Genomic DNA, 45,306 nt, shown 5'->3' with positions numbered 1-45,306 from the left:
CTGGTGCGCTTGTCGATCGACAGGTCGAACGCCTTGCCGCCGCCGGTCTCGGTATGGGCGTCTTCGGCGAGGCGATAGTAATCGACCGACAGGATCGGGCGGAAGGTCAGGTGGCCGACCGCGCCCTCGTACGACGCGCCGCCGGTCGCCGAGACCATATTGCCCTTCCACTTCGAGCTGTTGCTAAGCTCGACGGCGGTGCTGGTGCCGTCGTTGCCGGTGAAGGTCCGCGTGCTCGAAAAGTCGACCCGCGCCGCCGACACGCGAGCGAACGGCCGCAGGCCGCCGAATTCCGCGCGCCAATAGCCGGCGACCTCATATTGGTCGGACGCCACCGTATTGTCGGTGCCATTGTCGTCGTCATTGCCGTGCAGATAGGCCAGCGACAGGCCGAAATTGCCCATCTTGGTCTTGTATTCGGCGCCGCCGGCGGTGCCCCAGCCGTTGATGTCGTAGGATGCGGTGTTGAGGAAGCCCTTCGACCCGCCGTACGCCACTTCCTCGATCCAATAGCCCCATTTGCCCTTGTCGACATAAGGCGCACCGCCGTCGGTCAGCATGCGGCCGATCGCGCGCGAGCCGGCGCTGACCGCAGCGAAGGTGCCGCCGGCATGGTCGGGTAGCATTTGGCGGATCGCGGTCTGGAAAGTGGTCGCGTCGGTGATGTTGAGGAACGAATTGCCGACCTTGCTGTCCTGGCTCAGCGCGGCATAGATCGCGTTATAGGCGGCGCTTCCCGATCGGTTGAGGCCAAGCTCGGTGGTGGTCTTGGCGCCGATGTCGATCGCGATCTGGTTGGCGGGGCCGGTGGTCGAGATGCTCGATTTGTACATGTACGGCAGAGCGATCGACGAGGCGGTCAGATTGCTCGCGCCGGTGATCGAGCCGGCGTTGACGACGACATAGTGGCCGCTTCCGGCGACCAACCCCGTCAACTTGATCGCCAGCTTCGAATTGGCGTCGAAACTGGCATTGCCCGAGACGTTATACTGGGTGGCGGTGTTGGTCGTGGTGTTGACCGTCACCCCTAGCGTGCCCCCCCCGGTCACCGCCAGCGAGGCGATCGACACCGGCGTCGTGCCGGTATTGGTGAAGCTGCCGCCGTTTACGGTTACCGCCAGGCCCGAGGCGTTGGTGAGCGTGCCCGCGAAGCTCGATGTGCCGCCGATCGTCAGCGTATCGCTGCCGCCGCCGAAATCGGCCGCGCCGGTATAGACCGACGTGCCGGCCAGCGTCATCGCATCGTTGCCGGCGCCGAAGGTCGCGTTGCCGGTCATCGTCGCGTCGCCCGACATGGTCAGCAAATTGTTGCCCGCGCCGAACGTGGCGTTGCCGGTCATCGTACCGTCGCCGAGATCGAGCGTGTCGTTGCCGCTACCGAAGCGGACGTCGCCGGCGATGGTCGGGGCGGTGCCGCTGGCCACGACGATCTGCCTGACCGTCGCACCGCTGGTGTTGGCGCTGAGATCGACCGCGACATTGCGGGTCGAGGTCGTGTCCGCGCCGCTGGCGCTGATCGCGCCGCCATTTTCGACCAAGGTCACGCTACCCGACTTGTCGATGATCGCGGTCGCGCCCGCGGCGGTACCCGACGCGGTCGCCTTGATGCTACCGGTATTGCGGATCGAGGTGACGTTGGCGCCGGCGTCGACAACGATCCCCTGCGACAACTGACCCGCGGTCGAAGCGCCACCGGCCGAAACGATGCCGGAATTGACGATGGTCGGCACTGTCGCGCCCGAGCCGATCCGCAGCGCGGTGGCGTTGGCGGTATTGGAAGTCGCGGCGATCGTGCCGGTGGACTGCATGCCGTTGGTGACGGTGACCGCACCGCCTTGCCCGCCGATCACCACGCCGTTGGCGTCGACGCCGGCATAGACGCCGTTGCCGGTCGCCGAGCCGTTGATGATCAAGCCGTAGCCCGCTGTATTGGCGACAGGACCGAGCGTGACCGAATTGCCGCTCGCGCCGATCTGCAACGCCGCCGCCGATCCATAGGAAGTGATCACCGCCGACCCCTCGCTGGCGTCGGGAATGCCGTCCTTGTCCACATCGGGGTCGGTCGTGCTGGTGGTCGGCGGGATCGCCAGGATGACGCCGCCGGCGACGTTGCCGGTGATCGACACCGCCGGACCGCCCTGCAGCAAATCGTCGGCATCGAGCTTGCTCGGATCGGCCGGCGCCGTGGTGTAGCGGTAGCCGGTGCTGCTGATCGTGCCCTGCAGGGTCAGCGCGCCCGAGACATTGCCGTTGATCAGCACCGCGCTGGCATTGCCGCCGGTCGCGGTGATCGTGCCGGCGACGCGCGCGTTGCCGTTGATGTCGCCGGTCTTGATGCCGGCCGAATTGTTGCCGGTCACCGTGATCGTGCCGTCGGTCGAGAGATTGCCGTTGAGCGGCCCGCCGAGCAGGATGCCGTAGGAATTGTTGCCCTCGACGGTGATCGAGGCGCCGCTGGCATTGGTGATCGACCCGGTGAAGGCGCCGCCGGTGCGGATGCCGGCGCGACCGGTTCCCGAGGCGAACGGACCGTCGAGGTCGCCGTCATTGTCGGTATCGGTCGGCGTATAGGTTTCGTCGACGATGATCTTGCCGGTGTTGTTGATCGACCCGGTCACGCCGGCGAGGGTGCCGATGCCGGTCGCATTGTCGGCATTGGTGATCTGGATCGTGCCGGCGTTGCTGACGGCGTTGTTGCTGTCGATGGTGACCGCGGTACCGCTGGTCACGGTCACCGACCCGGCCGAGGTGATGCTGACGTCCGACGGCGTGCCGCTGTTCGCGGTCGAGGTCTTGACCGGCGTCGTCACGGCGGTGGAGATCGTGCTTTGGGCGGCGGCTGGGTTGGCGGCGAACAGGGCGACGGGGGTCAGGCAGGTCGAAGCAAGCAGTACGCGCATCAGAGGTCCCTTTTTCTCGGGCACCCATTGGGGAGGGCGGCACCCGTTCAAAGGGGATGACGGCGCGGCGTTCGCGCAGCCTTGGCGGCGGAGTAAATTTTTAGTCTTCCGCTTATGCGGGGCGTGCCAATCTCTGCCCTCTTGTGGGCGAAGGATAGCGGAGGCCCTTCCGCAAAGGGGGGGCCCAACCCTCTTCCGACCTAAAACGCCGCGTCGAACCCAATTCGCACGGTACGCGGCCGCAGCGGCGTGATCTGCTGCTCGCTCAGCACCGCGAACGGCGTGCCCAACGCGAAGCGGTTGCCGACCTCGTCGGTCAGGTTGGTGACGCTGGCGGTCAGCGCGAAGCGCTCGAACGACAGCCGTGCCGAGATTCTGGTGTCGAGATAATCACCTTGGAGCGCGCCGAGGATCGGGCCGACCCCCAATCGCGATCGTCCGGTATACCGCGCCGAGGCGGCGAGCGAGAGTTGCGCATCGTCCGACACCGCGAATTCGTATTTGACCGCGCCGCGGGCGACGATGTTGGCGATGTTGGGCACGCGACCATAGGTCACCGCGTCCGCGGCGACCGCGTTGACGATATGCGCTTGCGTCGCCTGCGGCGTCGGGCCCGGCACCACGAAGCTCAGGAAATAGGGGGTCGGATTGACCACCTTGCTGTCGTTGAGTGCTATCCCGCCTTCGAAGCTCAATCCCGTCACCGGGCGCCAATTGGCCGATGCCGACATCGTCCAGATCCGCCCGTCGCCGATATTGGCGGTGCTGGGCAGTCCACGGCCATCGATGAAATCGGCCTGGATGTTGTGCCACAAAGTGCGCGACAGGCTCAGCGAGAAGCTGACCGCATCGGCGCCCGGCACGCCGCGGCGCAGCCCGAGTTCGAACGTCCGCGCGCGGTCGTTGAGGAAGCGGCGGACGAAGTCGCCCTCGATCGCCAATCCTCCCGGCCGGAAGCTCTCCTGATACCGCGCGTAGAGCGTCAGCCGGTCGAGCGGTGTGGTCGACAGCGCGAACGAAGGCAGGAACGCGCTTTCCTCGCGCGCGGCGGTGACCGAGGCGTTGAGCCGCGCGATCATCGGTGCGACATCGGCGCCCTCGCCGGTCAGCCAGACATGGCTGTAGCGCCCGCCCAGCGTCAGGATCAGCTTGGACACCGGCTCGACCGACACCTCGCCATAACCGGTCGCTTCGGTGATGCGGTTGGTCACGCCGGTCGCCGGGAGCGGCATGTCGGGATCGCCGAGCGCGCGGTCGAGCCTGGTGGTGTTGCGCACCATGCTGACGCCGACCACCCAGCCCAGCCCGTCCTGCGGCGACCGCGACAGGCGGTTCTCGAACGAGAAGAGATTGGTGCGATTGCGCTGGCGGAACAATCGTTCCGGCCGCCCGGGCTCGGTCGCGTCGTAGCGCTCGCTCAGCCGCTGTCGCGCCAATCCCAGCGATGACACGAACGTCAGGTCGCCGAAATGGCGGCTGGCGACGAGTTCGCCCAAGCCGTAGCTCGCGTCGCTGCCCTGCGGCAAACGACTGTAACGCGTCAGCGGCGGCGCATCGCGATCGGCATATTGGCTGTCGAGATTGCGCGTCTTCTGAAAGGTGCCGCCGAGGTCGATCGTCCAGCCGCCCACCTTGCCGCGCAGCATCGCCCGGCCGCCATAGATGTTCGAGCGGTTGATATCCTTCTTACCCAGCAGCGGATTGTCGATATAGCCGCCCTCGGTGATGCCGTAGCCTACCACGCGGATGCCGAGTGCGTCGTCGACGATCGGCAGGTTGAGCACGCCGGCGAGATCGGCGCCGGGCGCGCCGTGCCACGTCGCCGAGACGCCACCGGTCAGCGAGCCGCCGAGTTGCTCGAGATCGGGCGTGTTGCGCACGACGCGGATGATTCCGCCCAGCGACCCCGCGCCGTACAGCGTTCCCTGCGGCCCCTCGAGTATCTCGATCGTGCCGACGTCGTACAGCCTGAGGTCCGGGTCGGGCGCGTTGTACGTCAGGCGGACGTCGCCGAAATACTGGCCGACCGTCGCCTGGGTCGGTCCGGTGAAGCTCGAATCGGCGATGCCGCGAATGAACAGCTTGTTGCGCCCGGCGCCGAGATAGGTCGAGGAGACGGTGGCGACACGCGACACGATCGCATCGGTCCCTGTATCGCCGTCTCGCGTCAGGCCGGCGCCGCCGATTACCGTGACCGCGCCCGGAAAATTCTGCAGCCGCGTGTCGCGCTTGCTCGCCGTCACGACGATGTCGTCCGCCAGGGTCGGAGCGGGCGGCGGGTCGGCAGACTTCCGGGCCATGACCGCGCGCGGCACCGGTTTGGGCCTGGGAGACGACGCGGCGACGATCCGCCAGACCCCCGGCGCCGGCGACACCGCGCGCGCCGGGCATCCCCGCAACAACAACGACAAGGCGCGCCCCGCGCCCATCCGCCCGCGCACCGCTGGCACGGCACGCCGCAGCAAGCCGGGGTCGTTCACCGCCACGACGATGCTGACGCGCGCCTGCGCGCCGAGTGCCGCGATCGCTTGGCCGAGCGTCCCGGCGGGAATGTCGATCGCCTGATCCCTCGCCTCGGCCGGCGATGCGATCAGACAGAGCCCCGCCAACGCCGCGGGGCCGGCGAAACCCCTCATGGTCCGGCGATCACCCAACCCTTACCCGAACGGCGCACATCCGCGCCGAGTAGGATTCCCAATCGCGCCATGGTCGGTTCGACGCCGCCGTCGAGCCGCACCACGCCACGGAACGGACGCGCCGCGGCACCGTCACCGACGCGGACCGGCACGCCGAGATTACGCTGCAGATCGGCGGCCACGCGCGATAGCGGCGCACCGTCATAGAAAAGCTGTCCATCGCGCCACGCGCCGACATCGGACGGCCGCACCGCGCTAAGCTGGCCGGTCCGCTCGCCCTTGGCGAGGACGAAGCGCTGCCCGGCGGGAACCTTGATCCCCGAACTGCCCGGATCGACCACGACCATACCCTCGCTCACCGCCAGGTCGAGCGCGCCACCACCGGTGGTGACTTCGAACGTCGTGCCGGCATCGACCAGCGTCGCGTCCTGGGTTTCCAGCCGGAATGGCCGCGATGGATCATGCTTGATCACGAACAGCGCCTGGCCTCGCTCCATCCGCGCGAATCGCGGGTCCTTGTGGTCGAGCTGGATGCTGGTCTCGCCATTGAGCTCGAGCCGGGTGTCGGCCAGCGTCACGGTGCGGCGCTCGCCGGCGGCGGTCCGCACCGAATAGAGATCGCGCGACGGCCAGGCCACCCACGATCCAGCGGCAACCGCAATCGCGACCGATGCGGCGATCGCGCCGCCCAGCCAGCGACGGCGCACCGGCACGATCGGGTCGTGCCAATCGGGTTCGGGTTCGGCCTCGGCCGGCCAGGTCACACCATCGAGCAAATCGTCGAGGTCGCGGTCGGCGGCGGCGATTTCGGCATAAGCGCGCGCGTGCGCGGCGTCCGCGGCCAGCCAAGCCTCGAACTCGTTCCAGCCATCGAAAGCGGGATCGCGCTGGCGGATCAGCCAGGCGATGGCTTCCTCCTCCATCTCGCGCGTCCAGTCGGTCATGTCCGCCTCCTGATATCGAAGACGGAATCGGTGCGGTCAAACCTCATCGATCGACCTCCGATAATCGAGCAGCGCGCGATAGGCGCGCCGCAGATCGGCTTCGACCGTGCTCAGACTGACGCCCATTTCGCGCGCGATGTCGCGTTGCTGGACGCCGTCGATGCGGTGACGGCGAAAGATCGTCGCGACCCGGACGCCGAGCCCGTCGAGCACCGCTTGCGCCCCCGCCAACATCTCGCGCGCGACCAGCCGGCGGTCGGGCGGCGGCTCGTCCGAGCGGTCGGGCTCGGTCGGGCCGGCGGCGTCGCTCCAGTCCTGCTCGCGCCGTTCGGCCTGGCGCCGCGAGCGGAAGCGGTCGACCATCAGATTGTTGGCCGCGCGGTAGAGATAGGACATGGGCTGCGCGACCGGCCCGCCGTCGGCGGTGGCGACGCGGACATACAGATCCTGCAGCACATCCTCCGCCGAATCTCCCGCCCCGCGCGCGGCCAGGAATCGCAACAGCTTCTCCCTGTTGGCGAGGATGACGGCCTGAAGGCCTGAGGGGGGCGCGTCGTCCATGTGGGGCGAAAAAGCGTTCGAGCCTGGGAGGATGGCAACGCCTCCTAGGGGGTGCGCGGCCGCTTATCCAGCCCTCTTTCGATCCGCAATCGAACCGATTGTGGCCAGTCAGCCGGCGTCGGAACGATCCGCCTCCCCGGGCGCGGTGAATTGGGTCGCACCGCTCTGGTGCGGCGGATGCGCGCGCGACGCGAGGAGGTCGATCGCCTCGGCGGCGACCGGATCGAGCCTGGAACGGTCGGCCAGGATCGCGGCCTTCATCCGCGGGTCCCAGAAGCTGGCGATATGGTCGGCGACCGCCGCCGCGGCGCGCGGCCCTTCCATCGCCGCGAGGTTGCGCGCGATCTGATTCGCCATCAGCACCAGCCGTTCATGCGCGCCGACGCTCATTCCGCCGCCACCGGCGCGATCCGCCGCGAGCGCCGCGAGCGATCGAAATAATCCTCCTGCCAGCCGGTCGAGCCGTTCGACAGCGATACCTGCACCGCCGTCACCTTGTATTCGGGGCAATTGGTCGCCCAGTCGGAATAGTCCGTGGTGACGACATTGGCCTGCGTCGCCGGGTGGTGGAAGGTCGTATAGACCACACCGGGTGCGACGCGGTCGGTGACCAGCACGCGCAACGTCGTCTCGCCCGACCGGCTGGCAAGGCGCGTCCAGTCGCCGTCCTTCAGGCCGCGATCCTCGGCATCGATCGGGTGCATCTCCAGCCGATCCTCCTCGTGCCACAGCACGTTGTCGGTCCGCCTGGTCTGGGCGCCGACATTGTACTGGCTGAGGATGCGCCCGGTGGTCAGCAGCAGCGGGAAGCGCGGCCCGGTCTTCTCGTCGGTCGGGATATAGTCGGTGACCACGAACCTGCCCTTGCCGCGAACGAAGCCGTCGACATGCATGACCGGCGTGCCTTCCGGCGCCGCGGCATTGGCCGGCCATTGCATCGAGCCGACTTCGTCGAGCTTGGCGAAGCTGACGTTGGCGAAGGTCGGCGTGAGCCGCGCGATCTCGTCCATGATTTCCGACGGATGGGTGTAGTTCCAGTCGAGACCAAGCGCGTTGGCCAGGCCCTGGGTAACTTCCCAATCCGCGAGCCCGTTGAGCGGCGTCATCACCTTGCGCACCGGCTGGATGCGGCGCTCGGCGTTGATGAAGGTCCCGTCCTTCTCGAGAAAGGTCGAACCGGGAAGGAAGATATGCGCGTAATTGGCTGTTTCGTTGAGAAAAAGATCGTGGACGATGACGCATTTCATCGCCGCGAGCCCGGCCGAGACGTGCCTGGTGTTGGGGTCGGACTGCAGGATGTCCTCGCCCTGGATGTACAGCGCCTTGAAGCTGCCCTCGACCGCGGCGTCGAGCATGTTGGAAATGCGCAGGCCCGGCTCGGGATCGAGCGCCACGCCCCAATCCGCCTCGAACATCCCGCGCGCCGCGTCGTCGGCGACGTGACGATAGCCGGACAGTTCGTGCGGGAACGAGCCCATGTCGCACGATCCCTGCACATTGTTCTGGCCGCGCAGTGGGTTCACCCCGACGCCAGGGCGGCCGATATTGCCGGTCGCCATCGCCAGATTGGCGATCGCCATGACGGTCGACGATCCCTGGCTGTGCTCGGTGACGCCGAGCCCGTAATAGATCGCGGCATTGCCGCCGGTCGCATAGAGCCGCGCCGCAGCGCGTACATCTTCCGGGTCGACCGTGGTGACCGATGCCAGCGCCTCGGGCGAATGTTCGCCCCGCGAGACGAAATCGGCCCAGTCGCGATATTCGTCCCAATCGCAGCGCGCGCGAACGAAGGCCTCGTCGGTCAGTCCTTCGGTCACGATGACGTGCGCCATCGCGGTCAGCACCGCGACGTTGGTGCCGGGCCGCAGCGGCAAATGGTGCTCGGCCTGGATATGCGGCGTGCGGACGATGTCGATACGCCGGGGGTCGATCACGATCAGCTTCGCCCCCTGGCGCAGCCGCCGCTTCATCCGGCTGCCGAATACCGGGTGGCCGTCGGTCGGGTTGGCGCCGATCACCAGGATGACGTCGGCGGCCATGACGCTGTCGAAGTCCTGCGTGCCCGCCGAGGTGCCGAACGTGGTCTTCAGGCCGTAACCGGTCGGCGAGTGACAGACCCGCGCGCAGGTATCGACATTGTTGTTGGCAAAGCCGGCGCGGACCAGTTTCTGGACCAGGAAAGTCTCCTCGTCGGTGCAGCGGCTCGACGTGATCCCGCCGACCGAGCCGCGGCCATATTTGGCCTGGATGCGGCGAATCTCGCTCGCGGCCCGGTCGAAGGCTTCCTGCCATGTCACTTCGCGCCACGGCTCGTCGATCGACTCGCGCAGCATTGGCTTCAGGATGCGCTCGCGATGATTGGCATAGCCCCAGGCGAAGCGGCCCTTGACGCAGCTATGCCCACGATTGGCCTTGCCGTCCTTCCACGGCACCATGCGGACGAGCTGCTCGCCACGCATCTCGGCGCGGAAGGTGCAGCCGACGCCGCAATAAGCGCAGGTGGTGACGACGGCGCGATCGGGCGTGCCGATCTCGGCCACCTTGCGCTCCTGCAGCGTCGCCGTCGGACACGCCTGGACGCAGGCACCGCACGACACGCATTCCGACGACAGAAAATCGTCCGAAGCGAGCCCCGCCGACACCCGGCTGCCAAAGCCGCGCCCGTCGATGGTCAGCGCGAACGTGCCCTGCACTTCGTCGCAGGCGCGCACGCAGCGCGAACAGACGATGCATTTTGCCGGATCATAATCGAAATAGGGGTTCGACTGATCCTTGGCCTCCTCGAGATGATTAGCGCCGCCCACATAACGCACCTCGCGCAAGCCGACCGCGCCGGCCTGATCCTGCAACTCGCAATCGCCATTGGCCGAACACGTCAGGCAGTCGAGCGGATGATCGGAGATGTAGAGCTCCATCACGCCCTTGCGCAGCTTTTGCAGCAGCGGCGTCTGGGTACGCACGACCATACCCGGCTCGACCAGCGCGGTACAAGACGCGGGCGTGCCGTTGCGCCCGTCGATCTCGACGAGGCAGAGACGGCACGAGCCGAATTGCTTGAGGCTGTCGGTCGCACAGAGCTTGGGGATCGACGTGCCGATCTCGGCGGCGGCGCGCATCACCGTGGTGCCGGCGGGAACCGTCGTCTCGCGGCCATCGATGGTCAAGGTGACCGCCGTCTCGTCGGTCGAGGCGGGCGTGCCGAAATCGGCTTGCGGCTCATAGCCCATGGTGACGCTCCAGCCGCGCGAGGTCCTGCGGCGTGTTGATGTTGGCCGGAATAAAGTCGGTCTCCACAAACCGCGCGCCGATCCGCGCGGCGAAAGCGTGCAGCGAATGGCGGCCGTCGCCGAACAATATCTCTTCGAGCGCGCCGGCGGCCGCTGCCGGCCACAGCCCGATCACTGGCTGGCTCGCGAGACAGGCCGGCGCGGGCTCGAGCAGCGCGCGCAAGTCGGCTGGCAACAAAGCATCGACGGGGACACTCAACACTTGATCGAAACCGTGCGCGAGCGCGTGGTTGAGCCCGCCCGCCAGCCCGCCGAGTGGCCCGAGATCGGGTGCGGGCCAATCGGCGAGCGCGACGGCCAGCGGCGTTTCACGACCCACTATCGCGACCTGGTCGCATTGCAGCCGCAGCGCATCGAGCGTGTGCTCGAGCAAGGAACGTCCACCGAGCAACGCCTGCGCCTTGTCCGAGCCGAACCGGGTCGATCTGCCGCCCGCCAGGACCACGCCGAGCGTCCTCATGCGATGCTCCCGTGCGGATCGTTGAGGATTAACGCGCTGTCCGAGCGGGCGAGCGCGACGAGCGTGAGGCCGGCGGCGATCGCGCGGTCGACCGCCAGGCTGGTCGGCGCCGAGATCGTCACGAGCATCGGACAGCCTGCGCGCACCGTCTTCTCGACCAGTTCGTAACTGCACCGCGCCGACAGCAGGATGAAACCGCTCGCCGGATCCGCCTCGGCGAACGCGAGCGCGCCGACCAGCTTGTCGAGCGCATTGTGGCGGCCGACATCCTCCTTCGCGGCCAGGATGCGGCCGTCGGGAGCGCAAAAGGCCGCGGCATGGACGGCGCCGGTCTCGCGCCCGAGCGGCTGGTGCTCGCCGAGCGCGACCAGTGCGCGCGCGACGGCCTCTCGCGACGTCGCGATCCGCGCGGTGACGGGAGGCAGCGGCCGCAGCACTTGCTCGATGCTGTCGAGACCGCACAGGCCGCAGCTGCTTTCCGATACCCGCGTCCGCGCGCGCTCGATCACCGCCGCGGCGCGCCGCTCCGGCAGCGTCACGCGCACGATCCAGCCGCCCTCGGCCTGATGGACCAGCACGTCCTCGATCTCGTCGGCGCGGTCGACCAGCCCCTCGGCCAGCGTCAGCCCGACCGCATAGGCTTCGAGGTCAGCCGGCGTCGCCATCATCACCGCATAGCCGATGCCGTTATACTCGATCGCGACCGGCGCCTCGATCGGCACCGCGCGCGTCAGGTCGCAGTCGCCCGGCTCGGCCAAGCCGAGCCGACGTGCCGGCATGGCGACGGCGCGTGGCATCGCGGCGCTCATGCCGCCGCCTTCCCGCGGCCGACGAAATCCTCCGGGAAATGCGTGATCGCACTCATTACCGGATAAGGCGTGAAGCCGCCCAAGGCGCAGAGCGAGCCGAACTTCATCGTCTCGCAAAGGTCTGTAATAAGTTCCAGTGCCGGCGCCGCGCCGTCGCCGGCGAGAATGCAATCGATCGTCTCGCGCCCGCGCACCGCGCCGATCCGGCACGGCGTGCATTTGCCGCAGCTCTCCGCCGCGCAGAAATCGAAAGCGAAGCGCGCCTGCGACGCCATGTCGACGCTGTCGTCGAATACGGTGATGCCGGCATGCCCGACCAGCCCGCCTGCCGCCGTGAACGCTTCGTAGTCGAACGGTGTGTCGAACAAGCTCGGCGGGAAATAGGCGCCGAGCGGGCCGCCGACCTGCACCGCCCGCACCGGCCGCCCGCTCGCGCTGCCGCCGCCGATCTCCTCGACCAATTCGCCCAGGGTCATGCCGAACGCGGTTTCGAACAGGCCGCCATGGCGAATATTGCCGGCGAGCTGGACCGGCATGGTGCCGCGCGAGCGCCCGGTGCCGAACGCCGCATAAGTCGCCGCCCCTTCGGCCAGCACATAAGGCACGGCCGCGAACGTCAGCACGTTGTTGACCATTGTCGGACAACCGAACAGTCCTTCGATCGCCGGCAGCGGCGGCTTGGCGCGGACCTCGCCGCGCTTGCCCTCCAGGCTGTTGAGAAGCGAGGTCTCCTCGCCGCAGACATAGGCCCCCGCCCCTACCCGCACCTCGATCTCGAACGGCGCGATGATCGCTTGGGCGAGGCCGATCGCCGCCTCCAGCTTGGCGATGGCGTGGGGATATTCGGAGCGGACGTAGACGAAACCCTTTTGCGCGCCGACCGCCAGTGCGGCGATCGCCATACCTTCGGTGAGGCAGAACGGGTCGCCTTCCATCAGCATGCGGTCGGCAAAGGTCGCGCTATCCCCCTCGTCGGCGTTGCAGACGATATATTTGCGAGGGTTCGCGGCGAGGCGGACGGTGTTCCACTTGATGCCGGCCGGGAACCCGGCGCCGCCGCGCCCCCGCAGGCCCGATTGCTTCACCGTGTCGACGATCGCCTCGGGCGTCATGCCCCGCGCGCGATCGAGCCCGGTCCAGCCGCCGGTGGCGCGATAATCGTCGAGGTCGAGCGGCCGCGTCTTGCCGGCGCGCGCGAACGTCAGCCGAGTCTGGCGCGCGATGAAGGGATGCGCGGCGATCGGTCCGATCGCCAGCGCGGGCGCTTCGCCGGCCAGGATCGCCTCGGCATCCCCGGGCGTGGCGGGGCCATAGCCCTGCCCGTCGATCTCGACCAAGGGCTCGAGCCAGTGCATTCCCCAACTCGAGGTGCGCATGACCTCGTGCCCCAGCGCCGCGAACCGTGCCGCCACCGCTTCGGCCCCGCATGCGATCGCCAACGCGTCGTCGGAGATACGAACCTGCATCACAGGTTCCCGATCAGGGCGGCGATCTTGCCCCCGTCGAGCCGCGCATGCGGCTGGTCGCCGATCATCGCATTGGGACCGACCGAGCACAGGCCGAGGCAATAGACCGTCTCTATCCGCACCCGGTCGCCGGCGACACGCTCGGCATGCGCGGCCAGCGCCTCGCTGCCGCGCGCCTGGCACGCCTCCGCCCGGCACAATTTGATCGCCGGACGCGGATCGGGGGTGCGCCGGAAATCGTGATAGAAACTGACCACGCCAGACACATCGGCATGGCTGAGGTTGAGATGGTCGGCGATCGCGCGGATGACGTCTTCCGGGATGTAGCCGAGGGCCGCCTGTACGTCGTGCAGGATCGGCAGCAACGCTCCCTCCCGTCCATCGTGGCGGTGCAGGATGTCATCCATATCGACCATAGCGACACCGTTCATGGCTGCGACGATCGCGCCAGGTTCAAATCGGTCAAGCCGACCGGTCGTGGAGGGATACTCTCAAAGAGCCTCCGACGCCATTCCTCGCGCCATCGCCGCTCGGCAGGACGATCATCTCGACACCGACCCAACGTCGCCCGCCTCGCGATCCTCCGTCGAGCGTGCGACAATAGCGCGCGACCTCCCGGCCGCGTTGGCTGAAAGACGTGGCGGCGCGCGGCGGCGCGGGCGAAATGGCGCTGATCGGCCAGAGCGATTGAATATTCGTGGAAGCGCAATTGCACGGCTCGGGCCTCGTCGGTCGTGCCGACCATAGACTCTCGGCGCCAGTTGCGAAGAGCGCAATCGCGCCCGGCTGGTTAACCGCCTCCGCTCTGGTCGATGAGGTCGGCGGTCACGCCGTTGGTCCAGCCGAACCCGATCTGCGGCGCATATTCGCCGCCCATGCCGATCGCGGGATGCTCGACATCGTATTTCTCGAATAGCAGCCCGGTGTGCCGATAGGTCGTCTCGACGGTCGCGATCCAGCGCCGCGCGATCTCGTCCGCCAGCCGATCGTGGCCGTAACGGCGCAGCCCCGCCACAGCGATCCATTGCAGCGGCGCCCAGCCGTTGGGGCGATCCCATTGCTGCTCGCTCCGGACCAAGGTGGTGCGCAGGCCGCCCGCGGCGAGCAGCCTTGCTTCGGTGAACGCCGCCGTCGCGTCGGCTTGCTGTTGGGTCGCGACCCCCGCGACCAACGGCGCGAGCGCGGCAGCGGTCGCGCCCGGGCGAACCGCGCCCCGTTCCAGATCATAGTCCGTGAAGCAATTCTCGCGGCTGTTCCACATGTGCGCGTGCATCGCCACGCGACGTCGCTCCGCATGCGCCGCGTAGAGAGCGGCATCGCGGTCGCCACCGGCGGCGATCGCACTTTCCAGCCCGAACAGGAACGCGTTGAGATCGACCGGCGCGATCCAGGTCGTGCGGATCGAAGACAGCTCATCGCCGCCCAGCCAGCGCGACGAAAAATCCCAGCCGCTTTCCGCACCGGCGCGCAGGTCGCGATAGACGTCTTTCGCCGGTCGCCCGCTGGCGATCGCGGTTTCGACATCCTCGCGCCAGCTCTCGTCGCGCGGGGTCGTGCGCGGATCCCAATAGCGATTGAGCAGGCTGCCGTCGGCGAGCCTGGCGACATGGCCAGCCTGGGTGCCCCGCGCGAGATCGTCGGCGCCGTCCATCCACCAAGCATGTTCACGCTTCATCGCCGCGAGCCGGCGCGCCGCCACGTCCGGCCGCCGGTCGTCGAGCAATGTGACCATCATGTGGAACAGCGGCGGTTGCGACCGTCCGAGATAATAGGTCCGCGCGCCGTTGGGCACGTGGCCGTGATCCTCGATCAGGTCGGTCATCGCATCGACGATGCCCGTGGCGAGCGCGGTCTCGCCGTCGCGCACCAGCCCCAGCATCGTGAAGAAGCTGTCCCAATAATAGATCTCGCGGAAGCGCCCGCCGGGAACGACGTGACGGTGCCCGACCGGCAGCGCCGAGGAATTGTCCGCACCCGATTCGGGGTCGCGCGCCAGGCTCGCCCAGGTCGAGCGGATCTGCGCGCGGAGCGGCAGGACCGGAACGCTCGGCACGATCGGCGCGACCGAGGGCGGCAAGTCGAAATTGGCATGGACGAAGCGTCGCAGCGCCTCGTCGCCGTCGCCCAGTCGCGCGAAGTCGGCCATGATCTCGTCGACCGGACGCCGCGGCACCGCGTCGACGAAGGTCTTGCCATCGGTCAGGATGCCGCGCTCCTGCACCCGGGCGAACAACGGCCCGAACAGCTCGGCGGGCGTCGGCTCAGCGGGCTTGCGTTTCGGCATCGCGCATCACGAATTTCTGAATCTTGCCGGTCACCGTCATCGGAAAGGCGTCGACAACCCGGACCAGTGCCGGCACCTTGTGGTGCGCGATCTTGCCGCCGCACCAGGCGACGATCGCCTCGGGCTCGACCGATTCGCGGGTGCGCACCCAGGCGCATACGCGCTCGCCGAAGCGATCATCGGGAATGCCGAACACCGCGACGTCGGCGATCGCCGGATGCGACAGCAGGAAGGCTTCGATCTCGGCCGGATAGATGTTCTCGCCGCCGCGGATGATCATGTCCTTGATGCGGCCGACGATCCGCACGCGCCCCTGCGCGTCGATCGTCGCGAGGTCGCCACTATGCATCCAGCCGTCGCGGATCGCCGCTGCGGTGGCGTCGGACTGGTTCCAGTAACCGAGCATCACGCCGGGCCCGCGCGAGCAATATTCGCCCGGAACGCCGAGCGGCACGAGCTCGCCGGCGGCATCGATCACCCGCCCCTCGAAATGCGGCAGCATCTGGCCGACCGTGTCGGTGCGCGTTTCCAGATCGGCGCCCGGCCGCGTCTGGGTACTGAGCGGGCTGGTCTCGGTCATGCCATAGCCGATGGTGATGTCGGCCAGGTTCATGTCGGCGATCATCCGCCGCATCATCGCCGGCGGGCAAGGCGCGCCGGCGGCGATGCCGGTGCGGAGGGTCGACAGGTCGAAGCGCACCAGCTCGGGATGATCGAGCATCGCCAGGAACATGGTCGGCACGCCGTGGAGCGCGGTGCAGCGTTCCTGGGCCACGCAGCTTAGCACCGTTTCCGCATCGAAACTCTGGCCCGGAAAGACCATCGCGGCGCCGCTGACCAGGCAGACCAACACGCCCAGCACCATGCCGAAGCAATGGTAGAGCGGCACCGGGATGCAGAGCTTGTCGTCAGGCCCCAGCCGCATCCCCGTGGCCGCGCAGGCGGCATTGTGCAGCAGGTTGCGGTGACTAAGCGTGGCGCCCTTGGGCGCGCCGGTGGTGCCGCTGGTGAACTGGATATTGATCGGCTGGTTCTCGTCGAGCGCACCGCGGATTGGACCGCCCGGAAGAAGCAATGAGTCGAACGCTATCCGCCCCGCTTCACCACTGCCGCCGATTTCGATGACATGCTGGAGGTCGGGCAGTTCGGGCGCCAGTTCGGCAAGCATCCCGAGATAGTCCGAGGTCTTGAACCGGGCCGCCGTCACCAGCGCGCCCATGCCGGTCAAGCGCAATGCATGGCGCAGTTCGTGCGTGCGATAGGCGGGATTGATCGAGACGAGGATCGCGCCGATCCGCGCGGTAGCGAGCTGGGTCAGCACCCATTCGACGCAATTGGGCGCGCAGATGCCGACCCTGTCGCCAGCCTCGATGCCGAGGCTCTCGAGCCCGCGCGCCAACGCGTCGACCTTGTCGGCGAACTCAGTCCAGCTCCACCGCACTCCTTGCCAGGGAATGACGAGCGCAGGGCGATCGCCAAAGTCCCGGACGGCATGATCCAGCCAATCGCCGATCGTGCCCGCCGGGATCGGCGGCTCTGATGGCCCCCTGGTATAGGAAAGCCCCTCGTTCACGCGCGGACATGCTCCGAGAAGAAGTCGGCCTGCGCCGCCAGCGCGACATCGGTCTCGGGACATTCGATCCAGGCCCAGAAGGCATGCATCATCCCTTCATAGACCCGGAGGTCGACCGGCACCCCGGCGCGGCGCAGCGCGAGGTCGGCAAGCACCGTCTGGCTCAGCAACTGATCGCGCGTGCTGGTCATCAGCATCATCGGCGGCAGGCCCGACAGATCGCCATAGATCGGCGACAGCAACGGATCGGTCCGCTCGGTCCCGGCGGCATAGTCCGCCAAGGTCTCCGGCGCGGTCCGCGATCCCATGATCGACGGCAGGAATCCCTCGCAGTCACTCGTCAGCGCGAGGTCGCCCGATCCGGAAAAGAAGCCGCCGGCGACCGGCATCGGCAGTCCTTCCGCCTTGATCCTCGCCAGCAATTGCAACGTCAGGACGGCGCCCGCAGATGTGCCGTAAATCCCGATCGACGTCGGCGCCCGCTGCGATAACGCCTCGACATAGACCGCCAGCGCATCATCCACCGCCGCCGGAAACGGATGCTCGGGCGCCATGCGGTACATCACCGACACCACCGGGATGCCGGTCAGCCCGGCGATCGGGATGGTCTCGGTCAGCGACCCCGAATCGACCATGAAGCCGCCGCCATGGAAATTGATCAGCAGGCGCTTGTCGGCGTCCGCATCGATCCCCTGCCGCCGCACCAGCCTGACCGGCACGCCGGCCATGACGCCCTTGCCGACATCCACGCCGAACCGCTTCGCCCGCCCCTTGTTTAGCGGCTTCAGATGATTGGCCGCCGAGGCGCGGATCGCCTTTCGCGTGATCGGGTTGCGCATCAGCGCCGCCGTCATCTCCGGCGCGGGCGGCGCCGTCAGCATCGGCGTCATGACCGCCCGCGCTTCCGCGCTGACGGTCATGGCGAAGGGCGGTTGCTGCTTCACAGCGGTCACTGACCGAAATGATAGGCGACGCGGAGCCCATATATGCGCGGCTCATTGTACGTGAGGCCGACGAACCCCGGGAAACCGGCATATTGATCCAACACGCCGACCGGGACGGTCTTGTTGGTCAGGTTCGTCGCGAAAATGCCGATGTCGAGCGGCCGACCGCCTATATTGCGAAGATCGATATTGGCGTTGAGCAGCCCATAGGCCGGAAGAAAATTATAGAAGGACGAGTTGGTCTGCGCGGTGGAAACCTTGGTCTGGCGAACGTAGTTCGTCGCCAAAACCAGCTTACCCACGTCGCCCAAGGCCGTCTCGTACGAAGCGCCGACCGAGAATTTATGCTTGGGCGTGAACGGGAACGGTGCGCCGTTCAGGATGGCGCCGGCGCTCGCATCGGTCACGGACGTGTATTTCGCGTCGATATACGAATAGCTGCCCGTCAAGGTCAGACCGTGCACCGGCACGATCGCGCCGTTGAATTCGACACCCTGGATCTTGCCCTTGGCGGCGCTGCGCGTGACGTTCAGCGCGACCCCCTGGACGATTTCCGTCGTGGTGCGCTGAATGTTGTCATAGAGTCCGCGATAGGCGGCGATGTTCGCCCGCACTTGAACGCCGCCCAAGGCGAATTGCGACTTGAGCCCGACTTCGATGTCCGACAACCGTTCCGGCGGGAAGGTGCGGAAGCTCGAACCGACCGGGACCGGTCCGTTGACGCCGCCCGACTTGTACGCGTCGCGAGCCGTCACATAGGCGTGGACGCCCTTGGCGAAGTCATAATCCAGCGTCGCGGTGTAGCTGGGATATCGGCTGTCGGCCGTTCCGGTCACCGCAGGCGGCGCGATGATCATGGTCGAAACGAAGCTGTGCTCCCAGGTATAGCGCAGGCCGCCGGTCACGCTGAGGCCGGTCAACGCCGGTGTGACCTTACCGAGATCGAGGGTCGCCTGACCGAAAATCGCCTCGCTGCGATTGGCCTGCGAGAAAGTTGCCGCGATCGGCGGAATCAGCGTGCCGATCGGGAAGGAATAATATTGCTCGATCCCCGCGGGATCGCGGGTCGTCTGACGGTCGAGATAGCCGCCGGCGGAGAAGGTCAGCGCGCGATTGAAGGCGGTGCCCTGCAACTGCAGTTCTTCGGTGAAATAGTTCGGCGCAGTGGTGTCGAAATTGCGGCTCGACTGCCCCGCCAGCGGCAGCGGAGACGCGTCATAATCGTAGGTATACCTGTTGCGGAATTCGGAATAGCTGATGATGTTGCGCAGCTTGATCTGATCGGTCAGGTCGATCGTCGCCTGATTGATCGCCTGCCAATAGGTCGTCTCGGAAAATTGGTTGAGGTCATAGGATACCCGGCGCGGTCCCCGCGCCTGTTGCGCGGCGACTTGGGTGGCGACGTCCGGATAGAACAAGCCGATGATCGGCGTCAGCGCGGGATTGAGCGCGTCGAGTACGGTGCCGCCGCCATTGGTGTCCGAATGGTAGTAGCGCACCACGGTATAGAGCTCGAGCCCATCGACCGGCCGCAACGTCAGACCGAAGCGAAAGCTCTCGTACTTCAGATTGTCGTAGTGCTTGCCGGGAAAATTCGGGCCGACATCGATCGTATAGCCGTCGCGCCGGCCAACTTCGCCGGCGATGCGCAGAAGAACCTTCCCGGGCACGATCGGCGTGTTGAGTGCGCCTTCGACACGGCGGTCGTCGTAATTGCCGACCTCGCCCCGCATGTATCCCTCGAAGCGGTCCTGCGGCTTCATGGGCTCGAACAGGATGTTGCCGCCCGTGGCGTTCTTGCCGAACAAACTACCCTGCGGTCCCGCAAGCACCTGGACGCTGGCGAGATCGTAATAGCTTCCGACCCGCCCATCGATGCCGACGGCATTCGGCACCTCGGCGAAATAATTGACGACACCAGGCGTCGAGCCGAACGCCGGCCCCTGCCCGCGCAACGCGAAGAACGCATATTCGCGCGGATAGCCGCCATTGATCGTGAATAGCGACGGGGTGTTGTCGTCCAGCGAGGTACGATCGGTGATCCCCTTTTGCGCAAGCGCTTCCGGCGAAAAGGCGGTAACCGCCAGCGGTACGTCCTGCAGGTTTTCCGCGCGACGCCGCGCCGTGACGACGATGTCCTTGAGGCCATCGGACGAATCGGTGGCCGCCGGCGAGGCCGAGGCGTCCGCCGGCTCCGTCCCCGGCGCAGTCTGGGCGAATGCCGCCGCCGGAATGAGGCTGCTGCTGGCGGCCAGTGCCAACACAAATGCCGAACGCATGGTCTTCACTTTCCCCTCCCGAATATAGCGCTTCTCTATAGGATTGACGGCCAACTACCTCGCGATGTTATCGATGTCAATACGACTTGCGCGGGGCTGATCAAGGCCTATTATCCAAGACGAGCTGTCATGCTGCTATCGATAGCAAAAATGAGAGGGACGCGATGGTTGATGCCGTGCGATTCGCGCCATGGGTGAGCGACGAGGCTGCGGCGACGTTTCGCGCCGAGGCAGCGACACCTCCAGCGCCGGCTGGCGATATCGCCGCGCTTCGCGTTCATTATGACGCGTTCAACCGCCGACATCTCGACACCGCACTCGCGGCCTATTCGGTCGACGTCGCGGAAGAAGAGATCGCCGGAGTGAAGGTCTATCGCGTCGAGCCACGCGAGCCGGCGAACGAGCAGCGCCTGTTGCTTTGCCTCCATGGCGGCGCCTTCATGTGGGGTGCAGGCGCCGGCGCATTGCTGGAGGCCGTCCCCGTGGCGGCTACGGCGCGGACGCGAGTGATTGCGATCGACTACGAGCTTGCGCCCGAACACATCTTCCCGGCAGCGGTGAACGATGTGCTGGCCGTCTATAGGGCGGTGCTGGAGCGGCTCCCAGCAGCGAGCATCGGCGTGTACGGCTGCTCGGCCGGGGGCGCCCTCACCGCGCAATCGGTCGCGCGGATGGTCGCCGACGGCGTCGCGCTGCCGGGCGCGATCGCGATGCTGCACGGCACCGGGCTGGAACTCGGCGGCGATTCGCTATCGACCGCGCCGGCGCTTCTCGGAATGCCCGATCAGGCGGGCACTTCGTTCAGGACGATGTCCGCCTATTTCACCGGCGTCGACGCCGGCGACCCCCTGGCTTTTCCCGGGGAGCATCCCGACATGCTGGCGAAGTTTCCGCCCAGCCTGCTGGTCACCGGCACGCGCGACTTCTTCGCCAGCTCGGTCACGGTGATGCACCGCCGTCTGCTCGCCGCCGGAGTTGAAGCGCAATTGCTCTATTTCGAGGGCATGTGGCACGCGCATCACATGGCGACCACGATGCCCGAAGCGCGCGAGACCTTCGCGGCGCTGGCGCGATTTTTCGACAGGTATTTGGCCTGAGTCGAGCCGCGCTAAATCCTCCCCACGCTTCGCGCAGGGAGGATTTGGATCTCAGCCGCTGCTTTCGCGCACGACGAGCTCGACCGGCAATGCTGCGGCGACCGGCACCGATTCGGCATTGTCGAGGATCGCCAGGATGGCCTGACCGAGCGCGCCCCCTGCCCCCGCCGCGTCCTGGCGGACCGAGGTCAGCGAGGGGCGATGCGTGGTCGCGATCGGCGTGTCGTCGAACCCGACGATCGCCACGTCGCGGGGAACCGCGATGTCGCGTTCCATCAGCGCGTCGCAAGCGCCCGCCGCGATGAAGTCGCTGACCGCGATGATCGCGTCGAACCGCGTCTGCGTGTCGAGCGCAGCCTCTACCGCGCGGACGCCCGCCTCGATCGAGAAGGCGCAAGGAATGACGCTGGCCAGCGCGGCCTCGCTCGCCGCCAATACCTCGCGCACGCCGTCGAGGCGGCTAGCGACTTCGGGGTGTTGCGCGTCGCCGAGGAACAGCAGCCGCTTGCGGCCCGACGCGATCAGATGTTCGGCCGCCAGCCGCCCGCCCTGGCGATTGTCGCTGCCGATCACCGGCACGTTGAGCCCGGGTACCGGCTCGCCCCAGCCGACCAGCGGCAAGCCGAAAGCGGCGACCTGCTTGAGGCATTCGCCGCCCTCACCCTGGCCGAGCACGACCACGCCGTCGGCGCCGATCGCGTTCGATTCGAGGAAATGGTCGTTGGTTGTCAGCAGCATCGCGTGATCGGCCGGCGTCAGCACTTCGAGCAGGCCGCCGATCATCGCGAGCAGCAACGGGTCGGTGATCGGGCGGTCGCCGCGGGCGAGCTGCTCGATCACCACCGCGATCGTCTGGGTCCGCCGCGTGCGCAGGCTGCGCGCGGCGACGTTCATGCGATAGCCCGCCTCGCTCGCGATCCTGGTGATCCGCTCGCGCAATTCGGGCCGCACGAGGTCGCTGCCGCGCAACGCGCGCGACACCGTGATCGTGGAGACGCCGGCGAGCGCCGCGACCTTTTCCATGGTCGGCCGATCGCCCGGCTTGGCGGGCTTGTTCATCGCTGAGATTTCATCGCAAGCCCCTCACGCCTGCGCAAAGTAGCGGCGGATCAAGCGCGCGATCAAGTCAAAGGAACGCGCCACCGCCGGAATGGCCGAGGGCAGGAACAGGAAGCCGTGGGGCAGACCCGGGAGCCGGCAGACCAGCGTCTCCACCCCCGCCTGGGCGAGCAACGCGGCGTATTGCTCGCCATCGTCGCGCAGCGGATCTTCGGAGGCGGTGAGGACGATCGCCTGCGCCAGCCCATCGAGCCGCGCCGCATGCATCGGCGACAGCAGAGGGTCGGTCGGGTCGTGATCGCCGGTGTAGAACGCCAACACGTCCTTCAAATAGTCGCGCGAAATACCGGGCGCGCTGACCGTGTCGATCGACGGCGTCGACAAGGTGAAATCGGTGACCGGGTGGACGATCAGCTGGAACAGCGGCTGCGCCTCGCCGGCATCACGCAGCCGCAGCGCGAGCGCCGCGGTCAGATTGCCGCCGGCGCTTTCGCCGCCGAGCGCGATACGGTCCGGATCGCATCCCAGCCGTTGCGCTTCGCGGCGCGCCCAGGCGAAAGCGGCAGTGCAATCGTCGAGGCCGGCGGGGAACGGATGCTCGGGCGCCAGCCGATAGCCGACCGCCAGCACCGCGCAGTCGCCGAGATGTGCGAACTGACGGTGCATGGCGTCGTGCGTCTCGAGGTCGCCGAACATCCAGCCGCCACCATGGAGAAACACCAGCAACGGGAGCCGCCGCTCGGTGCTCGGCAAGTAGAGCCGCACCGGCACGCCGTCGGCATCATGGTCGCTGACACTGGCGAGGTCGGGGCCCGAAAAATGCTGCGCCATCGCCGCCATATTGGCGCGCAGCAGCTGGATCGTTTCCGGGTTGAGCGGCGGCATCGGCGCCGGTTCTCCGACCAATTTGGCGATATCGGCGTCGAGCATCATCCATCCTCCTTGCAAATGACATCGATATCATTCAAACTTGAGTCGAAAGCAATACCGGAGGGAGAGCGATGGATCTATCGAGGCCGACGGGCCCGCAGCCGGCAGCGGCTGTCGCATCGGCGCGTGACGGGCGCAGCCTCGCGATCGGCGTCTCCGGACTCTATCTCGCGCTCTACATCCATTACGGCTTCTTCGCTTTCTTGCCGCTGTGGCTGAGCAAGTCGGGCGCCTTGCCGAGCGAGATCGGCGTGCTGATGGCGATCCCGCTGATCCTGCGATTGCTCACCGTGGCGCCCTTTTCGGCCTGGGCGGGACGGCGCGGCCGCGTGCGCGACGCGATCGCGCTGACCGCGTTCGGCTCGGCGGCGGTGGTCCTGTTGCTGCTCGGCCACCCCGATCATGCCGGCCGGATCGCGATCGTGATCGTCCTGTCGATCATATGGGACCAGATTCCCGTACTTACCGACGCCTATGCGGTGATGGTGGTGCGCAGCCGGTCGCTCGATTTCGGGCGATTGCGCGTCTGGGGCTCGATTGCCGTGGTGGCGTCGAATGCCGCCGCCGGTTGGGCGATCGGTCATGCCGGCATCAACGCACTGCCGTTGATGATCTCGGCACTGCTGATCGCGCCGGTGGTCGTCGCCCTGCTGCTGCCGCGCGACCGCCAATTGGCCACAGCCGAAGACCAGGCGTCCGGTGGCCGCTGGCGCGACGTGTTCCGCGACCGCCCGCTGTTGATGGGGATGATCGCGGTGTCGCTGGTGATGGGCAGCCACGGCGTGCTGACCAGTTTCAGCGCGATCCAGTGGACCGCGCGCGGTATCTCGACCCAGGCGATCGGCTTGCTCCAGGCATTGTCGGTCAGCGCCGAAATCCTCGCCTTCATCTTCGGGTCGAAACTGCTCGGGCGACGCGATCCGCGCTGGCTGATCTGCATCTCGGCGATCACCGCGATGCTGCGCTGGGGGATCATGGCGATGAATCCGGGCCTGCCGCTGCTGATCGTCGCGCAATTGCTCAACGGGCCGACCGCGGCGGGAGCGATCCTGGGCATCATGCTGCTCATCGCCGCTCGCGTGCCGAACGATCTGAGTGCCGCCGCGCAGGGCGTCAACGCCGTGCTGCTCGGCGTCGTGCTGGCGGTGGCGACCGCTGGCTCGGGCCTGTTGTGGTCGTACGGCGTCGCGGTCGCCTATCTCGCGATGGTCGTGCTCGCGGCGCTCGGCACCGCGTTCGCCTGGCCGAGCCGGGGATCGGCGACGTTGGTGACCGACGCGCATCACGACACACTGTCCACTTCGGGAGGGAATCTGTGAGCATCACGCCTGTACCCGGCCGCCCGCTCCGGGCCGGCATTGCCTTGTTGGCGAGCGTCGCGAGCACGGCCGCGGTCGCGCAGATCGCGCCCTCCCCCGTTGGCCCGCCGGAACGTAACATCCTCGCCTGGCCGGCGCCCGATACGCTCAGCCCCGAAGCCAAGACGATGATGACCGCGATCGGCAAGATGCAGACGCCCGCTGTCTGGCCGCCCGTCGCCATGCAGCGCAGATTCGCCGATGCCGCCCAGGCAAGTTTCGGCGCGACGCTCGAGAAACGCTACGCCGTCCGGATCGAGTCGACGACCATCGCCGGCGTCCCGGTGCGCATCGTCTATCCCAAGGGCGTCACCACGCTCGGCAAGGGGCCGGTGCTGCTCGACCTACATGGCGGCGGTTTCTCGCTCGATTCGGGCTCGCTGACCGAGACGATCCCGATCGCGGCACTGACCGGATTGCCGGTCGTGGCGGTGCTGTATCGCCTCGCCCCAGAGAACCCCTATCCCGCGGCGGTCGACGATGCGCTTGCGGTGTATCAGGCGCTGGAAAGGGATCACGGCGCCAATCGGATCGCGGTGTTCGGCACGTCGGCCGGCGCCTGCCTCGGCGCGCAATTGATGGCACGGCTGACCAGCCTCCATCGCCCGATGCCCGCGGCGCTCGGCTTCTTCTCGGGAAGCGCCGATATGGGAAGCAGCGGCGATTCGGAATCGTGGATGCCGCTGCCCAATGGCGGCGCGACGCTGACCGCGGTGGTCGCCGACTATATCGGCAAGACGCGCAAGGACGACCCGATCCTGTCGCCGATCCATGGCGATATCGCACGTTTCCCGCCGACCCTGCTGCTCAGCAGCACGCGCGACATGCTGTTGAGCGCGACCGCGATCTTCGCCCGCGCGCGGACCGAGAAAGGCGTCGACGCCCGCCTTGTCGTGTTCGACGGCCTGCCCCACGCTTTCTGGGCCTATATGGATATTCCGGAAACCGATCAGGCCAATGCCCTGATCGCGCGATTCCTCAAGGATCGTGTCACGACGAAACGTTGAGAGCGCCGTCGGGCTGCCGCGCGTCACCCAACGATCGCGCGACCACGTCTACCGCGGGGCCGCAAAGCGCCAACCATCAACGCTCGGCGCCCGATTCTTCCAAAAACGGAAAGTCGGGGACTCCTCGCTATGGCGTGAGCTGTTTGGCCATCGCGAGATGCTGGCTGACGACCGGCACCATCTCGTTCGCGAACGCGTTCAGCGGCGGCTGGTCGCCCTTGGCGGCATAGGTCTTGAGCGCATCGAGCGCGCTCTGATGCGCGTCGCGCTGGATGATGACATATTGCTGGTCGAAATCCGCGCCCTTCTTGGCGCGAAGCTGATCGAGCTTCTGCCGCTGGTCGGGCGCCAGCGTCGTGTCGGGAGTGACCGTCGGCGCGACCGAGGCGGCGGCCTTATTGAGCTTGGCGGTCGATTGGGTGTGCGCCTCGATCATCTTGCGCGCGAAGTCCTTGACCGCCGAGGATTGCCCGTTGGTCAGCGCGAGCTTCGAGCTTTCGATCTCGAAAACGTCGCTGGCCGCGGCGGCATTGGCGAAGTCCTGCGCGGACGGCGTCATGGTCGACGCCGTGTTCTGCAACGCGCCGACGACATTGCCGCTCTTCATCGCCGGCGCCGTCGGCGAATAACCGCTATCGGAACTGTTGGCGCGCTGCACGCCGCCCTGACCCTGATCGCCGCACGACGCGACGAGACAGGCCGATGCGACCAGCAGCAGACAGGTTCTGGGGGTCATGCTTCGTCTTCCTGGTACGATCGTTCCATCCCAACCCCGCCTCGGCGACGCCGGTTCCGCTCACAACCCGCCCGAATAATGTAGGTTAGGCAGATAGGCGCGGCCCCGCGCTCAATCGACCCGATAGTGGATCGGCTTGAATGACCCGCCGTTCGAATCGGGCGCCGAACAGGCGGTCAGACCGATGACGAGGTCCATCTCGGCGCGAAAGCTGATCCGGTCGCCCGCCTTGCTGAGCGGCGGCAACACCTTGAGCTTGCCGTTCCGGCCGTCGACCGGAACGTTCATGAAGCAATTGAACGCGACCGGAATCCGGTCCGGTTCGATGCCATAGGGCGCCAACGCCTCGGCGAGATTACCGAAACACCCGCGATGCGGCGGCAAATCGGGATAGAAGTGCCGGAACGTGTCGACCGAGCACGGCGTCAGCAGGAAATCGTGACAGCCGACGCTGTCCTCGACGATCGTCAGCATCGCGCGCGAGCGGTTGGAATAGAGCGTGTGGCCGGTCGTCAGCCGGATGGTTTCGGCATAATCGAGCGTGCGGCCCGACGAAATCGCCTCATCCACGTCGTCCGCATTATAGGCGAGCAGATCGGCCACTTGCTCGCCTCGCGGATCGATCACGGTCAGGGTGGCGCCGCGCGCCAGGCGAAAGGCGGTCCCGCTTCGTTCGGGAATGACCGAGACGGCGCCGGTCACTCGGCGTCCCCGCGATATTCGAACGGCGGTTCCCAATCCTGCTCGACGGCGCGGCCCGAATATTGCCGCGCTTCGCTGACCTCTCCGTGCCGCGCGAGCATCGGATTGCGCGACCCGGCAAGGCGATCGTCACGCACCAGGATCTTCTCGCGCAACCCCTCATATTTCCCCGCGCTGCGCAGCCGCTCGAACTGGTCATGGAGATTGAACACCAGCGTCGGCCGCTCGAACCTCCGTGCTGGCCGGCTGGCATCGGGATGCAAGCCGACGATGAAGAACGCCTCGCCGCCGAAGCTCAGCGAGAAATGCGGATTGGCCGGATCCGGGCTGACGCGCGGGTCGTAATCCTGGCCCCGCCACACATCCTTGTCGTGCAGCGACTGGACACGATCCCACAAGGCGCGCTCGAACGCCTCCTCGTCGAGGTCGGTCGGCCCATCGAACACAACGGCGAAGCTCTGGAACAAGGCGGGGTCGTCGCGATATGCCTGAGCGAAGCGCAACAGCGCATCATGGATGCGCAAATCGTCCCAGGCGCTGTCGATGCGATCGCAGGCGAGGACCGTCAACCTGCCATGCGCGAGCGCGGACTTGGCGCCGACACAGGGAAAGGACGGCGCCTCGACATGGGCGAACAATTTGCGTTCCAATTTTTCCTGGGCGTCGTGGGTCCAATGAAACATGTATCGAGCAGCTCTCTTCGTTGTTGACCATCATGATCGACCGCGCGCCGGTCGGCCTCGCACCCTTTTCCAATGTCGGGAAGTGACGGCCTGAGGCAGCAAAGGAGCCAGCGGCCCGGGCGACCGGATTCCCAAGTTCGGTGGTCGCCGCGGCATCGGTTCTCCTGCTGACTGTCTTGCAACCGGCGTGGATCACACGATGGGAAAACGCGGCTTGCGGCGGCAAGTTGCGGTAAATGGGGCGTTCCTAACTTCGGTCAGGACGATTCAGGCGATTTTTACGCTTTGGCGATGCCCGGTGAAACGAACGGCCGCCGGTCCGCGTTCGCCGGGTATGACAAGTTCGAAAACGTCCACGCCCAAAGCCTTGCTCGTCGTGGCGCTGCAGGATCTCCACGATGGCGAACGCGCCTGGATCACCCGGCTCGACGGAATCGGCCACCACATAGAAGATAAGCGGTTCGCCGCGCGAATGGCCGCCTATCGGAATGCCTGCGCGGAACATGCCGAGCGGTTGAAAAACGCCGCCGACGACTTGGACGCGGATGTCGCCGGCGCGGAGAATATCTGGCTGAACGCGATCCTCGACGACGCCCGGCGCGACACCGAGATGAGCGCGCCGGGCCGGCTGCTCGACATCGCCTTGATCGGCGCGGTGCGGAAAGGACTTCAGGCCAAACGCGTAAGCTATGAGACCGCGATCGCCCTGGCGCGATCGCTCGATCTCGCCGCCGCCGGCGATCTGGTCGCCAGCCGGGACGAAAAGGCGGCGGCGGACAAGGACCTGAGCGGCTTGCTCGAGGAGATTGCGACCGCGCCCGGCGCGTGATCCGCGACGGTTGGTCGCGATGAACGTCGTCGCGGCCCGATCGTTGTCGACGCGAGCAACCCGATAGGTGGAGACCAGCCATGACCGACAAGGCGATCAAGCCCACGCGCGAGACGCGCGCACCCAATCTGTCGACCGAGCATCAGAAGGACGGCGATGCGCGCCGCCCGTCCGACACGCTCGACCGCGATCAAGGCCCGGGCGAAGATGATGGCGGCCGCAAGACGTCGTTCACCGATAACGACTGAGTCCCGTCACGGCGTCTGCGCGTCCCGATCGTCTTTCGGATAGTCGTCCGGTGTGACCTCGCCGACATTGGGCCGGTCCTCTACCGGTTCCGGTTCGTTCGCGCGCGACGGGTCCTTGTACGATTGCTCGGCGAGATCGGCCGTCGTGGTTTCGCCGGGATTCTGCTTCCTGATGTCATCGCTGGGATCGGCGCCTTCGTCGGCGTTGGGACGATCGGTCATGGGGCTCTCCTTCAATGGCCCTCCGACAAGCGTTGTGCGGCGCAGACCGTTCCCGGCCCGGGAGCTAGGCTCACCTAGGTTAGCGAGAAAGTCTTTCCCGTCGCGGAAACGGTTGGGCGGTCAGGCGGTTTTCCCGGGCAACCGCTCGGGAGATCATGATGGACGACAAGAACGACGGACCGCATCTCTACGGCACGCCCGATCCGAACAATCCGGAACCGGTGTCGAAGGGCGGCATGAAGGGCGAACGCAGCGGCGACCAGGAAGCCGATGCGCCGACAATGTCGCGCGAGTTGGAGGTGGAGGGCCGCGACGTCACGATCGAGCAGACGTCAGGCAGCGTCTATGCCGAAGAGACAGGCAAGGCAGGGAAGGACGACCACGACGAGGAGGATCGCTGAGCGATGCTCGACCGTACCGCACCGGCCGCCAGCCCCTACGCGCTGGCCTTGCGCGACCTGCTCGCCGATGCCCCGGAGCCGATCTCGGCGTTCGACATGGGCGACCTGCGCGTCGAACGCATTTGCGGCCAGGATTCGTTATGGGCGATCGTTCGCCGCGAGGGCAAAGGTGGGCTCGCGATCCGTTGCGCCTATCTCGCCGGGCCGTTCGAATGCCATGTCGCGCGCCATGGAGCAGGCGAGCGCCTGCGCGTTCGGACAACGAGCGCGATGGGCGAGCACGTCGTCGCCCTGACCATGGCGGATAACGAACCCCGTCTGTTGCGCATTTCGGTATGGTTGACGCCCTCGCGATCGCTGTTGATCCCGTTCCTGCCGCGCGACCTCTACCCGCTCGACGATCGCGACGATCCGACCGGGGCCGCCGGTCATGTCGAGGCGGCCCAGCGTGGGCTGAACAGCGGCGCCTTGCTGTTCCGGTTCGCCAAGCCGGCGTTCGGGACCGTGCTCTATTTCCAGAACCTGACCGCGCTCAACGATTACTACCTCGCCACCAAGACCAAGCCGGACGGCGCCGTCGGCGGCGAGTGGCCGGAGCTGGGCTACCTCCCCCCTACCCCGCCGCAAAGCGCCACGCCGCCGGTCGAGCCGCTCGAAGCGGGTCGCCAAGTCGCGCTATCCGACGCGTTGATCGTGATGCGCGACCTCGGCGAAGGCAGCGAGGAGCAGGGCGCGCGCGATTTCGTCCAGATGCTGGGCGTGGTGTACGGCGCGATCGAGCGCCCCGAACCCGAGTTCCGCGATTGGGTCGAGCGCAGCGAGCGGACGCTCCACGACCTCGCGACCGCGCCCGAGGCAACGGTAAGGGAATATGGCCGCCGCTACGCCCACCCCTATACCGCGAGCGAATATCCCGATTCCATGGTGCAGATGTCGCTGTTGACCGCGATGCACGATTGGGGTCGCTGGCGCGGCGAACCGCACCCGCTAGAAGCCGAATTTCGCGGCGGCATTTCGAAATTCTACGATCCCAAACTCGGGACCTTGCGCCGCTATCTGCCCAATGTCGGGCGCGACAAGAACAAATATGCCGTCGACAGCTGGTATCTCTATCACCCCCTGCTCAACCTCGCGAAGCTGGCGTGCGACGGCGACCGCCGCGCACGAACGCTCTTCCTGAAAGCGATCGAGTTCGGCATCCGCGCAGCGCATCATTTCGACTATCGCTGGCCGATCCAATACGATGTCCGCGACTTCTCGATCATCACCGCGACCGCCAATGACGATCGCGGCCAGACCGATGTCGGCGGCCTCTATGCCTATGTCATGCTGGAGGCGCACACGCTGACCAACGACGCGCGGTTCCTGCGGGAGGCGCGCGCGGCGATCGACGCCGCCAAGGGCATGCGCTTCAACCTCAATTCCCATGCCAATCTGCCCGCCTGGGGCGCGGCGGCCTGCATGCGGTTGTGGCGAGTCACGACCCAGGACGCCTATCGCGAGCAAAGCTACGTCTATCTCGCGAGCTTTTTTCACAATTGCGAAATCTGGGAATCGCGGATCGCGGCGGCGCGGCATTACAAGAATTTCCTCGGCGCGACCTGTCTGATGGATGCGCCGTACATGGCGATCTACGAATGTTTCGACAGCTTCGCCGCGTTCGAACGCTATCTCGCCGACAGCGGGCCCGAACTCGATCCCGCGATCCGCATGTTGGTCTCCGAATATTGCAAATATGCGCTCGACCGGGCGTGGTATTATTATCCCGACGCTTTGCCCAAGGACGTGCTGGCCGAGAAACAGCGCAACGGCCACATCGCCCGCAACCTCTCCTTCCCGCTCGAGGATCTCTATGCCGACGGGCAGCCGGCCGGGCAGGTCGGGCAGGAGATTTACGGCGCGGGCGCCGCGATGGTGTTCGCGACACGCAGCTTCCACGACATCGAAGACGTACCGTTCCGGTTGTTCTGCAACCAGTTCGTCCGCGCGACCGAGCGGCCGGGCCCGAATTCGATCCGCATCCATCTCGATGGCGGCGAAACCTGCCGCGCCTTGCTGAGCGTGATCCGCCTGAAGCGGCGACAGCTCGTCGAGCCAATTGCGACGACGATCGACGGCGACGTGCTGCGCGCCAGGCACAAAACGGACGATCGGATCGATTTCGATGTCCCCGCCTATGGCCGGATCGTGCTGTCGTGGGACGAAGCGGCGGACTGACCGGCGTCAGGTCAACCGCCACTTTTCGAGCGCACGGTCGTAAGCCGCTTCCGCCCGATCGCGGACGCGTTCGAGCTTGGCGATCTCGCCAGCCTGTTCCTTTTCGAGCGCGCGCCGTTCCTTCTCCAGTTTTTCCTCGCGCTGGCGCAATTCCTCGGACGCGGCGCGCTGGCGCTCGCGCAGATCGTCGATCGCCTTTTCCGCGGCATTGAGCCTGGCGCGGCTCGGGCGCGGCGGCGGCTTGCGCTTGCGAGCGGCCTTGGCGGGCTTGTCGGCACTCGCGGCCTTCTTGCCCCCCTTCGGCACGGCGGCAGCGAGATGCTCGGCCGCCGATCCCCGCGCCACGCGGATCACCTTGCCCGGGTCGGCCAGCGGTGCCTTGGTCAGTTTCGGATCTGTCACCAGTTCGGCATCGCCACGCGCGAACAGATTGCGATCCGCACCCCAGGCCTCGAGCGCAGCCTTCTGGCTCGGCGCCGCGACATAAGCGTCGTGAAAGCCGATCGGCGTGCGATAAACCTTGAGCGCGCGCGGCATCAGGCGAGCTCGATCCAGACCGGCGCATGATCGCTGGTCTTTTCCCAGCCTCGCACCCGGCGCTCGACCCGCGCATCGACCAGGCGATCCGCCACATCGGGACTCAACAGCAAATGGTCGATGCGCAGCCCGGCATCACGCTCGAACGCGCCACGAAAATACTTCCAGAACGTGTAGATATGTTCGCCGGGATGGCGCGTTCGCAGCGCATCGGTCCAGCCTTGCGCGACCAGTTCGGCATAAGCCTGCCTGACCTCGGGCGCGAATAGCGCATCGTCGAGCCAGCGCTCGGGTTTGTAGACGTCGAGCTCGGTCGGCATGACGTTGAAATCGCCGGCGATGACCACCGGTATCCCGGCATCGAGCAGTGACCGCGCATGGCGCGCGAGCCGGTCGAACCAGCGCAACTTATAGTCGAATTTGGGCCCCGGCCGCGGATTGCCGTTGGGCAGGTACAGGCACGCGACGATGATCCCGTCGATCGCCGCCTCGAGATAGCGGCTCTGCTCGTCCGTCCCCTCGCCCGGCAGGCCGCGGCGCGTTTCGTGAATGTCGCCGCCCCGGCTCAGGATCGCGACGCCGTTCCAGCTCTTCTGCCCGTGCCAGATCGCTTGATAGCCGAGCTCCTCGATCGCCGCGTAGGGGAAGCGCTCGTCGGGCGCCTTCAATTCCTGAAGGCACACCACGTCGGGCAAATCCTCCGACAACCAGCGCAGCAGCACCGGCAGGCGGCCGTTGACACCATTCACGTTATAGGTCGCGATCTTCATCTGCGTCCAAAGCGGTGCCCGGCGCTCGGGTTCCGCTTGTCGTCGAAATGCGGTGAACGACCGGAACGAACGCACCGAATCACCGGTTCTCTTCGGGAAGGAAGAGACCATGGCCGAAGACCCGATGATCTATTGGAAACGCCGCGCCGAAGCCGAGCGCGATCTGGCGGAAAAAGCGCCCGACGCCGCGACACGCAAAGCGCATGAGGAAATGGCGCTATTGTACGAAGAACGCGCGTTGAACGAGGCGCCGATCGACTGACGATCCTGATCCAGGTTACGCAAATAATTGATTTCGCATCGTAAACGATCGGAACATTCAAAATCCCGGAACGCTTCGCCAGCATCATTCGGGAGAGCAAGATGTCCGACACCAAAACGGACGACGCGCCGCTGGCCACGGCCAAGGACCAAGGCCCCGCCGTCGACGAGGCGACCGACGCGCTGATCGAGAACAAGGGCGATACGCTGATCGGCCGCACGGTCACGATCAATCGCCCGGTCGGGGAATTGTTCGCCTATTTTCGCGACTTCGCGAACCTTGCGACGTTCATGGAAAACGTCGAGCGCATCGATGTGCTCGACGATCGGCGTTCGCATTGGGTGGTCAAGGCGCCGGGCGGCAAGACCGTCGAATGGACCTCCGCCGTGACCGAGGAAGAGCCCGACAGCTTCATCGCCTGGGCATCCGAGGAAGGTGCCGACGTCGCCAATTCGGGCCGGGTCGACTTCCGTACCACAGGCGAGCGCGGCACGGTGGTAACCGCGACGATCCTCTACGACCCGCCCGCCGGCACGGTCGGCAAATTGGTCGCCAAGCTGTTCCAGCGCGAACCGGCGATCCAGGCGCGCCGCGACCTGCGCCGCTTCAAGCAATTGATGGAAACCGGCGAGATCGCCACCGGCGCGCGCAACCGCCGCCTCCAGGAAGAAGGGAAGAACTGATGCGCGCCCTGACATGGCACGGCAAGCACGACGTCCGCGTCGACACGGTCGACGATCCCGAGATCCTCAATCCGCGCGACGCGATCATCAAGGTCACCGCGACCGCGATCTGCGGATCCGACCTGCATCTCTATGACGGCTTCATCCCGACGATGATGGCGGGCGACATCCTCGGCCACGAATTCATGGGCGAAGTGGTCGAGACCGGGCCCAAATCGACCTTGAAGAAAGGCGATCGCGTGGTGGTGCCGTTCACCATCGCCTGCGGCGCCTGCTACCATTGCTCCAAGCATCAATATTCGGCCTGCGACAATGGCTTGCCGGCCGACAATCAGGATATCGCGCAGGAACTCTATGGCCAGCCGATGAGCGGCCTGTTCGGCTATAGCCACATGACCGGCGGCTATTCGGGCGGCCAGGCCGAATATGTCCGCATTCCCTTCAGCGACGTCGGGCCGATCGTCATTCCCGACGGGGTCGAGGACGAGAAAGTGCTGTTCCTGTCCGACATTCTGCCGACCGGCTGGATGGCGGCCGAGAATGCCGAGATCGAGCCCGGCGATACCGTCGCGGTATGGGGCTGCGGCCCGGTCGGCCTGTTCGCGGTGCAATCGGCTTTCCTGATGGGGGCCGAACGCGTCATCGCGATCGATCACTTCCCGCACCGGCTGGAGCTCGCCAGGAAGTTCGGCGCCGAGACGATCAATTTCGAGGAATCGAAAACCTACGAAGCATTGATGGAGATGACCGGCGGAATCGGCCCCGACGCGTGCATCGACGCGGTCGGGCTCGAGGCGCACGGCTTCTTCGTCGACAATGTGGTCGACCAGATCAAGGTCTCGACCTTCCTCGGCACCGACCGGCCGCACTCGATCCGCCAGGCGATCCTCGCGTGCCGCAAGGGCGGGCGCGTGTCGATGCCGGCGGTCTATGGCGGCTTCGTCGACAAATTCCCGCTCGGCGCGTTCATGGAAAAAGGCCTGACGCTCAAGACCGGCCAGACGCATGTCCAGCATTACATGCCCGGCCTGCTGCAGGCGATCCTCGACGGCAAGATCGACACCACCTTCCTGATCTCGCACCGCATGGCGCTCGAAGACGCGCCCAAGGGTTACAAGATGTTCCACGACCAGCAGAACGAAGTGACCAAGATCGTGCTCAAGCCCGATCTGGCCGCCGCTGCCTGAAACACTCGACCGGAGAAACCACATGGCCAAATTCGCGATCGTCACGGGCGCCTCGACGGGGATCGGGCGCGAGCTCGCCAAATTGGCGGCGGAGGATGGGTATGACCTGCTCCTCGTGGCCGACACGCCCTTTGTCGACCCTTCCGCAGGCTTGCCGGGCAATGTCGAAACGCTCGAAACGGACTTGGCGACGCTCGAAGGTGTCGACCGCCTGCTCGACGCGGCGGGCGTGCGCGACGTCGACCTGCTCTGCGCTAACGCAGGGCATGGCCTCGGCGGCGGATTCCTCGATCAGGACGTCGCCGAGTGGCGCCACGTGATCGACACCAACGTCACCGGCACCGTCTATCTATTGCAGAAGGTGCTCAAGCGCATGTCCGCGCGCGGCGAAGGCAAGGTGCTGGTCACCGGATCGATCGCCGGCTGGATGCCGGGCAGCTACCAGGCGGTCTATAACGGGACCAAGGCGTTCATCGACAATTTCACCGCCGCGATCCGCAACGAGCTCAAAGAGCATAAGAACATCATCATCACCACCCTGGAACCCGGGCCGGTCGAGACCGAATTCTTCCATCGCGCGGGGATGGATGACACCAAGGTCGGACAATCCGACAGCAAGTCCGATCCCGCCGAGGTCGCCAAACATGGCTGGGACGCGGTGATGGCCGGCAAGTCGACGATCATCTCCGGCATGATGAACAAGCTTCAGGTCGCTGCGGCCGGCGTGCTGCCGCAGTCCATCCCCGCCGAGATCCACCGCGGCATGGCCGAGCCGGGCTCGGGTACGAAGGAGTGAGCCGACCATGAGCGACATGACCGAAGCGCTGATCGATCCACAAACCAAATACCACACCGAAGGCTTTGCCGAGCAACGGCAGGAGTGGCCGGGCTTGCAGCGCGACATGGAACCGGTGCCGGATTGCGGCGAGAAAACCTATCGCGGCACCGGACGGCTGAAGGGCCGTCATGCGTTGGTGACGGGCGGCGATTCCGGCATCGGCCGCGCCGCCGCGATCGCCTTCGCGCGTGAGGGCGCCAAGGTCGCGATCAACTATCATCCCAACGAACAGCCCGACGCCGAGGATTTGAAGGCGGTCCTTGCCGAGGACGGCACCGGCCTCGTGCTGCTGCCGGGTGACCTGACCGACGAAGCCTTCTGCCTCAAGCTGGTCGACGACGCGCGCGACCAGCTCGGCGGGCTCGACCTGCTGGTGATCAATGCCGGCTATCAGCAGGCGCGGAAATCGATCGCCGAGATCACCCACGAGCAGTTCGACCGCACGATGAAGACCAACCTCTACGCGATGTTCTGGATGTCGAAGCGCGCCGCCGAATTCATGCCGGCGGGCTCGGCGATCATCAACACCGCCAGCGTCAACAGCTTCAATCCGGTCGAGGACCTGCTCGACTATGCGACGACCAAGGGGGGGATCGAGATCTTCACCAAGGGCTTGGCCAAGCAACTCGCCTCCAAGGGCATTCGCGTCAACGCCGTCGCGCCCGGGCCGGTCTGGACCCCGCTGCAGATTTCGGGGGGCCAGTTAGAGGGCAAGGTCGAGAAGTTCGGCCAGCACACCCCGCTCGGCCGCGCCGGGCAGCCGGCCGAGCTGGCCGGCCTCTACGTCACGCTCGCCGAGCAGTCGAACAGCTTCACGACCGGCAGCGTGTTCGGCGCCAATGGCGGTACCGGAGTGAGCTGAGGGGCGGATAACGAAAGGAATGGATCATGCCTCGCGGCGACAAATCGTCCTATACCGACAAACAGAAACGCAAGGCCGAGCATATCGAGAAAGGCTATGAGGATCGCGGCGTGAGCGACAAGGAAGCCGAACGCCGCGCCTGGGCCACGGTCAACAAGGAATCGGGCGGCGGCAAGAAGTCCGGCTCCGGCCGCGGCAAGAAAGAAAACCACGAAAGCTCGCGCACGGGCGGCCGCAAGGGCGGCTCGAGCCAGACCCACGCCGAACGCTCGGCTGCGGCCAAGAAGGGCTGGGAAACCAGGCGGCGTCACGGCAACGGCTAGGCTTGGCTTCAGCGTGCAGAACGGTGCGAAGCGACGCTAAAGTCGGCACTCGCCGGTACTTGCTCGATAGAGTGGAAGGCTCGCCGGCGCCGAGAAAGGAACGGCTGACGGAAGCTTCCCCCCGCCAGCCGCTTTGCCCGGACGACGTCAGGCGGTTTCGAGTTCGGCGTTCGAATTGACCTTGGTCTCGGCCATGGTAGTCAGTTTTTCGTCGGTCGCCTTTTCCTCGGCGAGCGTCTCGGCCAGGATCGCGGCGCAGTCCGACCGGCCGAGCTGCTTGGCCCAGGCGATCAGCGTGCCGTAACGCGTGATCTCGTAATGCTCGACCGCCTGGGCGGCCGCGATCAGCGCGGCGTCGAGCACGTTCTTGTCCTCGACATCGCCAGCGATCTCATTGGCTTCCTTGATGATGCCGTCGATCGCCGGGCAATCGGTCTGCTTGGGCTCCCGGCCGTGCATCTCGAACACGCGTTCGAGCCGCCTGATCTGGCCCTCGGTCTCGCGGAGGTGCGTCTCGAAGCCCTGCTTGAGCTGGGGATCGGTCGCTTTCTCGATCATCGTGGGCAGCGCCTCGGTGATCTGCTTCTCGGCATAATAAATGTCCTGCAACGTGTGGACGAACAAATCGTCGAACGTCTGGATGTCCTTGGAAAACAGGCCCATCGGGGTCCTCCTCGAAAATTGGCGAGCGGAAGCCCACCCCGCGACCGTTCAACGAGAAGACAGGCGCCGAAGTTGCCGGAAATATCGCCATTTTGACATAGGTTAGGACGTTTTCGGCGACCCGGTGCGAGTCCTTCGCGGTGCCGCCTGGATTGGTCGCGACCAAGGCGCGGCGACGCCGCCAATCATGACCGGGCGCGCCGAAGTCCCTTCCCAGTAATGACCCCGGGGTTCGGCCGGAAATCTAGTTAACCTACATTAAAATAGGCGCAAATGTCGGAGCGGGGGCTGGATCGAACCGAAGCGAAAATCGTTGAGTGTGCAACTATCAGGGGAGAGATCGCTCATGGTCACCACCATCGAGACGCTGTCGCTTGGCGATGCCCGCCGGTTGCTTGCCGCCGCCGAAGCCAAGGCCGCGCAGATCGAAGTCCCTTCCAATATCGCGGTGGTCGACGCGGGCGGCAATCTGCTCGCCTTCGCGCGCATGGACGGCGCCTGGCTGGGGTCCATCGACATCGCGATCCACAAGGCGTTCACCGCGCGCGCCTTCGACATGCCGACCGAAGTCCTCGCCGGCATGGCCGAGCCGGGGAAGCCGCTGTTCGGCATTCAGAACACCAATCACGACCGCATCGTGATCTTCGCCGGCGGCGTACCGATCAAGATCGGCGACACCGTGATCGGCGCGATCGGATCGAGCGGCGGGACCGTCGATCAGGACAGCCAAGTGGTCGAAGCGGCACTCGCCGCGTTCGAGGAGGAACGGTCGCGCCACGGCCAATTCGCCGAGGCTTGAGGTGGCGGGCGCACTCTACGGGGCGGTCTATTGCGGCGCTCCCGCTTTGCCGGGAACGCTGGCCGAGCGATTCAATCTCGACCCGCTTCTCATCGCCGTGCTGGCTGGGATCGCCTTCACGCATCTCACCGCCAATCGTCGTGCGGGCAGAGCGTCGTCCGCTGCCGCCGCCGGCTGGGCAATCGCCGCCGCGGCGTTGATCTCCCCGCTCTGCGCCTTGTCGGTATCGCTGTTCACCGCGCGGGTCGCCCAGCACATGATCCTGCTCCTGGCGGCCGCTCCCTTGGTCGCCTCGTCGCTTCCCCGATGGCGATCGATCGAGCGGCCGTCCTTTCTGTGGTCGGCGACGATCGCCTTCTTCGCCTTGCTGTGGTTCTGGCACATGCCCGCGCCGTACGCGGCGACGTTCCGCGCGCCGGCGATCTATTGGGCGATGCACGTCTCGCTGTTCGGCAGCGGCGTGCTTTTGTGGGCGGCGTTGCTGCGCCAGCATTCGGCGCAAGCGCTCGCGGCAGGCTTGGTCACCTCGATCCAGATGGGCATGCTCGGCGCAGTCATCTGCCTGGCGTCCTGGCCGATGTACGCCCCGCATTATGCGACGACCCAGGCCTGGGGCCTGACCCCGCTCGCCGACCAGCAAATGGGTGGTGTGGTGATGTGGGTGCCCGGCTGCCTGATCTTCCTGTGGATCGCGGTGCGCACGGTCGCCGCGATGTGGCAGGCGCTCGAGGACGCGCCGGTATGACCGGTCGGACGCTCGACTATCTGACCAGTTCGGGGGAGCGCGCCGCGACGATCGTGCCGCTGACCTGGTTCACGCTGATCGTCTCGATCGTCGTGTGCTGGATCATCGCCGTGTTGTTGTGGGGTGGCCTGCGGCGGACGCGCCGCCATGCCGCCGGCGTCCAATCGCGCGATATCGCGGTCCGGCGCGGCGGCGATGGCCTGAACTGGATCAAATGGGGCCTGGCGATCAGCGCGGTGCCGCTGCTCATCACGCTCGTCTGGACGATGGCCGCGCTCGGCCACATCGCCGGGCCGCCGCGCCGGCCGGGCATGACGATCGACGTGACGCCGCACCAATATTGGTGGGAAGTGACCTATAACGGTCCGACTGCCGCCAATACATTCTCGACCGCGAACGAGATCCACATCCCGACCGGCACGCGCGTGCTCGTCCGGCTGCATGGCGCCGACGTCATCCATTCCTTCTGGGTGCCGCAATTGTCGGGCAAGACCGACGCCATTCCCGGCCAGACCAATTTGAGCTGGATCGCCGCCGACCGGCCCGGGCGCTATTTCGGCCAGTGCACCGAATTCTGCGGGCTCGAACACGCCAAGATGGCGTTCGAAGTGGTCGCCGACACGCCGGGCGACTTCAATGCCTGGCGCCGCGCGCAACTCCAGACCGCGCCGCCGCCCGCCACCGCAGCCGCCCAGCGCGGCCTGCAATTTTTCGAATATCGTTGCGCCCTCTGCCACGCCGTTCGCGGCACCACCGCCGCCTCCCATTACGGCCCCGACCTCACCCATTTGATGAGCCGCCAGCTGATCGCCAGCGGCGCCCTCGCCAACACCCGCGGCAACCTCGCCGGCTGGGTCGACGGCCCCCAGAAAATCAAGCCCGGCGCGCTGATGCCCGACCAGAAACTGACCGGCCAGCAGTTGAACGACGTCGTCGCCTATCTGGAGACGTTGCAATGAGACCCGCCGCGCTCCGCACGCCAGAGATCGGCGACGACACGCCCGAACTTCGCGCACGGCTCCACGCGATCTGGGCGACCGAGCCGGGCTGGAAAGGCTTCTTCACCACGGTCGATCACAAGGAGATCGGCATCCGCTACATCTTCACCGCCTTCGTCCTGCTCGCGCTCGGCGGAATCGAGGCGCTGGTGATCCGGCTGCAGCTCGCCGGCCCCAATCTGCATGTGCTGACGCCCGAGCAATATAACGAATTCTTCTCGATGCACGGGATGACGATGATCTTTCTGTTCGCATCGCCGATCCTGTCAGGCTTCTCCAATTTCCTCTGGCCGTTGCTGCTCGGTTCGCGCGACATGGCATTTCCGCGGCTCAATGCGTTCAGTTACTGGGTATATCTCGCCGCCGCCGTGTTTCTCTATGTCGGTTTCCTGACCGGCAACGGACCCAATGACGGCTGGTTCAATTACGTCCCTTATGCCGAGAAGCAGTTCAATCCGGGGCTGAACCAGGATTTCTACGCGCTCGGCATGGTACTGCTCGGCATCTCGACCAGCGTCGGCGCGGCCAATTTCATCGTCACCGCGTTCAAGATGCGCGCGCCCGGCATGTCGATCAATCGCCTGCCGATCCTGATCTGGGGAACGCTGACCGCCAGCGTCGCCAATCTGATCGTCGTGCCGGCGGTCAGCCTCGCCTTCTTCCTGCTGTGGATGGACCGCCAATTCGGCACGAGCTTCTTCCAGACGGCGGGCGGCGGCCAACCGCTCCTGTGGCAGCACCTGTTCTGGATCTTCGGCCATCCCTGGGTCTACGCGATCGTGCTGCCGGCGATGGGCATGGTGTCGGACGGCCTGCCCGTTTTCTGCCGGCGGCCCCTGGTCGGCTATTCGCTGGTCGCGCTGGCTACCGTGTCGACCATGGTGCTCGGCTTCGGCGTGTGGGTCCATCACATGTTCGCGACCGGCCTGCCGGGACTCAGCCTGTCCTTCTTCTCGGGCGCATCGATCGTCATCACCGTGCCGAGCGCGGTCGCGGTGTTCGCCTGGCTGGCGACGATCTGGACCGGGCGGCCGGTCGTGACCACCGCGTTCCTGTTCTTCGCCTCGATGATCCTGCTGTTCGTGATCGGCGGCGTGTCCGGGTTCATGACCGCGAGCGTGCCGGTCGACTGGCAGCTGACCGATACCTATTTCGTCGTCGCCCACCTCCATTATGTGCTGGTCGGAATCAACGTCTTCCCGGTGGTCGGCGCGACCTATTTCTGGTTCCCAAAGATGTTCGGCCGGATGATGGACGAGCGGCTCGGGCGCTGGAACTTCTGGACGATGTTCCTGGGGTTCAACCTGGGATTCCTGCCGATGCATCTGACCGGATTGCTCGGCATGCCGCGGCGCGTCTGGACCTATCCGGCCGGGCTCGGCTGGTCGGCGCTCAACATGATCACCTCGATCGGCAGTTTCGTGTTCGCGATCGGGGTGCTGCTGTTCATGATCAATGTCGCCAAGAGCCTCAAATCCGGCCCGAAGGCGCTGGCCGATCCATGGGGTGGTCCGACGCTGGAATGGGCTGTGACCTCGCCCCCCGCCCCCTACAATTTCGCGGTGATCCCGACCGTCGCGTCGCGCCATCCGCTTTGGGAGGACGCCCTCGACGAGAGCCGCGGCCGCAGTTCGATCACGCGCGGCATGACGCTCGATCACGGCAAGGAAACCGTGACCACCACGCCGATGGATGCCGAACCTGACCGCATCGTCGAAATGCCCGAGGACAGCTGGGCCCCGCTGTTGCTGTCGATCGCACTCTCCGTGCTGTTCGTCGCGCTACTGCTCAAGCTGTGGGCGGTGATCGTGATCGGCGGCCTGCTCGTCCTCGCCGCCTTGCTGCTGTGGCTGTGGCCGCGCCGCCGCCTGCTCGAACGGGAGCCGGCGCATGGCTGAGCTCGTCCTCGCGCAACCCAAGGAACTGCCGGTCGGCCCGATCGGGCGGCGCGGCATGGGGCAATGGGGAGTCGGCGCGCTGATCGCCAGCGAGGCGGCGCTGTTCGGTTATCTGCTGTTCTCTTATTACTACACCGGCGCCAGCGCGCTGCCCGGCTGGCTGCTCGAGCCGCATCCCAAGATGTGGCCGGCCTTGCCCAATACCATCCTGCTGCTCGCCTCGAGCTTCGTCGCCTGGTTCGGCGAGAAGGGAGTCGAGAAAGGCAATCGCGCCCAGGCACTGATCGGTCTGGGCGGCGCTTTCGTGATGGGCGCGGTGTTCGCTTTGGTCCAGGTCTACGAATGGTCGATCAAGACCTATGGCATCGGCACGTCGAGCTATGCCTCGCTCTATTTCACCACCACCGGCTTGCACATGGCGCATGTCGTCGCCGGGCTGATCATCCTGGTGGCGATGTTCGGCTGGGTGGTGTGGGACTTCTTCTCGCCGCGACGGCATATCGTGGTGTCGGCCGGCGTGCTCTATTGGCATTTCGTCGATGCGGTCTGGCTGTTCGTCTTCACCACCTATTATCTGACGCCCTATCTGGGGTTCGCGCGGTGAAGGGCGAGCACCATCCCGCGCCGCATCGCAACAAATTGTCGTCCTGGACGGCATCGGTGCTGCTCTACACCGGCCCGCTCGCCTGGGTGCTGCAGATCTGCGTCGGCGAGATGATGACCAGCTGGCCCTGCTATCCCGATATGGACCGGCGGACGGCGCCGATCGCCGGCTACGAATGGACCTGGCTGGGCGCGATCGTCGTGCTTGCCTTGTGCGCGCTAGCGGCCTGCGTCGCCGGGCTGCTCGGCTGGCGCAAGTTCCGCGAAGTGCGCGACGAACGCGAAGGCGGGCATGAAGCCCTGCTCGAGATCGGCCACGGCCGTACCCGCTTCATCAGCCTGTGGGCCGCCTATCTCGGCCTGGGCTTCGCGCTCGCGACCCTCGTCACGCTCGTCGCTTTCATTCTGGTGCCGCCATGCCTCGGTTGATTCCCCTGCTCGTCTTGTTCGTGCTCGCGGCCTGCGGCCGATCGGGCGATCCCCATGCCCAGGCCAAGGTGCTGATCTCGTCGCAATGCGCCGCCTGTCACACGGGGCGGGGGGTGGGGGCGGCGCGCGGCCAGGTCGGGCCGTCGCTCGCCGGCGTCGCCAAGCGCCAGGTCATCGCCGGCAAGCTGCCCAACACGCCCGCCAATCTCCACAAATTCCTCGAGCATCCGCAATCGGTCGTGCCCGGCGGCGCGATGCCCGAACTCGGCCTGACGCCGCAGCAGGCCAAGACCATCGCCGATTATCTCTACACGTTGGACAAGCCATGAACCGAGCTCTCGCGATCGCGTTTCTCACCACCATTCTGGCCGGCTGCAGCCGTGCTCCGGCGCAAGACGACCAATATACCGGGCCGCAGCCCAAGCTGCCGGCGCCGGTACCGGCCGACGCCGTGTTCACTCGCGACCAGATCGGCCACGCGCTGGCGGCGCCGACCACCAACATGGGCAAGGCCAAGCCGGCGCCGGGCGGGTCGCCCGCAGACGACGGGCAATGGACGATGCCGTCGAAGAATTACGCTTCGACCCGTTTCTCGGCGATGGGCGAGATCAATCCCGGCAACGTCCGCAACCTGACCACCGCCTTCACTTTCTCGCTGGGGGTCAACAAGGGCCAGGAAGCGGCGCCGATCGTCGCCAATGGCACGATGTACGTCGTCACCGCCTTTCCCAACATCGTCTATGCGCTCGACCTGACCAAGCCCGGCGCGCCGATGAAATGGACCTACAAGCCGAACCCGGCACCGGCCGCGCAAGGCGTGGCGTGTTGCGACGTGGTCAATCGCGGCGGCACCGTCGATGCCGGCAAATATATCTTCAACACGCTCGACGGTCAGACGATCGCGCTCGACACGGCGACCGGCAAGCCGTTGTGGAAGACCCAACTCGGCAACATCAATCTCGGCGAGACGATGACGATGGCGCCCTTGGTCGCCGACGGCCACGTCTATGTCGGGGATTCGGGCGGCGAAATGGGTGTGCGCGGCTGGGTCGCGGCGCTCGACGAGAATTCGGGCAAGATCGCGTGGAAAGCCTATAACACCGGCCCCGATGCCGATGTGAAGATCGGCGCCGGGTTCAAGCCCTTCTATGCGGTCGACCGCGGCACCAACCTGGGCGTCAAGACCTGGCCCGCCGATGCCTGGAAGATCGGCGGCGGATCGATGTGGGGCTGGTTCACCTACGACCCCGACCTGCATCAGGTGCTGCACGGCACCGGCAATCCCGGTCCGTGGAACTCGGAGCAGCGCCCGGGCGACAACAAATGGACCACCGGCATCTTCGCGCGCGACCCGACGACCGGCGAGGCCAAATGGTATTATCAGTTCAGCCCGCACGACACCGACGATTATGACGGGATCAACGAGCAGATCCTGCTCGACATGCCGTTCGCCGGGCAGATCCACCACGTCCTCGTCCGGCCCGAGCGCAACGGCTATGTCTATGTCATCGACCGCGTCACCGGCCAGGTCCTGTCGGCCGATCCGTTCGGGCCGATCAATTCGTCCAAGGGCGTCGACCTCAAGACCGGCGCGCTGATCGTCAATCCCGACAAGGTGCCGAAACTCGGCCAGGTCACGCGCGACATTTGCCCGACCGCGAGCGGCGCCAAGGACTGGAACCCGAGTTCGTTCAATCCGAACACCGGCCTGCTCTACATCCCGCACGAGAATATGTGCATGGACTGGATGAACCTGGAGGTGAACTACATCGCCGGGACGCCCTATGTCGGCGCCGAGGTCCATATGAAGGCCGGCCCGGGCGACGGTCATCGCGGCACGTTGACCGCCTGGGACCCGATCCTGCGCAAGCCCGCCTGGGAGATCGCCGAGCGTTTCCCGATCTGGTCGGGGACCGTCACCACCGGCGGCAATCTTGTCTTCTACGGGACGATGGACGGCTGGTTCAAAGCGGTCGACGCCACCAACGGCAAGATCGTCTGGCAGCAGAAGCTCGACAGCGGAATCATCAGCCAGCCGGTCAGCTATCGCGGCCCCGATGGGCACCAGTACATCGCC

General features: G+C 66.2%; 44 protein-coding genes. 21 read left to right on the top strand and 23 right to left on the bottom strand.

The genetic code is table 11. The annotated features are described in order from the left end of the window. The 14 genes from ACTHJR_RS08915 to ACTHJR_RS08850 all read right to left on the bottom strand — a co-directional run. Positions 1-2,900: autotransporter outer membrane beta-barrel domain-containing protein (locus tag ACTHJR_RS08915; RefSeq protein WP_440522787.1), on the bottom strand; the 2,900-nt coding region annotated here is incomplete at its 3' end. A 200-nt stretch (positions 2,901-3,100) separates the two neighbouring features. Next, positions 3,101-5,536, bottom strand: a complete 2,436-nt coding sequence (locus tag ACTHJR_RS08910) for a TonB-dependent receptor (RefSeq protein WP_440522786.1) — start codon at positions 5,534-5,536, stop codon at positions 3,101-3,103. Next, positions 5,533-6,480, bottom strand: a complete 948-nt coding sequence (locus ACTHJR_RS08905) for a FecR family protein (protein ID WP_440522785.1) — start codon at positions 6,478-6,480, stop codon at positions 5,533-5,535. The genes ACTHJR_RS08910 and ACTHJR_RS08905 overlap by 4 nt, the downstream gene beginning before the upstream one ends. Before the next feature lie 36 nt (positions 6,481-6,516). Further along, positions 6,517-7,041: an RNA polymerase sigma factor gene (locus tag ACTHJR_RS08900; protein ID WP_440522784.1), complete on the bottom strand. Its 525-nt coding sequence runs from the start codon at positions 7,039-7,041 to the stop codon at positions 6,517-6,519. A 108-nt stretch (positions 7,042-7,149) separates the two neighbouring features. Beyond that, the gene (locus ACTHJR_RS08895) at positions 7,150-7,431 is read right to left on the bottom strand and encodes a formate dehydrogenase subunit delta (protein ID WP_440522783.1); all 282 of its coding nucleotides are present in this window, start codon (positions 7,429-7,431) and stop codon (positions 7,150-7,152) included. Then, positions 7,428-10,268: a formate dehydrogenase subunit alpha gene (fdhF, locus tag ACTHJR_RS08890; RefSeq protein ID WP_440522782.1), complete on the bottom strand. Its 2,841-nt coding sequence runs from the start codon at positions 10,266-10,268 to the stop codon at positions 7,428-7,430. The genes ACTHJR_RS08895 and fdhF overlap by 4 nt, the downstream gene beginning before the upstream one ends. Beyond that, positions 10,258-10,788 carry a molybdenum cofactor guanylyltransferase gene (mobA, locus tag ACTHJR_RS08885; RefSeq protein ID WP_440522781.1) on the bottom strand — a complete coding sequence of 177 codons (531 nt, stop codon included), beginning with the start codon at positions 10,786-10,788 and terminating at the stop codon, positions 10,258-10,260. Before mobA ends, fdhF begins: the two co-directional genes overlap by 11 nt. Further along, a complete protein-coding gene (gene fdhD / locus ACTHJR_RS08880; protein ID WP_440522780.1) occupies positions 10,785-11,597 on the bottom strand; it encodes a formate dehydrogenase accessory sulfurtransferase FdhD in 813 nt (270 codons plus the stop codon). The genes mobA and fdhD overlap by 4 nt, the downstream gene beginning before the upstream one ends. Further along, positions 11,594-13,063: an NADH-ubiquinone oxidoreductase-F iron-sulfur binding region domain-containing protein gene (locus ACTHJR_RS08875; RefSeq protein WP_440522779.1), complete on the bottom strand. Its 1,470-nt coding sequence runs from the start codon at positions 13,061-13,063 to the stop codon at positions 11,594-11,596. The genes fdhD and ACTHJR_RS08875 overlap by 4 nt, the downstream gene beginning before the upstream one ends. Next, on the bottom strand, positions 13,063-13,494 hold the full coding sequence (locus tag ACTHJR_RS08870; protein ID WP_440522778.1) for an NAD(P)H-dependent oxidoreductase subunit E: 432 nt from the start codon (positions 13,492-13,494) through the stop codon (positions 13,063-13,065). The genes ACTHJR_RS08875 and ACTHJR_RS08870 overlap by 1 nt, the downstream gene beginning before the upstream one ends. Positions 13,495-13,853: 359 nt before the next feature. Next, positions 13,854-15,347 (bottom strand): alpha,alpha-trehalase TreF, encoded by a 1,494-nt coding sequence (gene treF / locus ACTHJR_RS08865; RefSeq protein WP_440522776.1) that lies wholly within the window; start codon positions 15,345-15,347, stop codon positions 13,854-13,856. Next, positions 15,325-16,920 carry an AMP-binding protein gene (locus tag ACTHJR_RS08860; RefSeq protein WP_440522775.1) on the bottom strand — a complete coding sequence of 532 codons (1,596 nt, stop codon included), beginning with the start codon at positions 16,918-16,920 and terminating at the stop codon, positions 15,325-15,327. Before ACTHJR_RS08860 ends, treF begins: the two co-directional genes overlap by 23 nt. After that, the gene (locus ACTHJR_RS08855; protein WP_440522773.1) at positions 16,917-17,873 is read right to left on the bottom strand and encodes an alpha/beta hydrolase; all 957 of its coding nucleotides are present in this window, start codon (positions 17,871-17,873) and stop codon (positions 16,917-16,919) included. The genes ACTHJR_RS08860 and ACTHJR_RS08855 overlap by 4 nt, the downstream gene beginning before the upstream one ends. Next, positions 17,870-20,143 (bottom strand): TonB-dependent receptor, encoded by a 2,274-nt coding sequence (locus tag ACTHJR_RS08850; protein ID WP_440522788.1) that lies wholly within the window; start codon positions 20,141-20,143, stop codon positions 17,870-17,872. The genes ACTHJR_RS08855 and ACTHJR_RS08850 overlap by 4 nt, the downstream gene beginning before the upstream one ends. A gap of 164 nt (positions 20,144-20,307) precedes the next feature. Here ACTHJR_RS08850 and ACTHJR_RS08845 point away from each other — a divergent pair, with 164 nt between their 5' ends. Then, the gene (locus ACTHJR_RS08845) at positions 20,308-21,240 is read left to right on the top strand and encodes an alpha/beta hydrolase fold domain-containing protein (protein ID WP_440522772.1); all 933 of its coding nucleotides are present in this window, start codon (positions 20,308-20,310) and stop codon (positions 21,238-21,240) included. Positions 21,241-21,291: 51 nt separating this feature from the next. On the opposite strand, the gene ACTHJR_RS08840 is transcribed toward ACTHJR_RS08845, so the two are convergent. Beyond that, a complete protein-coding gene (locus tag ACTHJR_RS08840) occupies positions 21,292-22,299 on the bottom strand; it encodes a substrate-binding domain-containing protein (RefSeq protein WP_440522771.1) in 1,008 nt (335 codons plus the stop codon). A gap of 24 nt (positions 22,300-22,323) precedes the next feature. Then, the gene (locus ACTHJR_RS08835) at positions 22,324-23,229 is read right to left on the bottom strand and encodes an alpha/beta hydrolase (RefSeq protein ID WP_440522770.1); all 906 of its coding nucleotides are present in this window, start codon (positions 23,227-23,229) and stop codon (positions 22,324-22,326) included. Positions 23,230-23,300: 71 nt separating this feature from the next. Between ACTHJR_RS08835 and ACTHJR_RS08830 the strand changes: the two genes are divergently transcribed. Then, positions 23,301-24,548 (top strand): MFS transporter, encoded by a 1,248-nt coding sequence (locus tag ACTHJR_RS08830; protein ID WP_440522769.1) that lies wholly within the window; start codon positions 23,301-23,303, stop codon positions 24,546-24,548. Then, positions 24,545-25,594: an alpha/beta hydrolase gene (locus ACTHJR_RS08825; protein ID WP_440522768.1), complete on the top strand. Its 1,050-nt coding sequence runs from the start codon at positions 24,545-24,547 to the stop codon at positions 25,592-25,594. The genes ACTHJR_RS08830 and ACTHJR_RS08825 overlap by 4 nt, the downstream gene beginning before the upstream one ends. Before the next feature lie 127 nt (positions 25,595-25,721). On the opposite strand, the gene ACTHJR_RS08820 is transcribed toward ACTHJR_RS08825, so the two are convergent. The 3 genes from ACTHJR_RS08820 to gntA all read right to left on the bottom strand — a co-directional run bounded on the left by ACTHJR_RS08820 (position 25,722) and on the right by gntA (position 27,715). Further along, entirely contained in the window at positions 25,722-26,330 is a 609-nt protein-coding gene (locus tag ACTHJR_RS08820; RefSeq protein WP_440522767.1) for a DUF4142 domain-containing protein, read from the bottom strand. 111 nt (positions 26,331-26,441) lie between these two features. Further along, positions 26,442-27,032 carry a DUF1989 domain-containing protein gene (locus tag ACTHJR_RS08815; RefSeq protein WP_440522766.1) on the bottom strand — a complete coding sequence of 197 codons (591 nt, stop codon included), beginning with the start codon at positions 27,030-27,032 and terminating at the stop codon, positions 26,442-26,444. Continuing rightward, the gene (gntA, locus tag ACTHJR_RS08810; protein WP_440522765.1) at positions 27,029-27,715 is read right to left on the bottom strand and encodes a guanitoxin biosynthesis heme-dependent pre-guanitoxin N-hydroxylase GntA; all 687 of its coding nucleotides are present in this window, start codon (positions 27,713-27,715) and stop codon (positions 27,029-27,031) included. The genes ACTHJR_RS08815 and gntA overlap by 4 nt, the downstream gene beginning before the upstream one ends. A 334-nt stretch (positions 27,716-28,049) precedes the next feature. Here gntA and ACTHJR_RS08805 point away from each other — a divergent pair, with 334 nt between their 5' ends. Both ACTHJR_RS08805 and ACTHJR_RS08800 read left to right on the top strand, forming a co-directional pair. Further along, complete coding sequence (locus tag ACTHJR_RS08805; protein WP_440522764.1) at positions 28,050-28,544, top strand: DUF892 family protein; 495 nt, start codon at positions 28,050-28,052, stop codon at positions 28,542-28,544. A gap of 80 nt (positions 28,545-28,624) precedes the next feature. Continuing rightward, on the top strand, positions 28,625-28,792 hold the full coding sequence (locus ACTHJR_RS08800; RefSeq protein ID WP_440522763.1) for a hypothetical protein: 168 nt from the start codon (positions 28,625-28,627) through the stop codon (positions 28,790-28,792). Between the two features lie 6 nt (positions 28,793-28,798). Here ACTHJR_RS08800 and ACTHJR_RS08795 read toward each other — a convergent pair whose 3' ends face one another. Then, positions 28,799-29,014 (bottom strand): hypothetical protein, encoded by a 216-nt coding sequence (locus ACTHJR_RS08795; RefSeq protein ID WP_440522762.1) that lies wholly within the window; start codon positions 29,012-29,014, stop codon positions 28,799-28,801. A 158-nt stretch (positions 29,015-29,172) separates the two neighbouring features. Between ACTHJR_RS08795 and ACTHJR_RS08790 the strand changes: the two genes are divergently transcribed. Beyond that, positions 29,173-29,415 carry a hypothetical protein gene (locus tag ACTHJR_RS08790; RefSeq protein WP_440522761.1) on the top strand — a complete coding sequence of 81 codons (243 nt, stop codon included), beginning with the start codon at positions 29,173-29,175 and terminating at the stop codon, positions 29,413-29,415. A gap of 3 nt (positions 29,416-29,418) precedes the next feature. Next, on the top strand, positions 29,419-31,632 hold the full coding sequence (locus ACTHJR_RS08785) for a hypothetical protein (RefSeq protein WP_440522759.1): 2,214 nt from the start codon (positions 29,419-29,421) through the stop codon (positions 31,630-31,632). Positions 31,633-31,638: 6 nt separating this feature from the next. Here ACTHJR_RS08785 and ACTHJR_RS08780 read toward each other — a convergent pair whose 3' ends face one another. Together ACTHJR_RS08780 and xth are read right to left on the bottom strand one after the other, a co-directional pair. After that, positions 31,639-32,169 carry a hypothetical protein gene (locus ACTHJR_RS08780; RefSeq protein WP_440522758.1) on the bottom strand — a complete coding sequence of 177 codons (531 nt, stop codon included), beginning with the start codon at positions 32,167-32,169 and terminating at the stop codon, positions 31,639-31,641. Beyond that, the gene (gene xth / locus ACTHJR_RS08775; RefSeq protein WP_440522756.1) at positions 32,169-32,939 is read right to left on the bottom strand and encodes an exodeoxyribonuclease III; all 771 of its coding nucleotides are present in this window, start codon (positions 32,937-32,939) and stop codon (positions 32,169-32,171) included. Before xth ends, ACTHJR_RS08780 begins: the two co-directional genes overlap by 1 nt. A 109-nt stretch (positions 32,940-33,048) precedes the next feature. Between xth and ACTHJR_RS08770 the strand changes: the two genes are divergently transcribed. The 6 genes from ACTHJR_RS08770 to ACTHJR_RS08745 all read left to right on the top strand — a co-directional run bounded on the left by ACTHJR_RS08770 (position 33,049) and on the right by ACTHJR_RS08745 (position 37,094). Continuing rightward, complete coding sequence (locus ACTHJR_RS08770) at positions 33,049-33,201, top strand: hypothetical protein (protein WP_440522755.1); 153 nt, start codon at positions 33,049-33,051, stop codon at positions 33,199-33,201. Positions 33,202-33,302: 101 nt separating this feature from the next. Then, complete coding sequence (locus tag ACTHJR_RS08765) at positions 33,303-33,884, top strand: SRPBCC family protein (protein ID WP_440522754.1); 582 nt, start codon at positions 33,303-33,305, stop codon at positions 33,882-33,884. Then, the gene (locus tag ACTHJR_RS08760; protein ID WP_440522752.1) at positions 33,884-35,071 is read left to right on the top strand and encodes a zinc-dependent alcohol dehydrogenase; all 1,188 of its coding nucleotides are present in this window, start codon (positions 33,884-33,886) and stop codon (positions 35,069-35,071) included. The genes ACTHJR_RS08765 and ACTHJR_RS08760 overlap by 1 nt, the downstream gene beginning before the upstream one ends. Positions 35,072-35,093: 22 nt before the next feature. After that, positions 35,094-35,867, top strand: coding sequence for an SDR family NAD(P)-dependent oxidoreductase (locus tag ACTHJR_RS08755; protein ID WP_440522751.1), 774 nt, complete (start codon positions 35,094-35,096; stop codon positions 35,865-35,867). Positions 35,868-35,874: 7 nt separating this feature from the next. Beyond that, the gene (locus tag ACTHJR_RS08750; protein WP_440522750.1) at positions 35,875-36,771 is read left to right on the top strand and encodes an SDR family oxidoreductase; all 897 of its coding nucleotides are present in this window, start codon (positions 35,875-35,877) and stop codon (positions 36,769-36,771) included. A gap of 26 nt (positions 36,772-36,797) precedes the next feature. After that, complete coding sequence (locus ACTHJR_RS08745) at positions 36,798-37,094, top strand: plasmid stabilization protein (RefSeq protein WP_440522749.1); 297 nt, start codon at positions 36,798-36,800, stop codon at positions 37,092-37,094. A gap of 147 nt (positions 37,095-37,241) precedes the next feature. Here ACTHJR_RS08745 and ACTHJR_RS08740 read toward each other — a convergent pair whose 3' ends face one another. Beyond that, positions 37,242-37,757: a YciE/YciF ferroxidase family protein gene (locus ACTHJR_RS08740; protein ID WP_440522748.1), complete on the bottom strand. Its 516-nt coding sequence runs from the start codon at positions 37,755-37,757 to the stop codon at positions 37,242-37,244. Positions 37,758-38,103: 346 nt separating this feature from the next. On the opposite strand from ACTHJR_RS08740, the gene ACTHJR_RS08735 reads away from it, so the two are divergent. The 8 genes from ACTHJR_RS08735 to ACTHJR_RS08700 all read left to right on the top strand — a co-directional run. Continuing rightward, the gene (locus tag ACTHJR_RS08735) at positions 38,104-38,556 is read left to right on the top strand and encodes a GlcG/HbpS family heme-binding protein (RefSeq protein ID WP_440522747.1); all 453 of its coding nucleotides are present in this window, start codon (positions 38,104-38,106) and stop codon (positions 38,554-38,556) included. 1 nt (position 38,557) lies between these two features. Next, positions 38,558-39,301 (top strand): cytochrome c oxidase assembly protein, encoded by a 744-nt coding sequence (locus ACTHJR_RS08730; RefSeq protein ID WP_440522745.1) that lies wholly within the window; start codon positions 38,558-38,560, stop codon positions 39,299-39,301. Further along, on the top strand, positions 39,298-40,260 hold the full coding sequence (gene coxB, locus ACTHJR_RS08725) for a cytochrome c oxidase subunit II (RefSeq protein WP_440522744.1): 963 nt from the start codon (positions 39,298-39,300) through the stop codon (positions 40,258-40,260). Before ACTHJR_RS08730 ends, coxB begins: the two co-directional genes overlap by 4 nt. After that, positions 40,257-42,197 (top strand): cytochrome c oxidase subunit I, encoded by a 1,941-nt coding sequence (gene ctaD, locus ACTHJR_RS08720; RefSeq protein ID WP_440522742.1) that lies wholly within the window; start codon positions 40,257-40,259, stop codon positions 42,195-42,197. The genes coxB and ctaD overlap by 4 nt, the downstream gene beginning before the upstream one ends. Further along, positions 42,190-42,801, top strand: coding sequence for a cytochrome c oxidase subunit 3 (locus ACTHJR_RS08715; protein WP_440522741.1), 612 nt, complete (start codon positions 42,190-42,192; stop codon positions 42,799-42,801). The genes ctaD and ACTHJR_RS08715 overlap by 8 nt, the downstream gene beginning before the upstream one ends. Beyond that, complete coding sequence (locus ACTHJR_RS08710; protein WP_440522740.1) at positions 42,798-43,229, top strand: hypothetical protein; 432 nt, start codon at positions 42,798-42,800, stop codon at positions 43,227-43,229. The genes ACTHJR_RS08715 and ACTHJR_RS08710 overlap by 4 nt, the downstream gene beginning before the upstream one ends. Further along, entirely contained in the window at positions 43,217-43,558 is a 342-nt protein-coding gene (locus ACTHJR_RS08705) for a c-type cytochrome (protein ID WP_440522739.1), read from the top strand. Before ACTHJR_RS08710 ends, ACTHJR_RS08705 begins: the two co-directional genes overlap by 13 nt. After that, positions 43,555-45,306 (top strand): PQQ-dependent dehydrogenase, methanol/ethanol family (locus tag ACTHJR_RS08700; RefSeq protein ID WP_440522738.1); only part of this gene is annotated, 1,752 nt, incomplete at its 3' end. The genes ACTHJR_RS08705 and ACTHJR_RS08700, both read left to right, overlap by 4 nt.

Origin of the sequence: Sphingomonas sp. (assembly GCF_051962185.1) — a bacterium.
Taxonomy (GTDB): domain Bacteria; phylum Pseudomonadota; class Alphaproteobacteria; order Sphingomonadales; family Sphingomonadaceae; genus Sphingomonas.
The sequence above is the reverse complement of the archived record's forward strand: the minus strand, read 5'-3'. Positions and strand labels throughout refer to the sequence as shown.

What these genes read in the sequence shown, in the direction of transcription:
- ACTHJR_RS08910 (WP_440522786.1), bottom strand. Translation starts at nt 5,536, where the DNA reads ATGAGGGGTTTCGCCGGCCCCGCGGCGTTGGCGGGGCTCTGTCTGATC.
- ACTHJR_RS08905 (WP_440522785.1), bottom strand. Translation starts at nt 6,480, where the DNA reads ATGACCGACTGGACGCGCGAGATGGAGGAGGAAGCCATCGCCTGGCTG.
- ACTHJR_RS08900 (WP_440522784.1), bottom strand. Translation starts at nt 7,041, where the DNA reads ATGGACGACGCGCCCCCCTCAGGCCTTCAGGCCGTCATCCTCGCCAAC.
- ACTHJR_RS08895 (WP_440522783.1), bottom strand. Translation starts at nt 7,431, where the DNA reads ATGAGCGTCGGCGCGCATGAACGGCTGGTGCTGATGGCGAATCAGATC.
- fdhF (WP_440522782.1), bottom strand. Translation starts at nt 10,268, where the DNA reads ATGGGCTATGAGCCGCAAGCCGATTTCGGCACGCCCGCCTCGACCGAC.
- mobA (WP_440522781.1), bottom strand. Translation starts at nt 10,788, where the DNA reads ATGAGGACGCTCGGCGTGGTCCTGGCGGGCGGCAGATCGACCCGGTTC.
- fdhD (WP_440522780.1), bottom strand. Translation starts at nt 11,597, where the DNA reads ATGAGCGCCGCGATGCCACGCGCCGTCGCCATGCCGGCACGTCGGCTC.
- ACTHJR_RS08875 (WP_440522779.1), bottom strand. Translation starts at nt 13,063, where the DNA reads ATGCAGGTTCGTATCTCCGACGACGCGTTGGCGATCGCATGCGGGGCC.
- ACTHJR_RS08870 (WP_440522778.1), bottom strand. Translation starts at nt 13,494, where the DNA reads ATGAACGGTGTCGCTATGGTCGATATGGATGACATCCTGCACCGCCAC.
- treF (WP_440522776.1), bottom strand. Translation starts at nt 15,347, where the DNA reads ATGCCGAAACGCAAGCCCGCTGAGCCGACGCCCGCCGAGCTGTTCGGG.
- ACTHJR_RS08850 (WP_440522788.1), bottom strand. Translation starts at nt 20,143, where the DNA reads ATGCGTTCGGCATTTGTGTTGGCACTGGCCGCCAGCAGCAGCCTCATT.
- ACTHJR_RS08845 (WP_440522772.1), top strand. Translation starts at nt 20,308, where the DNA reads ATGGTTGATGCCGTGCGATTCGCGCCATGGGTGAGCGACGAGGCTGCG.
- ACTHJR_RS08840 (WP_440522771.1), bottom strand. Translation starts at nt 22,299, where the DNA reads ATGAACAAGCCCGCCAAGCCGGGCGATCGGCCGACCATGGAAAAGGTC.
- ACTHJR_RS08835 (WP_440522770.1), bottom strand. Translation starts at nt 23,229, where the DNA reads ATGCTCGACGCCGATATCGCCAAATTGGTCGGAGAACCGGCGCCGATG.
- ACTHJR_RS08830 (WP_440522769.1), top strand. Translation starts at nt 23,301, where the DNA reads ATGGATCTATCGAGGCCGACGGGCCCGCAGCCGGCAGCGGCTGTCGCA.
- ACTHJR_RS08820 (WP_440522767.1), bottom strand. Translation starts at nt 26,330, where the DNA reads ATGACCCCCAGAACCTGTCTGCTGCTGGTCGCATCGGCCTGTCTCGTC.
- gntA (WP_440522765.1), bottom strand. Translation starts at nt 27,715, where the DNA reads ATGTTTCATTGGACCCACGACGCCCAGGAAAAATTGGAACGCAAATTG.
- ACTHJR_RS08805 (WP_440522764.1), top strand. Translation starts at nt 28,050, where the DNA reads ATGACAAGTTCGAAAACGTCCACGCCCAAAGCCTTGCTCGTCGTGGCG.
- ACTHJR_RS08800 (WP_440522763.1), top strand. Translation starts at nt 28,625, where the DNA reads ATGACCGACAAGGCGATCAAGCCCACGCGCGAGACGCGCGCACCCAAT.
- ACTHJR_RS08795 (WP_440522762.1), bottom strand. Translation starts at nt 29,014, where the DNA reads ATGACCGATCGTCCCAACGCCGACGAAGGCGCCGATCCCAGCGATGAC.
- ACTHJR_RS08790 (WP_440522761.1), top strand. Translation starts at nt 29,173, where the DNA reads ATGGACGACAAGAACGACGGACCGCATCTCTACGGCACGCCCGATCCG.
- ACTHJR_RS08785 (WP_440522759.1), top strand. Translation starts at nt 29,419, where the DNA reads ATGCTCGACCGTACCGCACCGGCCGCCAGCCCCTACGCGCTGGCCTTG.
- ACTHJR_RS08780 (WP_440522758.1), bottom strand. Translation starts at nt 32,169, where the DNA reads ATGCCGCGCGCGCTCAAGGTTTATCGCACGCCGATCGGCTTTCACGAC.
- xth (WP_440522756.1), bottom strand. Translation starts at nt 32,939, where the DNA reads ATGAAGATCGCGACCTATAACGTGAATGGTGTCAACGGCCGCCTGCCG.
- ACTHJR_RS08770 (WP_440522755.1), top strand. Translation starts at nt 33,049, where the DNA reads ATGGCCGAAGACCCGATGATCTATTGGAAACGCCGCGCCGAAGCCGAG.
- ACTHJR_RS08765 (WP_440522754.1), top strand. Translation starts at nt 33,303, where the DNA reads ATGTCCGACACCAAAACGGACGACGCGCCGCTGGCCACGGCCAAGGAC.
- ACTHJR_RS08760 (WP_440522752.1), top strand. Translation starts at nt 33,884, where the DNA reads ATGCGCGCCCTGACATGGCACGGCAAGCACGACGTCCGCGTCGACACG.
- ACTHJR_RS08755 (WP_440522751.1), top strand. Translation starts at nt 35,094, where the DNA reads ATGGCCAAATTCGCGATCGTCACGGGCGCCTCGACGGGGATCGGGCGC.
- ACTHJR_RS08750 (WP_440522750.1), top strand. Translation starts at nt 35,875, where the DNA reads ATGAGCGACATGACCGAAGCGCTGATCGATCCACAAACCAAATACCAC.
- ACTHJR_RS08745 (WP_440522749.1), top strand. Translation starts at nt 36,798, where the DNA reads ATGCCTCGCGGCGACAAATCGTCCTATACCGACAAACAGAAACGCAAG.
- ACTHJR_RS08740 (WP_440522748.1), bottom strand. Translation starts at nt 37,757, where the DNA reads ATGGGCCTGTTTTCCAAGGACATCCAGACGTTCGACGATTTGTTCGTC.
- ACTHJR_RS08735 (WP_440522747.1), top strand. Translation starts at nt 38,104, where the DNA reads ATGGTCACCACCATCGAGACGCTGTCGCTTGGCGATGCCCGCCGGTTG.
- coxB (WP_440522744.1), top strand. Translation starts at nt 39,298, where the DNA reads ATGACCGGTCGGACGCTCGACTATCTGACCAGTTCGGGGGAGCGCGCC.
- ctaD (WP_440522742.1), top strand. Translation starts at nt 40,257, where the DNA reads ATGAGACCCGCCGCGCTCCGCACGCCAGAGATCGGCGACGACACGCCC.
- ACTHJR_RS08715 (WP_440522741.1), top strand. Translation starts at nt 42,190, where the DNA reads ATGGCTGAGCTCGTCCTCGCGCAACCCAAGGAACTGCCGGTCGGCCCG.
- ACTHJR_RS08705 (WP_440522739.1), top strand. Translation starts at nt 43,217, where the DNA reads ATGCCTCGGTTGATTCCCCTGCTCGTCTTGTTCGTGCTCGCGGCCTGC.